General features: G+C 72.5%; 54 protein-coding genes, 2 tRNA genes and 2 pseudogenes (1 of these 58 cut by a window edge). 22 read left to right on the forward strand and 36 right to left on the reverse strand.

Annotation, left to right across the window (positions count from 1 at the left end; translation table 11 throughout):
• Positions 1-93: 93 nt before the first annotated feature.
• The 8 genes from Air01nite_RS27005 to ftsY all read right to left on the reverse strand — a co-directional run bounded on the left by Air01nite_RS27005 (position 94) and on the right by ftsY (position 9,225).
• A complete protein-coding gene (locus tag Air01nite_RS27005; RefSeq protein ID WP_203706125.1) occupies positions 94-1,266 on the reverse strand; it encodes a sensor histidine kinase in 1,173 nt (390 codons plus the stop codon).
• 16 nt (positions 1,267-1,282) lie between these two features.
• The gene (locus Air01nite_RS27010) at positions 1,283-2,104 is read right to left on the reverse strand and encodes a DUF2705 family protein (RefSeq protein ID WP_203706126.1); all 822 of its coding nucleotides are present in this window, start codon (positions 2,102-2,104) and stop codon (positions 1,283-1,285) included.
• Entirely contained in the window at positions 2,094-2,984 is an 891-nt protein-coding gene (locus Air01nite_RS27015; RefSeq protein WP_203706127.1) for an ABC transporter ATP-binding protein, read from the reverse strand. The genes Air01nite_RS27010 and Air01nite_RS27015 overlap by 11 nt, the downstream gene beginning before the upstream one ends.
• Before the next feature lie 85 nt (positions 2,985-3,069).
• Positions 3,070-5,319: a [protein-PII] uridylyltransferase gene (locus Air01nite_RS27020; RefSeq protein ID WP_203706128.1), complete on the reverse strand. Its 2,250-nt coding sequence runs from the start codon at positions 5,317-5,319 to the stop codon at positions 3,070-3,072.
• 5 nt (positions 5,320-5,324) lie between these two features.
• The gene (locus tag Air01nite_RS27025) at positions 5,325-5,663 is read right to left on the reverse strand and encodes a P-II family nitrogen regulator (RefSeq protein ID WP_203706129.1); all 339 of its coding nucleotides are present in this window, start codon (positions 5,661-5,663) and stop codon (positions 5,325-5,327) included.
• Positions 5,664-5,689: 26 nt separating this feature from the next.
• Entirely contained in the window at positions 5,690-7,063 is a 1,374-nt protein-coding gene (locus Air01nite_RS27030; RefSeq protein WP_203706130.1) for an ammonium transporter, read from the reverse strand.
• A 194-nt stretch (positions 7,064-7,257) separates the two neighbouring features.
• On the reverse strand, positions 7,258-8,088 hold the full coding sequence (locus tag Air01nite_RS27035; RefSeq protein ID WP_203706131.1) for a phosphotransferase: 831 nt from the start codon (positions 8,086-8,088) through the stop codon (positions 7,258-7,260).
• Positions 8,089-8,094: 6 nt separating this feature from the next.
• Positions 8,095-9,225, reverse strand: coding sequence for a signal recognition particle-docking protein FtsY (gene ftsY / locus Air01nite_RS27040; protein ID WP_203706132.1), 1,131 nt, complete (start codon positions 9,223-9,225; stop codon positions 8,095-8,097).
• 139 nt (positions 9,226-9,364) lie between these two features.
• Between ftsY and Air01nite_RS27045 the strand changes: the two genes are divergently transcribed.
• Together Air01nite_RS27045 and Air01nite_RS27050 are read left to right on the forward strand one after the other, a co-directional pair.
• The gene (locus Air01nite_RS27045) at positions 9,365-11,143 is read left to right on the forward strand and encodes an alkaline phosphatase D family protein (protein ID WP_203706133.1); all 1,779 of its coding nucleotides are present in this window, start codon (positions 9,365-9,367) and stop codon (positions 11,141-11,143) included.
• A 7-nt stretch (positions 11,144-11,150) separates the two neighbouring features.
• Complete coding sequence (locus tag Air01nite_RS27050) at positions 11,151-11,666, forward strand: DinB family protein (RefSeq protein ID WP_203706134.1); 516 nt, start codon at positions 11,151-11,153, stop codon at positions 11,664-11,666.
• Between the two features lie 5 nt (positions 11,667-11,671).
• On the opposite strand, the gene Air01nite_RS27055 is transcribed toward Air01nite_RS27050, so the two are convergent.
• From Air01nite_RS27055 to Air01nite_RS27075, 5 genes are all read right to left on the reverse strand, one after another.
• On the reverse strand, positions 11,672-12,016 hold the full coding sequence (locus Air01nite_RS27055) for a type II toxin-antitoxin system PemK/MazF family toxin (protein ID WP_203706135.1): 345 nt from the start codon (positions 12,014-12,016) through the stop codon (positions 11,672-11,674).
• Complete coding sequence (locus Air01nite_RS27060) at positions 12,013-12,291, reverse strand: hypothetical protein (RefSeq protein ID WP_203706136.1); 279 nt, start codon at positions 12,289-12,291, stop codon at positions 12,013-12,015. Before Air01nite_RS27060 ends, Air01nite_RS27055 begins: the two co-directional genes overlap by 4 nt.
• A 75-nt stretch (positions 12,292-12,366) precedes the next feature.
• A complete protein-coding gene (locus Air01nite_RS27065) occupies positions 12,367-12,984 on the reverse strand; it encodes an HAD family hydrolase (protein WP_203706137.1) in 618 nt (205 codons plus the stop codon).
• Entirely contained in the window at positions 12,985-16,563 is a 3,579-nt protein-coding gene (smc, locus tag Air01nite_RS27070) for a chromosome segregation protein SMC (protein ID WP_203706138.1), read from the reverse strand.
• 252 nt (positions 16,564-16,815) lie between these two features.
• On the reverse strand, positions 16,816-17,010 hold the full coding sequence (locus tag Air01nite_RS27075) for a hypothetical protein (RefSeq protein ID WP_089254960.1): 195 nt from the start codon (positions 17,008-17,010) through the stop codon (positions 16,816-16,818).
• A 266-nt stretch (positions 17,011-17,276) separates the two neighbouring features.
• Here Air01nite_RS27075 and Air01nite_RS27080 point away from each other — a divergent pair, with 266 nt between their 5' ends.
• The 4 genes from Air01nite_RS27080 (at position 17,277) to Air01nite_RS27095 (ending at position 21,697) form a co-directional block, all read left to right on the forward strand.
• Positions 17,277-18,068: a CAP domain-containing protein gene (locus tag Air01nite_RS27080; protein ID WP_203706139.1), complete on the forward strand. Its 792-nt coding sequence runs from the start codon at positions 17,277-17,279 to the stop codon at positions 18,066-18,068.
• 97 nt (positions 18,069-18,165) lie between these two features.
• The gene (gene pelF / locus Air01nite_RS27085) at positions 18,166-19,596 is read left to right on the forward strand and encodes a GT4 family glycosyltransferase PelF (RefSeq protein ID WP_203706140.1); all 1,431 of its coding nucleotides are present in this window, start codon (positions 18,166-18,168) and stop codon (positions 19,594-19,596) included.
• The gene (locus Air01nite_RS27090; protein WP_203706141.1) at positions 19,593-21,005 is read left to right on the forward strand and encodes a hypothetical protein; all 1,413 of its coding nucleotides are present in this window, start codon (positions 19,593-19,595) and stop codon (positions 21,003-21,005) included. Before pelF ends, Air01nite_RS27090 begins: the two co-directional genes overlap by 4 nt.
• Positions 21,002-21,697: a spherulation-specific family 4 protein gene (locus Air01nite_RS27095; RefSeq protein WP_203706142.1), complete on the forward strand. Its 696-nt coding sequence runs from the start codon at positions 21,002-21,004 to the stop codon at positions 21,695-21,697. The genes Air01nite_RS27090 and Air01nite_RS27095 overlap by 4 nt, the downstream gene beginning before the upstream one ends.
• Here Air01nite_RS27095 and mutM read toward each other — a convergent pair.
• From mutM to rsmD, 8 genes are all read right to left on the reverse strand, one after another.
• Positions 21,665-22,540, reverse strand: a complete 876-nt coding sequence (gene mutM, locus Air01nite_RS27100) for a bifunctional DNA-formamidopyrimidine glycosylase/DNA-(apurinic or apyrimidinic site) lyase (RefSeq protein ID WP_203706143.1) — start codon at positions 22,538-22,540, stop codon at positions 21,665-21,667. The two genes, Air01nite_RS27095 and mutM, sit on opposite strands and share 33 nt — an antisense overlap.
• 9 nt (positions 22,541-22,549) lie before the next feature.
• The gene (rnc, locus tag Air01nite_RS27105) at positions 22,550-23,293 is read right to left on the reverse strand and encodes a ribonuclease III (protein ID WP_203706144.1); all 744 of its coding nucleotides are present in this window, start codon (positions 23,291-23,293) and stop codon (positions 22,550-22,552) included.
• Entirely contained in the window at positions 23,290-24,264 is a 975-nt protein-coding gene (locus tag Air01nite_RS27110; RefSeq protein WP_239090999.1) for a phosphate acyltransferase PlsX, read from the reverse strand. The genes rnc and Air01nite_RS27110 overlap by 4 nt, the downstream gene beginning before the upstream one ends.
• A 49-nt stretch (positions 24,265-24,313) precedes the next feature.
• A complete protein-coding gene (gene rpmF / locus Air01nite_RS27115; RefSeq protein ID WP_203706145.1) occupies positions 24,314-24,487 on the reverse strand; it encodes a 50S ribosomal protein L32 in 174 nt (57 codons plus the stop codon).
• Positions 24,488-24,489: 2 nt separating this feature from the next.
• On the reverse strand, positions 24,490-25,053 hold the full coding sequence (locus Air01nite_RS27120) for a YceD family protein (RefSeq protein WP_203706146.1): 564 nt from the start codon (positions 25,051-25,053) through the stop codon (positions 24,490-24,492).
• A 73-nt stretch (positions 25,054-25,126) separates the two neighbouring features.
• Positions 25,127-25,624, reverse strand: a complete 498-nt coding sequence (locus Air01nite_RS27125) for an SPFH domain-containing protein (protein WP_203706147.1) — start codon at positions 25,622-25,624, stop codon at positions 25,127-25,129.
• Between the two features lie 160 nt (positions 25,625-25,784).
• The gene (gene coaD, locus Air01nite_RS27130) at positions 25,785-26,273 is read right to left on the reverse strand and encodes a pantetheine-phosphate adenylyltransferase (RefSeq protein WP_203706148.1); all 489 of its coding nucleotides are present in this window, start codon (positions 26,271-26,273) and stop codon (positions 25,785-25,787) included.
• Positions 26,270-26,833 (reverse strand): 16S rRNA (guanine(966)-N(2))-methyltransferase RsmD, encoded by a 564-nt coding sequence (rsmD, locus tag Air01nite_RS27135; protein ID WP_203706149.1) that lies wholly within the window; start codon positions 26,831-26,833, stop codon positions 26,270-26,272. The genes coaD and rsmD overlap by 4 nt, the downstream gene beginning before the upstream one ends.
• A gap of 160 nt (positions 26,834-26,993) precedes the next feature.
• On the opposite strand from rsmD, the gene Air01nite_RS27140 reads away from it, so the two are divergent.
• Complete coding sequence (locus Air01nite_RS27140; RefSeq protein WP_203706181.1) at positions 26,994-27,617, forward strand: YceI family protein; 624 nt, start codon at positions 26,994-26,996, stop codon at positions 27,615-27,617.
• On the opposite strand, the gene Air01nite_RS27145 is transcribed toward Air01nite_RS27140, so the two are convergent.
• From Air01nite_RS27145 to Air01nite_RS27155, 3 genes are all read right to left on the reverse strand, one after another.
• Positions 27,614-29,215, reverse strand: coding sequence for a flavin monoamine oxidase family protein (locus Air01nite_RS27145; protein ID WP_239090996.1), 1,602 nt, complete (start codon positions 29,213-29,215; stop codon positions 27,614-27,616). The two genes, Air01nite_RS27140 and Air01nite_RS27145, sit on opposite strands and share 4 nt — an antisense overlap.
• 99 nt (positions 29,216-29,314) lie before the next feature.
• Positions 29,315-29,878 carry a DUF3515 family protein gene (locus Air01nite_RS27150; protein WP_203706150.1) on the reverse strand — a complete coding sequence of 188 codons (564 nt, stop codon included), beginning with the start codon at positions 29,876-29,878 and terminating at the stop codon, positions 29,315-29,317.
• Positions 29,879-30,112 (reverse strand): Lrp/AsnC ligand binding domain-containing protein, encoded by a 234-nt coding sequence (locus tag Air01nite_RS27155; RefSeq protein ID WP_089254975.1) that lies wholly within the window; start codon positions 30,110-30,112, stop codon positions 29,879-29,881.
• A 79-nt stretch (positions 30,113-30,191) separates the two neighbouring features.
• Here Air01nite_RS27155 and Air01nite_RS27160 point away from each other — a divergent pair, with 79 nt between their 5' ends.
• From Air01nite_RS27160 to Air01nite_RS27175, 4 genes are all read left to right on the forward strand, one after another.
• Positions 30,192-31,130, forward strand: coding sequence for a thiamine-phosphate kinase (locus Air01nite_RS27160; protein ID WP_239090997.1), 939 nt, complete (start codon positions 30,192-30,194; stop codon positions 31,128-31,130).
• Between the two features lie 38 nt (positions 31,131-31,168).
• Positions 31,169-31,693 (forward strand): RNA polymerase sigma factor, encoded by a 525-nt coding sequence (locus Air01nite_RS27165; RefSeq protein WP_203706151.1) that lies wholly within the window; start codon positions 31,169-31,171, stop codon positions 31,691-31,693.
• The gene (locus tag Air01nite_RS27170) at positions 31,690-32,721 is read left to right on the forward strand and encodes a hypothetical protein (protein ID WP_203706152.1); all 1,032 of its coding nucleotides are present in this window, start codon (positions 31,690-31,692) and stop codon (positions 32,719-32,721) included. Before Air01nite_RS27165 ends, Air01nite_RS27170 begins: the two co-directional genes overlap by 4 nt.
• Positions 32,722-32,841: 120 nt before the next feature.
• Positions 32,842-33,255, forward strand: a complete 414-nt coding sequence (locus Air01nite_RS27175; RefSeq protein WP_373310478.1) for a GNAT family N-acetyltransferase — start codon at positions 32,842-32,844, stop codon at positions 33,253-33,255.
• Between the two features lie 63 nt (positions 33,256-33,318).
• On the opposite strand, the gene rpmB is transcribed toward Air01nite_RS27175, so the two are convergent.
• Positions 33,319-33,510 carry a 50S ribosomal protein L28 gene (gene rpmB / locus Air01nite_RS27180; protein ID WP_203706154.1) on the reverse strand — a complete coding sequence of 64 codons (192 nt, stop codon included), beginning with the start codon at positions 33,508-33,510 and terminating at the stop codon, positions 33,319-33,321.
• A gap of 163 nt (positions 33,511-33,673) precedes the next feature.
• Between rpmB and Air01nite_RS27185 the strand changes: the two genes are divergently transcribed.
• The 4 genes from Air01nite_RS27185 (at position 33,674) to Air01nite_RS27200 (ending at position 39,049) form a co-directional block, all read left to right on the forward strand.
• Positions 33,674-34,603 carry an NAD-dependent epimerase/dehydratase family protein gene (locus tag Air01nite_RS27185; protein WP_203706155.1) on the forward strand — a complete coding sequence of 310 codons (930 nt, stop codon included), beginning with the start codon at positions 33,674-33,676 and terminating at the stop codon, positions 34,601-34,603.
• Positions 34,604-34,643: 40 nt separating this feature from the next.
• Positions 34,644-36,314, forward strand: a complete 1,671-nt coding sequence (locus tag Air01nite_RS27190; protein WP_203706156.1) for a DAK2 domain-containing protein — start codon at positions 34,644-34,646, stop codon at positions 36,312-36,314.
• A complete protein-coding gene (gene recG, locus Air01nite_RS27195) occupies positions 36,311-38,491 on the forward strand; it encodes an ATP-dependent DNA helicase RecG (RefSeq protein WP_203706157.1) in 2,181 nt (726 codons plus the stop codon). The genes Air01nite_RS27190 and recG overlap by 4 nt, the downstream gene beginning before the upstream one ends.
• 117 nt (positions 38,492-38,608) lie before the next feature.
• Positions 38,609-39,049: an HIT family protein gene (locus tag Air01nite_RS27200; RefSeq protein ID WP_203706158.1), complete on the forward strand. Its 441-nt coding sequence runs from the start codon at positions 38,609-38,611 to the stop codon at positions 39,047-39,049.
• An 88-nt stretch (positions 39,050-39,137) separates the two neighbouring features.
• On the opposite strand, the gene Air01nite_RS27205 is transcribed toward Air01nite_RS27200, so the two are convergent.
• Entirely contained in the window at positions 39,138-40,241 is a 1,104-nt protein-coding gene (locus Air01nite_RS27205) for a D-alanine--D-alanine ligase family protein (protein WP_203706159.1), read from the reverse strand.
• Positions 40,242-40,345: 104 nt separating this feature from the next.
• Between Air01nite_RS27205 and Air01nite_RS27210 the strand changes: the two are divergent.
• Positions 40,346-40,588 (forward strand): annotated as a pseudogene (locus Air01nite_RS27210) (hypothetical protein); the annotation flags it as partial.
• Positions 40,589-40,663: 75 nt separating this feature from the next.
• Here Air01nite_RS27210 and Air01nite_RS27215 read toward each other — a convergent pair.
• Genes Air01nite_RS27215 through Air01nite_RS27225 form a run of 3 tightly spaced genes read right to left on the reverse strand, consistent with a single transcriptional unit; the run spans position 40,664 to position 43,525 of the window.
• A complete protein-coding gene (locus Air01nite_RS27215) occupies positions 40,664-41,773 on the reverse strand; it encodes a cystathionine gamma-lyase (RefSeq protein ID WP_373310475.1) in 1,110 nt (369 codons plus the stop codon).
• A 1-nt stretch (position 41,774) separates the two neighbouring features.
• Entirely contained in the window at positions 41,775-42,770 is a 996-nt protein-coding gene (locus Air01nite_RS27220; protein WP_203706161.1) for an NAD(P)H-dependent glycerol-3-phosphate dehydrogenase, read from the reverse strand.
• Complete coding sequence (locus Air01nite_RS27225; RefSeq protein WP_203706162.1) at positions 42,767-43,525, reverse strand: lysophospholipid acyltransferase family protein; 759 nt, start codon at positions 43,523-43,525, stop codon at positions 42,767-42,769. The genes Air01nite_RS27220 and Air01nite_RS27225 overlap by 4 nt, the downstream gene beginning before the upstream one ends.
• Positions 43,526-43,629: 104 nt before the next feature.
• Between Air01nite_RS27225 and cofC the strand changes: the two genes are divergently transcribed.
• From cofC to Air01nite_RS27245, 4 genes and pseudogenes are all read left to right on the forward strand, one after another.
• Positions 43,630-44,448 carry a 2-phospho-L-lactate guanylyltransferase gene (gene cofC / locus Air01nite_RS27230; protein WP_425546836.1) on the forward strand — a complete coding sequence of 273 codons (819 nt, stop codon included), beginning with the start codon at positions 43,630-43,632 and terminating at the stop codon, positions 44,446-44,448.
• A 309-nt stretch (positions 44,449-44,757) separates the two neighbouring features.
• A pseudogene (locus Air01nite_RS27235) lies at positions 44,758-46,827 on the forward strand (RNA degradosome polyphosphate kinase); the annotation flags it as partial.
• 15 nt (positions 46,828-46,842) lie between these two features.
• On the forward strand, positions 46,843-48,372 hold the full coding sequence (locus Air01nite_RS27240) for a CYTH and CHAD domain-containing protein (protein ID WP_203706163.1): 1,530 nt from the start codon (positions 46,843-46,845) through the stop codon (positions 48,370-48,372).
• Positions 48,360-49,244, forward strand: coding sequence for an NUDIX domain-containing protein (locus Air01nite_RS27245; RefSeq protein ID WP_203706164.1), 885 nt, complete (start codon positions 48,360-48,362; stop codon positions 49,242-49,244). Before Air01nite_RS27240 ends, Air01nite_RS27245 begins: the two co-directional genes overlap by 13 nt.
• Positions 49,245-49,299: 55 nt before the next feature.
• On the opposite strand, the gene Air01nite_RS27250 is transcribed toward Air01nite_RS27245, so the two are convergent.
• The 4 genes from Air01nite_RS27250 to leuC all read right to left on the reverse strand — a co-directional run bounded on the left by Air01nite_RS27250 (position 49,300) and on the right by leuC (position 54,135).
• Positions 49,300-51,174 carry an endonuclease/exonuclease/phosphatase family protein gene (locus tag Air01nite_RS27250; RefSeq protein WP_203706165.1) on the reverse strand — a complete coding sequence of 625 codons (1,875 nt, stop codon included), beginning with the start codon at positions 51,172-51,174 and terminating at the stop codon, positions 49,300-49,302.
• Positions 51,175-51,315: 141 nt separating this feature from the next.
• Positions 51,316-51,879 (reverse strand): HU family DNA-binding protein, encoded by a 564-nt coding sequence (locus Air01nite_RS27255; RefSeq protein WP_203706166.1) that lies wholly within the window; start codon positions 51,877-51,879, stop codon positions 51,316-51,318.
• A 184-nt stretch (positions 51,880-52,063) separates the two neighbouring features.
• Positions 52,064-52,651, reverse strand: coding sequence for a 3-isopropylmalate dehydratase small subunit (leuD, locus tag Air01nite_RS27260; protein ID WP_203706167.1), 588 nt, complete (start codon positions 52,649-52,651; stop codon positions 52,064-52,066).
• Between the two features lie 29 nt (positions 52,652-52,680).
• Complete coding sequence (gene leuC, locus Air01nite_RS27265; RefSeq protein ID WP_203706168.1) at positions 52,681-54,135, reverse strand: 3-isopropylmalate dehydratase large subunit; 1,455 nt, start codon at positions 54,133-54,135, stop codon at positions 52,681-52,683.
• Between the two features lie 49 nt (positions 54,136-54,184).
• Between leuC and Air01nite_RS27270 the strand changes: the two genes are divergently transcribed.
• Positions 54,185-54,871, forward strand: a complete 687-nt coding sequence (locus Air01nite_RS27270; RefSeq protein WP_089254997.1) for an IclR family transcriptional regulator — start codon at positions 54,185-54,187, stop codon at positions 54,869-54,871.
• 62 nt (positions 54,872-54,933) lie between these two features.
• Here Air01nite_RS27270 and Air01nite_RS27275 read toward each other — a convergent pair.
• The 3 genes from Air01nite_RS27275 to Air01nite_RS27285 all read right to left on the reverse strand — a co-directional run bounded on the left by Air01nite_RS27275 (position 54,934) and on the right by Air01nite_RS27285 (position 56,035).
• Positions 54,934-55,006: transfer RNA gene (locus Air01nite_RS27275), tRNA-Glu, on the reverse strand.
• 76 nt (positions 55,007-55,082) lie between these two features.
• Positions 55,083-55,154: transfer RNA gene (locus Air01nite_RS27280), tRNA-Gln, on the reverse strand.
• Between the two features lie 77 nt (positions 55,155-55,231).
• Positions 55,232-56,035, reverse strand: a complete 804-nt coding sequence (locus tag Air01nite_RS27285) for a fumarylacetoacetate hydrolase family protein (protein ID WP_203706169.1) — start codon at positions 56,033-56,035, stop codon at positions 55,232-55,234.
• 83 nt (positions 56,036-56,118) lie between these two features.
• Between Air01nite_RS27285 and Air01nite_RS27290 the strand changes: the two genes are divergently transcribed.
• A protein-coding gene (locus Air01nite_RS27290) for an SAM-dependent methyltransferase (RefSeq protein ID WP_203706170.1) crosses the window boundary here: on the forward strand, positions 56,119-56,170 show its start. The gene runs 707 nt beyond the window's last position; 52 of the gene's 759 nt are visible here — the first part of the coding sequence; the start codon lies at positions 56,119-56,121; its stop codon lies beyond the right edge, outside the window.

Here is a 56,170-nt window from a genome sequence, read left to right on the forward strand (position 1 = left end):
CGCACGGACCGGCGACCTAACAACGCCACCCCTGGCGCGCCGGCGCGTCCGGCACAGCCGGGCGCCCGCGGCTGCCACGACGCAGCCGATTGGTCACCATGAGGCGTCCGCGTCCGGAGGGGTGTCCGGCAGCACCGGGAGTTCCGCGCGGACTCGCCAGCCGCGGCTCGCGGTCAGGGGGCCCGCGGCGAGGGTGCCGCCCAGGGCCGTCACTCGCTCCCGCATTCCTTCCAGCCCATGGCCCGGCGCGCCGGCGGGGACCGCGCCGCCGCGGCCCGTGTCGGTTACCTCGACCACCACCGACTCCGGTAGGTGTGTGATCACCACCGCGGCCGAGGCCGCGCCCGCGTGGCGCAGGACGTTGGTCAGCGACTCCTGGACCACCCGGTAGGCCGCCAGGTCGACCGCCAACGGCAACTCCGCCGCCGAGCCCACCACCGACAGCGTCACCGGCAGGCCCGACTCGGCCAGGCGGTCCCGCAGCGCGGGCACCTGGTCCAGGCCCGGCGCCGGCGCGCGGTCGCCGCGTTGGCGCAGCACCGAGAGGGTGACGCGGAGTTCGTCCAGGGCCGCCTTGCTGCTGCGGCTGATCCGGGTCAGGGCCGCCTCCGCCTCCTCCGGTTTGCGGGGCAGCAGGTGCAGCGCGATCTCCGCCTGCATGTTGATCGCGGCCAGGCCGTGGCCGACCACGTCGTGGACCTCCTGCGCCACCCGTAGGCGCTCGTCGTCGGCGATTCGGCGTGCCTCGTCCGCCCGGGAACGCTGCACCGCCTCCCGACTGACCTTGACCGTCACCCCTATGGCGAACGGGACCGCCACGAACGCGGCCGCCGGGAGCAGGCCGTTGAACTTGGTGTTGGTGAAGTCGTGGAAAGGGAAGAACGCGTGCAGGGCCAGGAGTACGAACGCCACCACGCCGAACCAGGCCGCCCGGCGCAGCGGGATTTCCCCGGCCACCGTATAGATGGCCACCGCGAAGCTGATCAGGATGGGGCCGTAGGGAAAGCCGAGAATCAGATAGGCCGCGGTCAGGCCGGCCACCACACCGAGCGTGGTGACCGGCCAGCGCCGCCGAACGATGGTCACCGCCGCGGCGGTGAAGATCATCGCGTAGCCGAGGGCGTCCAGCGGTGTCCGCAGCGCGCCCGTGGCCTCCTGGTTCGACTGCGCGAAATGCGAGCCGAAGCCCCCGATGAGGAGCAGGAAAGCCGTGATGAGCCCGTCCGCCAGCCACCGGCGCACACTGCCGGCGCGCTTCGCGCTCATCACGGCACCCACAGTTCTAGAGAATGTCACGACGGCGGAGGACCACCGTCCCAAGCGCGACGAAACCGACCAGGTAGCAGGCCACGACCAGCGACGCCACCCCACCCGACATCACCGACTCCACCCCCGGCGTGCCGGCCGGCGCACCGAGCGACGACACCAGCGACCCCGCTCCCGGCCCGGGCAGCCCTCGCTGCGCCGAGTCCACCCACGGCAGCAGCGGCGCCGCCAGCTCCGAGATCAGGTTCTGCACGACCAGCATCCAGACGAGCCCGAGCCCGACCGCCAGGGCGACACCCCGCAGCAGGATGCCGAGCACCGCGCCGAACATCGTCCACATCGTGGCGATCAGCCAGCCCGCGCCGATGCCGCGCAGGATGTCCGTGGCCGACGGGAACGCCATCGACGCGTTCTCCGCCGACGCGATGAGCAGGCTGGCGACCGTACCCATCAGGAAGATCGAGAGTACGAAGCCCAGCGCCGCCAGCGTCAGCACCGCGAACTTGCCCGCGAGCACCGAACCCCGCGACGGACCCTGCGTCAGCACGGTCTTCCACGCGCCCCAGCCGTACTCGCCCCCGACGAACAGCACGCCGAGCACGACCAGCAACGCCCCGAGGAAGACCGGGTAACCGCCGAGCGTGTTGCCGACCACCGCGGCCGGCAGGGTCGCCGCCAGGCCGCGGTCCGCGGTGGGGCCGGTAGAGCCGCTGGTCGCACCGAGATAAGGGATCACATAGGCGAACAGCGCACCGAGGGTCAGCGCGATCCCCAGCAGGAGCCACACCGCCGGCCGCTTGGTCAGCTTGAGCGACTCCGCGCGGAAACTACCGACCATTGCTCTCACCCCCGGTCAGCTCCAGGAACACCTGCTCCAGATCCCGCTCGCGCGGCCGCAGCTCGCTGACCGAGACACCCGCCTTCACCAGCGACTCGTTGATCTCCGCGGAGCGCGCGGGGTCGACGGTGACGTCGAGAGCACCATCCACAACCGACACCGCCGGAGCCCCCAGCACCAGCCGCAGCCACGACGCGGCGTGCTCGACCGGCGTCGCCTGGATCCGCAACCCGGCCCCACCGCGCAGCTCGGCCACCGTGTTCTCCTCGATGAGCCGCCCATGCGCGATGATCCCGACCCGGTCGCAGATCTGCTCGACCTCGCCGAGCAGGTGGCTGGAGATCAGTACGGTCGAGCCCGCCGCGCCGAGCCGCCGGATCAACGCCCGCATGTCGGCCATGCCGGCCGGGTCGAGCCCGTTCGTCGGCTCGTCCAGGATCAACAGCTGCGGGTCCTTGAGCAGCGCCGCCGCCACCCCGAGCCGCTGCTTCATGCCCAGCGAGTACGTCGCGTACTTGTGGCGGGACCGACCCGACAGGTCGACCAGGTCCAGCACCACGTCGATCCGCCGCCGGTCGACCCCGGCGTAGCTGGCCAGCACCCGCAGGTTGTCCCGCCCGCTCAGGTACGGATAGAACGCCGGCCCCTCGATCATCGCCCCGACCCCCGTCAGGTCGCCCGGCGGCCGCCCGTGCAGCAGCACCCGCCCACCGGTCGGCCGGACCAACCCGAGCAGCATCCGCAGCGTGGTCGTCTTGCCAGCGCCGTTGGGCCCCAGGAAGCCGTACACCTCACCGGACCGGACCGTGAGATCGAGATCTTGGACGGCCACCACCGACCCGTATCGTTTTGTCAGCTTTTCGCACACCACCGGTTCCATGGCTCATACGCTGCCGCGCCAAAAGGACAAAAGCGTCCGAGCCAAAGCGGCATCCGGAGTACGCCCGGCGACGTAGAGAACGGCCTCAGGACTGCGCGGCAGCGAGCACGGCGTCCGTCACGGCCTGCTCACCCGACCCGAACCCCACGAGATAGAACGCGTCCACCACGTCCCCGCCGAGGGTGGAGATCCGCGCCGCCCGCACCGCCGCACCGGCCTCGTCGAGCGCACTGGCCACCCGGTAGAGCAGCGCCGGCGAGTCCGCCGCCCGCAACTCCAGCACCACGGCGTCGGTCGCCGCGTCCCGGTGCCAGACGACCCGCGGCGGCGCACCCGGTCCGGTGGACCGCCCGCTCCGGGCCCGCAACCGCTGCGTCACCGACACGTCCCCGGCCACCGCCCGCCGCAGGTCGCTGGCGAGCGCGATCGGATCCGGCGGCGTGCCGAACCGAGGCTGCACCAGGAACTCGACCAACGCCCGGCCCTCCACCGTGGACACGTCAGCACCGAGCACGTCGAGGCGGTGCAACGCCAGACACCCGGCCACCGCGGCGAGCAGGCCACGCCGGTCGGCAGCGGCCACCGCGACCCGATCACCATCGAGGTGTACGGCCGGCAGGGGCCCCGCCACCAACGCCGGGTCGGGTGTGGGCAGCGCCGGCAGCACGCCGGTGTCCAGAGCCGTATGGGTCCGACGGACGAGCTCCGCCACCAGCCGACCCTTCCAGTCGGACCAGGCCGCCGGCCCGGTGGCGAGCGCGTCCGCCCGCGCCAACCCGTGCAACAGGTCCAGCGTCGTCGCGTCACCCACGGCCGACACCACGGACGCGATCGTCTTCGGGTCGGAAAGATCCCGCCGGGTCGCCACCTCGGGCAGCAACAGGTGCAGGCGCACCAACTTGGAGATCAGCGCGACGTCGGCCAACGGCAGCCCGATCCGGCTGGCGACCGCCTCCGCGACCGGCGCGCCGACCACGCTGTGGTCACCGGGCAGCCCCTTGCCCACGTCGTGCAGGAACGCTGCCAGCAGCAACAGGTCGGGCCGGTCGACCTCGCGGGTGAACGCGGTCGCCTCGGCCGCCGCCTGCACGAGGTGCCGGTCGAGCGTGAACCGGTGCACCGGGTTGTGCTGCGGCAGGCTCCGCATCCGGGCCCATTCCGGCAGCCACCCGTCGACAAGCCCGTACCGGTCGCAGGTCTCCCAGGCGGGCACCAGCCCGGCACCCGCGCCGAGCAGTGTGATCAACGCCGACAGGGCAGCGGGCGGCCAGGGAGAAGGCAACGGCGGGCAGTAGGAGGCCAGCCACTCACACGTCGCCCGCGAGATCGGCAGCCGCGTCGTGGCCGCGGCCGCGGCGACCCGCAACGACAACGACGGATCCGGCCGCGCACCGATCGCGGTGCGTGCCAGCACCAGCTCGCCGTCCTGCTCGACCACGTCCCGTGCCACCGGCCGACGCGCGGGCTTCCCGTCGGCGCCGCGCCGGCGGATCATCCGCACCCGGTCGGCGGCCCGCCAGGCGTCGTCGAGCGCGTTGGCGACCGTACGCGCGTCGCTGGCCACCCGCCGCAGCAACGCGTCGCCGTCGTCGAGCCCGAGCAGGGCGGCCACCGCCGCACGCTCCTGCGCGACCAGCCGGTCGACCCGCCGCCCGACGACGACGTGCAGGGCGTCGCGGGTGTCCAGGAGCCGCAGGTGCGCGGCCCGCACGGCCGGCCGCAACGCGTCGGTGACACCCGAGCGCGCGATCCCCCGCAAGACGCCGACATCCCGCAGCCCGCCGGCCGCCTCCTTGAGATCACCCTCCAACAGGAAGGCCAGCTCCCCGTGCGCCTCCCAGCGCGCCATGGTCACCGAGCGCAACGCCGGCAACTGCCGGATCGCCGTGCGCCGCCACTGATCGGCGGCGGCGGAGGCCAGCGAGTCGGACAGCGCGGGATCGCCGGCGACGTGCCGCGCGTCGAGCAGCCCGAGCGCCACCTTCACGTCGTCGTGCGCCACCGACAACGCCTCCGGCAGGGTGCGCACGGAATGATCAAGGCCGAGCCGCGCATCCCAGATCGGATACCAGAGCGACGCGGCCAGCTCGTCCATCCCCGGCACGCCCGCGTGCAGCAGCACGAGATCCAGGTCGGCGTAGGGCGCGACCTGCCGCCGCCCGAGCCCACCCACGGCCACCAGCGCGACACCCGAAACCGCGGAGGGAAAGAGCTCCCGCAACCACGCGTCGAGCGCGTCGGACCGGGCGGCCCGGGCGGCCGCGCCGACCCCGCCAGGAACGACAAGAGGATCGACACCGGCCGAAGCCGGTGCCGATCCCCTTGAAACAACCATCGAAATCAGAGCGCGTCGAGGCCGCGCTCGCCGGTGCGGACCCGGACGACGTCCTCGACGGCCGTCACCCAGACCTTGCCGTCACCGATCTTGCCCGTGCGCGCCGCCGCCACCACCGCGTCGACCACCTTGTCGACGTCGATCTCGTCGGTCAGCACCTCGACCCGGATCTTCGGCAGGAACTCGACCGTGTACTCGGCACCCCGGTAGACCTCGGTGTGCCCCTTCTGGCGGCCATAACCCTGCACCTCGCTGACGGTCAAGCCGGCCACGCCGAGGGCGTGCAGGGCCTCCTTGACCGCGTCCAGCTGGTAGGGCTTGATGACCGCGGTCACCAGCTTCATATCCAACCCCTCCATCGCTAGAAAACTTAGCCGGAGACCTTCTCGCTGACCGGTTTCTCGTCGGGTACTTCACTGTTCGAGCGTGCCGGGGACAGACCGGCGAGCTGGAACGCGCTCGCGGCGCCACCGCCACCCGCGGGCGACAGGTCGTACGCCGACTCGGCGTGCTCCGCGACGTCGATGCCCTCGACCTCGGACTCGGGCGCCGTGCGCAGGCCGACGACCTTCTTGACCACCCACGCGATGCCCATCGCGAGCACCAGCGAGTAGACCGTGACGATCGCGCTGCCCGCGAACTGCCGGCCGAGCTGGGTCGCACCGCCGCCGTAGAAGATGCCGTTGCTGGCACCCAGCACGTCGGTGATGGCCGAGTTGACCTGCGTGGTCGCGAAGAAACCGATCGCCAGCGAGCCGATCCAGCCACCGACGAAGTGGACGCCGACCACGTCGAGCGAGTCGTCGAAGCCGAACCGGTACTTCAGGCTCACCGCGAGGGCGCAGACCGCACCCGCGATGGCGCCGACGATCACGGCCGGGATCGGTGCGATGAAGCCACACGCCGGGGTGATCGCGACCAGACCGGCGATCGCACCGGACGAGGCGCCGACCAGGGTCGGCTTGCCGCCCTTGATCCACTCGACGATGATCCAGCCGAGCACGCCGGCCGCGGTGGCGACCTGGGTGTTGAGGAACGCGACCGCGGTGGTGCCGTCGACCGTCAGCTCGGAGCCGGCGTTGAAGCCGAACCAGCCGAACCACAGCAGGCCGGCGCCGAGCGCGACCAGCGGCACGTTGTGCGGCTTGGTGCTCTCCTTGGGCCAGCCGATCCGCTTGCCCAGCACCAGCACCAGGCCCAGCGCGGCGGCACCGGCGTTGATGTGCACCGCCGTGCCACCCGCGAAGTCGAGCGCGTGGATCTTGGCACCGATGAAGCCGCCACCCCAGACCCAGTGCGCGACCGGGATGTAGACCAGCGTGAACCAGCCGGCCGCGAACAGCAGCCAGCCGGCGAACTTCATCCGGTCGGATGCCGCGCCGCTGATCAGCGCCACGGTGATGATCGCGAACATCATCTGGAAGACCAGGAACACGTACACCGGAATGCCTGTCGTGCCCCAGATGTCACCCAGGAAGTTCGTCTGGGTGCCCAGGTACTGGGTGAAACTGCCGAGGACGTTGTTGACCCCGGAGTTTCCGTTGGTGCCGAATGCCAAGGTGAAGCCGTAGATGACCCAAAGCACTGAGACGAGCCCGATGGAGCTGAAGCTCATCATCATCATGTTGAGTACGCCCTTGGACCGGTTGAGGCCGCCGTAGAACAGCGCCAAACCCGGTGTCATGAGCAGCACGAGCGCGGATGACAGAAGTAGCCAGGCGGTATTGCCGGTGTCGATCTCCACGCTGCCTCCTCTCGGTAGGTTCCTCCCTCCGGCAGGCAGAGCAGCGTCGCCCGACAGCCGGTTTCGCGGGAAGCCTCCCGGGCCGCTGTTTCGCGCAAGGTCGCGGGGCGGTTACCGAAGCGTGACGGGTTGTTTCGTACGTGTGAAGAAACCCACCCTATCGTGTGTTCAGGGAACGACACGGGACGCACGGATCAGCGGAGTGCGTACTCCAGAGTGTGACGTTCGTAGTCGAGCAGGCGGAGATCGCGCATCGGGCGCCGAAGGTGACCTTTGTGCACGATCCGGACGAAAGCCGGGTCGCCGGCGGCGGCCATCCGGCGGATGCCCTCGACGTGGTCGACGATCCGCTTGCGGATCGTCCTGACCAGGCGCTGCCGGTCACGCGGGATCAGCCCGTACGCGTCGGCGAACATCCGCAGGCGCTGCGGCCGGTTGGGCCGCTTCCAGCCGAGCGTGTAGGAGTCCCGGTCGGAGAACAGCGGCACCCAGGTCCACGCGGCGTACGCGACGTCGTAGATCCGCGCCCCGGGCGAGGCGAGGTCGAAGTCGATCAGCGCGAGCGTGCCGTCGGGGCGCCAGATCACGTTGTGCGGCGCCGCGTCGTGGTGGCAGATCACCTCGGTGTCCGGCGGCGGCGGCCCGAACGAGCGCCAGACCGCACCGGACGTCGGCTGGAACCCGTACTGCGCGTCGTGGAACATCCGCAACATCGTCGCGACCGTGACCAGCGCCTCGTCGGTGACCCAGTGCGGCGCCAGCGGGTATTCACCGCACTCCCCCTCGAGGTAGGAGAGGACCTCGCGGTTGCGCTCGTCCATGCCGAGCACCCGCGGCGAGCCGGTGAATCCGACGTGCTCCAGATGGCGCAACAGGGCGTGCACCGAGGGGGTCCAGGGTCCGGCGTTGCGCCGGACCGTGTCGCCGACCCGCACAACGGTGCTGACGTTCCCCCCACGAAGGGGAACTTCCTGTTGCGTCACGTACGGTCTCCCGAGTCCGGAGGCCTGCGGCTGGTAGGTCACCCGAGGTTACGCGTCCGTGCCAACAAGCGCGTCGACGAAGGCCGCCGGTTCGAACGGCGCCAGGTCGTCCGGGCCCTCGCCCAGGCCCACGAGCTTGACCGGAATGCCCAGCTTGCGCTGGACGGCGATGACGATGCCGCCCTTGGCCGTGCCGTCGAGCTTGGTCAGCACCACGCCCGTCACGTCCACCACCTCGGTGAACACCCGCGCCTGCTCCAGGCCGTTCTGGCCGGTGGTGGCGTCGAGCACCAGCAGCGTCTCGTCGACCGGGCCCTGCTTCTCGACGACCCGCTTGACCTTGCCGAGCTCGTCCATCAGGCCGACCTTGTTCTGGAGGCGCCCGGCGGTGTCGACCAGCACGGTGTCGACGCCGGTGTCGACGCCCTTCTTGACCGCGTCGAACGCCACGCTGGCGGGGTCGGCGCCCTCCGGGCCGCGGACCACCTCGGCGCCCACCCGGCCGGCCCAGGTGGCCAGTTGCTCGGACGCGGCGGCCCGGAACGTGTCGGCGGCGCCCAGCAGCACGGTGTGGCCGTCGGCGATCAGCACCCGAGCGATCTTGCCGCAGGTGGTGGTCTTGCCCGAGCCGTTGACCCCGACCACCAGCAGCACGGACGGCTTGCCGGCGACGTTGAGCGAGCGGTCGAGGGTGGGGTCGAGCGCCTCGACCAGCTCGGCGGCCAGCAGCGCGCGCAACTCGGTCGGGTTGCGGGTGCCGAGGACCTTGGTGCGCTCGCGGAGCCGGCCGACGATCTCGTGCGTCGCCTCGACGCCGACGTCGGCGGCGATCAGGCTGTCCTCGATCTCCTCCCAGGCGTCCTCGTCGAGTCGGTCCCGGGCGAGCACGGCGAGCAGGCTCTTGCCGAACACGCTCTGCGAGCGGGAGAGCCGCCCACGCAGCCGCACCAGGCGGCCGGCGGTGGGTGCCGGGGTCTCGATGGTGGGTGCCGGCGCTTCGGGCGCCTCCGTCGGGCGTTCCGGCGCCAAAATGCCGACGCCGCCGCCCTCCTCGGGCTGGTCGGCGGCTTGCGGCGGGGCCGGCGGCACGGCCCGGCGGCGGATCCGGGGCACGAGCAGGCCGAGCCCGGCGAGCAGCAGCACGCCGGCCAGGACGATTCCGAGGATCACAAACTCCATACCGAAATCCTGACATGCCCCGCACAGACCCACGCGGCTGCGGGTGTGAGGTGTCGCGCCATTCGGCTATGGCGCACTACGTAGGTGGGTAGAAAAGATAGTCGCGGCTCCCCCCACCCTCACTGGAGGTTGAAAACGTATGTCCGCCGGCACACGTCTGCTGATCGGTCCGGTGCTCCGCCGGGTCGTCGACACCCGGGCCACGATCTGGGTCGAGACGGCCGCGCCGGCCGAGGTGACCGTGCGCGCAGAGGGGGGCGCGGAGGGTAGCGCGCGTACGTTCACCGCCTTCGACCACCACTACGCGCTGGTCGTGGTCGAAGGACTGCCGCCGGACGCGGTCACGCCCTACGAGGTGTTCGTCGACGACGCGAAGGTCTGGCCGGATCCCGACTCGACGTACCCCCCGAGCGTGATCCGCACCCGGATGAGTGACGACGGCGGCCAGCCGGTGAAGTTGATCTTCGGTTCGTGCCGGGAGGCGACACCGCGCTCGACCGGGCACAAACTGCCACCGGACGCGCTGGACGCGTTCGCCCGGCGGCTGATGGCTGACGAGGGGATCCGGCCCGACCTGATGGTGCTGCTCGGCGACCAGGTCTACGCCGACGTGACCTCCCGGGAGGTGCGCCGGTTCCTGCGCACCCAGCGCAAGCGCCGCAAGTCCAAGCTCACCGACGCGCCGCCGCACCAGGTGGTCACGTTCCACGAGTACACCGGGCTCTACCTGGAGTCGTGGCGCGACCCGGAGATCCGCTGGCTGCTCTCGACGGTGCCGAGCGTGATGATCTTCGACGACCACGAGATCATCGACGACTGGAACTCCTCGGCCTCCTGGCGGGTCACCGCCCGGGAGCAGCCCTGGTGGCGCGAACGGATCACCAGCGGCCTGGCCTCCTACTGGGTCTACCAGCACCTCGGCAACCTGCACCCGGACGAACTGGCCGGCGACGCCGTCTACCCGAAGGTGATCGAGGCCGGCGACGCGACCGAGATCCTGCGCGAGTTCGGCGAACGGGTCGACAAGGAGGCCGACGCCGCGCACGACACCGAGCGCTGGCGGGCCACCCAGTATCAGTGGTCCTACCGCGTCGACATCGGCCGCACCCGGCTCGTCGTGCTCGACAACCGGTGCAGCCGGGTGCTCGACCCCGACACCCGCGCGATGCTGCCGCCGGGCGAGTGGTCGTGGTTCCTCGACCAGGCGCACGGCGACTACGACCACCTGGTGGTCGGCTCCTCGCTGCCCTGGCTGCTGCCGCACGGCATCCACCACCTGGAGGCGTGGAACGAACGGCTGGCGGCGTCGCCGCGCGGTTTCGTCGCGCACGCCGCGGAGACGATGCGCCGCGCTGTCGACCTCGAGCACTGGGCGGCGTTCCAGCGTTCCTTCGAGGATCTGGCGGAGCTGTTCGCCCGGCTGGGCTCCGGCCCCCGCACGGTCGGCGGCGAGCGGGTCGGCGCCGGTCCCGCCTATCCGGCGCCCGCGTCGATCAGCGTGCTGTCGGGCGACGTACACCATTCCTATGTGGCCCGGGTCGGCTTCGCGGACCCTGCGGTCAGCACACCGGTGCACCAGCTCACCTGCTCACCGATCCACAACGCGGTGCCGGCGGTGATGAAGCCGGTGATGACGCTGGGCTGGTGGCGCGGCCCGTCGACGCTGGTGCGGGCATTGGCCAAGACCGCACGGGTACGCAAGCCGAGCGTCCGCTGGCGCAAGCTGGCCGGCCCCTACTTCGGCAACGCGGTCAGCACGCTGACGCTGTCGGGCCCGTCGGCCGCGGTCACGATCGAGGGCACGCGCGACGACGGCGTGCTGACCCGGGTGGCGTCGCTCCCGCTCACGGACCCGACGCCGGCACCCCGCCCGGCACCGGATAAATCGAGCGGCGTGCCGGCGAACGAAACGGCATGATGCCCCGATGACCTGGACTGCCCCCGAGATCGAACGCCGCAACGAGCCCTACGTCGCCGACGAACGCACGATGCTGCAGGGCTGGCTCGACCTGCACCGCGACACGCTGCTCTGGAAATGCCAGGGCCTGACCGGCGAGCAACTGACGCGGCGCACGGCCGAGCCCTCGACGCTGAGCCTGCTGGGCCTGGTCCGCCACATGGCGGCGGTGGAACGAAGCTGGTTCCACCGCGCCGCCGGCGCGCCGCACGAGGACCTCTACTACACCGAGGAGAACCCGGACGGCGACCTCAACGACGGCACGGCCGAATCCGCGGAAGCGGACTTCGCGACGTTCCGCGCGGAATGCGCTAAGGCCGACGCCGTGGTGGCGGACCTACCTCTGGACCACACGTTCGACACGACCCGCAACCGCACGATCAGCCTGCGCTGGGTCTACACCCACATGATCGAGGAGTACGCCCGCCACAACGGCCACGCGGACCTACTCCGCGAACGCCTTGACGGCACAACCGGCGACTGACCGCCTCAGCGGCGAGCGATTAGTCGCCCGGTGAGGATGGTCAGGACCTCTCCCAAGAGGCGAGGGCCGATATTGCCGACGTGCTGGCGGACGAACCGCGTGTCAATCACACGGATCTGCTCAGTCATGACGAATGACTTCGCGGCCAGTCCGTTGCGATCGTCCGGCGCCACGGCGACGTGGTTGGGGACACCGCGATCCTTTGTCGTCAACGGACAGACCAAAGCGAGATTAGGAACACGCTCATACTCATGACTGTGGACCACCAGGACAGGTCGGTAGCCACCCTGCTCTGCACCGCGGGCCCTGGGCTCACCAAGGTCGGCGATGTAGAGGGCACCCGCCCTCACCGGTCGTGAATGGTCAGAGGTACGTCGTCGACCATGTCCGGCGGCGACGGGATCGGACCGATGCGCGGTAGGTGGGCGTACTCTGGGTAGTCATCGTCGTCGCCGCCGGCATAGCCGTCGGCATAGCCAGCCGACACCTTCTCCCAGAACTCGTGGGCCTCGGCGATGTCCAGCAACACTTCTATCTCCTCCCCCATCGGACGACCATGTCGGGCGGCCCACGCCGCTAGTCGGTCGCGGGTGCTTGACTCGACGCTGATCGTGGTCTTGCCCATACCGACAGCGTAGCGAAATTCAATGCCGCAAGGCGTGCCAACTATCGGCGCCGAGCATGCCGCCAGGCATAGCGGCTAGAGGTCGAGGGCCGCGCGGATATAGGAAAGGTCGCTCGGGCCGGTCCAGCGGTGGGCGGACAGGCCCGCGGCGCGGGCGCCGTAGACGAAGCGGGCGCTGTCATCGACGAAGAGCACGCGGTTCGGCGGTGTGCCCAGGGCCAGGCAGGCTGCGCCGAAATACTCGGGCGCCGGTTTCGGGATGTGCAGGTCCGACGAGTTGATCACCGCGTCGAACTCGTCGGTCAGGCCCAGTGTGCGGAGGTCCGTGTCCAGGAGGTCGGTGGCGTTGGTGGCCAGACCGACCTTGATGCCGGCGGCGCGGGCCTCGCGGATCAGCTCCAGCAGGCCCGGTTCGACCGTCCCCCGGTAGCTCTCCCACTCCTTGACCGCCGCGGCGGCGCGGTCCGGGTCGCCCGTCTGGTCGGCCAGGTCCGCGGCGATCACCTCGGCCCACTCGTCGTGGGTGATGTCCCCGATGATCGCCGGCATGAGGCGCGACCAGTCCATGGCGGCCACGTAGAGCGAGCCGCGCTTGAGGTCGTGCGCCGCCTCGATGCCGTGGATCACCTCCGGGTCCCAGCGGCGCAGCGTGCCGTCCAGGTCGACCAGCAGCGCGGTGGCCTTGGGCCGCATCTACTCCTCCTCGCTGCCGAGCCGCTGGCTGATCACTTCGGTGACGCCGTTGCGCATGGTCACGCCGTAGAGGGCGTCGGCGACCTCCATCGTGCGCTTCTGGTGGGTGATGATGATCAGCTGGCTCTTCTCCCGGAGCTGGGCGAACAGCGTGATCAGCCGGCCGAGGTTGACGTCGTCCAGCGCCGCCTCGACCTCGTCCATGATGTAGAACGGGCTGGGGCGGGCCCGGAAGATCGCGACCAGCATGGCGACCGCCGTCAGCGAGCGCTCGCCACCCGACAGCAGCGAGAGCCGCTTGATCTTCTTGCCCGGCGGGCGGGCCTCGACCTCGACGCCCGTGGTCAGCATGTCCTCGGGGTCGGTGAGCACCAGTCGACCCTCGCCGCCCGGGAAGAGCACGTTGAAGACGTTCCCGAACTCGCGCGCCGTGTCGTGGTAGGCGCTGGTGAACACCTCGAGGATCCGGTCGTCCACGTCCTTGACGACGGTGAGCAGGTCACGCCGGGTGTTCTTGAGGTCCTCGAGCTGGTCCGAGAGGAACTTGAAGCGCTCCTCCAGGGCCGCGAACTCCTCGAGCGCCAGCGGGTTGACCTTGCCGAGCAGGGACAGCTCGCGCTCGGCCTTCGCGGCCCGCTTCTCCTGGGTCGGCCGGTCGTAGGGCACGGGCTCGGGCTCCGGCTCACCGGCCGCGACGGCCGCGGCAAGAGCCACCTGCGTCGGGGGTACGGGCTGCTCCGGCCCGTATTCGGCGACCAGCGTCTCGACGTCGAGCGAGAAGTCCTCGGCGGCCTTGATCTCGAGCTGCTCGATCCGCATGCGCTGCTCGGCCCGGGCGACCTCGTCGCGGTGGACCTCGCTGGTCAGCCGCTCCAGGTCGGAAGCGAGCCGCTTGGCCGCCGCGCGTACCTCCTGGAACTCGGCCTCGCGGGCGGACCGTGCGCTGGCGACGGCGTCCCGGGTCTCCTCGGCCGCGGCCAGCGAGACCGCGACGCGGGCCAGCGCCTCGCGGGCGCCGATCTCCACGGCCCGGGCGATCCCGGCACCGCGGACCCGGGCGGCCCGGCGGGCGGCGGCGCGCTCGCGGGCGGCCCGCTCGGCGGCGGCCTGGCGGGCCAGGGACTCGGCCCGGCCGGCGATCGAGGCGACCCGCTCCTCGGCGGTACGCACCGCGAGCCGGACCTCCATCTCGTTCTGCCGTGCCTGCGGCACCATCGCGGCGAGCTGGTCGCGCTCCTCGGTCGACGGCTCCTCGTCGATCGGGGTGGTCTCGGCCAGCTCGAGCCGGGTCTCCAGCTCGGCCAGCGCGGTCAGGTCACGCTCGCGGGCCTCCTCGGCGCGGGCGCGGGAGGCACCCAGGCGCTCGGTCTCCGCGGCGGCGGACCGGGCGGCGGCACCGAGCTCGGCGAGCCGGCGGGCGGCGGCGTTGCGCTGCCCCTCGGCGGCCCGCTTCTCCCGCTCGGTGACCTGCACGGCCTCCTTGCGGCTGGCCACGGCCGCCCGTCCGGCGGCGAGCTGGGTGCGTAGCTGCTCGATCTGCTCCTCGGCGCGCGCCCGGTTCGAGGCGGCCTCGTCGACGGCCGCCTGCAGTTCGATGAAGCTCTGCGCCTTGGCCGAGCCACCCGCGGCGGCGTAGGCGCCGACCACGTCGCCGTCCGGCGTCACCGCGCGCAGCTGCGGGTTGGCGGCCACCGCACGGGTCGCCAGTTCCAGGCTCTCGGTGAGGATCACGTCGCGCAACGCCCAGTGCACCGCGGGCCGGATCCGCTCGTCGCAGCGCACCACGTCGGGTGCCCAGCGCGCGCCGTCCGGCAGCGCGGGCCGCAGCGCGTCCGGCGTGCCGATCATGCCGGGGCCCGCGGGGGTGCCGACCAGCAGCGCTGCCCGCCCGGCGTCCTGGATCTTGAGGTAGCGCATCGCCTCGGCCGCCTCGTCGACGCCGGCGACCGCGACCGCGTCGGCCAGCGCGCCCAGCGCCGCGGCCAGGGCCGCCTCGTGCCCGGGCTCGACGGTCAGCATCCCGGCGAGGCTGCCCAGCAGGCCCGGCACCTGGTCGGCGCGGGCGAGCAGCGCGCCGGCGCCGTCCTTGCGGCGCAGGCCGAGCGAGAGCGCCTCCTCGCGGGCCTTCCAGGTCGCCGCGTCCTTCTCGGCGACCCGCTCGCGGTTGGTCAACTCGCGGACCTCTGCGGCCGACTCCTCGTGCGCGGCGACCGCCTCGTCGTGGCGGGCGTCGAGGTCGGCGTCGGCCAGGTCGGCCTCGGACGACTCGGCGGCGACGGCGTCGACCTCGGCCTGGGCGCGCTGCGCCCGGGTCTGTGCGTCGACGTGGGCGGCGGCGAGCCGCGAGATCTCCTCAGCGCCGCTGGTGCTGCGGGCGCGGGCGGCGTTGACCTGACCGGTCAGCTTGGCCAGGCCCTCGCGGCGGTCGGCGATCGCCTTGGCGGCCGCGCGCAGCGCCTGCTCGGCGGCGGCGAGCTGGCGTTCCAGGCCCTGCCTGGACTCGACGGCCTCGGCGAGGCGGGCCTGGTCGTCCTTGAGCGCGCCGCGGAGCTTGTCCTCCTGCGCGCGCACCCGCTCCGACTCGGCGGCCAGCTCGTCCGGGTCACGCCCGGGGCGTTCGTCGTCGGGCGTGGCGGACAGGTGCCGCAGCCGCTCGCTGGCGAGCTGCTCGGTGGATCGAAACCGCTCCTGAAGGGCGGAGAGCTTGTACCAGGCGTCCTGTGCGGCGGCCAGCAGCGGCGCGTCCTCGGCCAGCGCGGCCTCGAGCTGGGCCAGCCGGCGCTGCACCTGGTCGTGCTCGTCCTCGACGTACTCGCGGCGCTCGCGCAGGGCCGCCTCGTCGGCGATCTCCTTGTCGAGCGTGGTGCGCAGCGTGTGCAGGTCGTCGGCGAGCAGCCGGAGCCGGGCGTCGCGCAGGTCGGCCTGGATGCCGGCGGCCCGCCGGGCCACCTCGGCCTGCTTGCCCAGCGGCTTGAGCTGGCGGCGCAGCTCCGCGGTCAGGTCGGTGAGCCGGTTGAGGTTGGTCTGCATCGCGTCGAGCTTCCGCAGCGCCTTTTCCTTGCGCTTGCGGTGCTTGAGGACGCCGGCCGCCTCCTCGATGAACGCGCGGCGGTCCTCCGGCTTGGCGTGCAGCACGGCGTCGAGCTGGCCCTGGCCGACGATCACGTGCATCTCGCGGCCGATGCCGGAGTCGCTGAGCAGCTCCTGGATGTCGAGCAGCCGGCAGGAGTTGCCGTTGATCTCGTATTCGCTCTCACCGGAGCGGAACATCCGGCGGGTGATCGACACCTCGGTGTAGTCGATCGGCAGCGCGCCGTCGCCGTTGTCGATGGTGAGGGTGACCTCGGCGCGGCCCAGCGGCGCCCGGCCGGCGGTGCCGGCGAAGATCACGTCTTCCATCTTGCCGCCGCGCAGCGCCTTGGCGCCCTGCTCGCCCAGCACCCAGGAGATGGCGTCGACCACGTTGGACTTGCCAGAGCCGTTGGGCCCCACGACGCAGGTGATGCCCGGCTCCAGCCGCAACGTGGTCGCGGAGGCGAAGGACTTGAAGCCCTTCACGGTCAAGCTCTTGAGATGCACCTAATCGAATCCTCGTCCGACGGCCCGCCGTCGGGGCACACGTGGGGTATCCAGCCTGAAGCGTATCCCGGCGCGCCCGCACCGGCTGGGTGGCTTCCGGGCAGTATGGGCGCCGACCTGGGGTGACGCGTGCGACACGCCGAAGAGGGGCGGCGCGCCCGGGGCAAAAAGCTGCGCGCCGACACCTGGGTGGCGGCGCGCTTCTGGTGGTGCGTGCGGGTCGTGCGAGCCGGATGTGGCCGGCCGTCGAGCTCAGGTCAGTGCGGGCTCGGGGAGCCGGAGCAGGCCATCTGCTTCGGCGGCCGCCGCGGCGAGCCGGTCATTTTCGGCGCGCAACCGCGTGATCTCGAACTCGAGTGCCTGAACCCGGGCACGCAATCGGGTGACCTCGTCGAGCAGGCGCCGGTCGGGCGCCGAACCCACGTGGCCGTAGAGGGCCTTCGCCATATCGTCTCCTTGTAATGCGCAGCCGGAAATGGCCGGCCAACGCGCGCCCAATGCCTCGCGACGTCTGCCCACGGGCACAAGTGGGCACGATCGGGCGCGACTGGCGACAACTCCATGTTCCGCCTGCGGCCCGCGTTCGTCAAGCGCAACAAGAAAGCCTTAGGAATTCCTTAGGCAGATTGCCCGATTCCGCAGGTCACGTATAGCGTCCAGCCCGGTTTGACGCAACAGGTTCGACCCAAAAGGGTCGCGTTAGGAGGGACCGGGTGCAGGACACCGAGCACTTGGGTGCGGCCAAGCATCGCAACCCGAGGCGTACGTTCGGCCCACTCGGCCTCGCGTTCGTGGTCTTGATCATTCTAGGTGGCCTCGGCGCCGGCGCGGCATTGTTGCCGTCAAGCCTGGTCGGCAGCTCCTCCAACGGTTCCGCCAAGGGCGCCATCGCCGGCCCGGGTGGCGGCGCTCTCGATGCCGGCCTCGAAGGCGGTGCGGACAGCGACGGCTACTCGGGAGAGACGCTGTCCACGCCGTCACCGACGCCGACCGAGATCGTGCCGACCAAGCCGCCGTCACCGAAGCCGACGGTCCGCAAGACCACGCCCGCGCCGCGGAAGACGACCTCGTCGCCCGCCACGAAGCGGTCGACCGCGACCGTCTCGACGAGCGGCGCCGGCGGCACCCAGCAGGCCAAGGTGGTCGCCGAGGTCAACCGGCAGCGCGCGATGAACGGCTGCGGCGCGGTGACCGTCAACGCGAAGCTCACCAAGGCCGCCCAGCTGCACAGCGTGGACCAGGCAGAGCACAACAAGATGTCGCACGACGGCAGCGACGGCAGCACGCCGTGGGACCGGGCTGGTGACCAGGGCTACAACAACGCGATCGGCGAGAACGTCGCGATGGGCTACCGCGACGCCGCTTCCGTGATGGAGGGCTGGATGAACAGCCCCGGGCACCGGGCCAACATCCTCAACTGCCAGGCGAAGGCGATCGGAGTCGGGCTCGCGAAAGCCTCCGACGGGAGTCCGTACTGGACGCAGCTGTTCGGATCGGTGAAGTAACAGTCACTTAGTCGACAGGGCGTGCGTCGGCGCGCCGGTGGGTCGTTGCGCTCTGCATGACCCAGCCCGCCGCCGCCGCGGCGCACGGAGTCCCGTCGTGCGCGTCGCACTGATCAACGAAGGCACCTACCCGTACGCGCCCGGAGGCGTCGGCACGTGGTGCCACCAAATCCTCAACGGACTCGACGGGCACGAGTTCCACGTCGTCGCCCTCACCGGCCACGCTGGACCGCGCGAGTCCGCCTACCCGGTGCCGAGCGCGGTCACCGCGGTCGACACCTACCCGGTCTGGGACCGGCCGGTCACCGTGCCGGGCCGGCTCACCAGGCACCGGCGCCGCCGAGGCGCGTCGGCCGCGGCCGTGCTGCTCTGCCGTGGCCTGCTCGGCGACGACCCGCACAGCGCCGGCATGTTCGCCGACGGGCTGCGCCGGCTCACCGAGCTGTCCGGTGACGGCAGTCACCCGCTGCACGGCGTCGAGTTGGCCGAGGTGCTGCTCGACGCGTGGCAGGCGTCGGCCGGACCCGCGGCCGGGCGGCCACCGCTCCCCCGGCTCTCACTGCGCGACGCCCGCGCCGCTGCGGTGCTGCTGGAGCACGCCGTGCGCCCGCTGGCGTACGCGACACCGCCGGTCGACCTTTGTCACCCGGCCGCCGCGGGCCTGCCCGTGCTGGTCGCGCTGGCCGCCAAATGGCGTGCCGGCGTGCCGTTCCTGCTCACCGAACACGGCGTCTACCTGCGAGAACGCTATCTGGAGCACGGGGCTGACCGGCCGATCGGCGTCAAGACCGTGCTGCTGCGCTTTTACCGCGCCCTGGCCCGCCTGGGCTACGCCGAGGCCGCGCTGGTCGCCGCGGTCAGCCGGTTCAACCAGCGCTGGGAGCTGCGGCACGGCGCGCACCCGGCCAAGGTCGTGGTGGTGCCCAACGGCGTCGAGCCGCTGCGCTACCCGCCGCTGGCCACCGAGCCGACCGTGCCGACGGTCACCTGGGTCGGCCGGATCGACCCGCTCAAGGACCTGCACACGCTGATCCGGGCGATGCGCACGATCCGCGACGCGGAACCGCTGGCCCGGCTGCGGCTGGCCGGTCCGGTGCCGGAGACGGGCCGGGACTACGCGGCGAGCTGCCTCGCGCTGATCGAGCGGCTCGGCCTGCGCGCGGCCGTCGACCTGTCCGGGCCCGTGTCCAGCAGCCGGCAGGCGTACGCGCAGGGGCACGTGGTCGCGTTGTCGAGCATCTCCGAAGGCATGCCGTACACGATCATCGAGGCGATGATGTGCGGCCGGCCGACGGTCAGCACCGACGTCGGCGGCGTCCCCGAGGTGGTCGGCGGTGCGGGCGTGATCGTGCCGCCGGGCGACCCGGTCGCGCTCGGCCACGCCTGCCTCGAACTGCTCGGCGACCGCACCCGGCGGCGGACGCTGGGCGCGCACGGCCGCTCACGGGCGCTGGCGCATTTCACGGTCGACCGCATGCTCGCGGCTTATCGGGCGCTTTATGCGGACGTACGGGCGGTGGCGGCATGAGAGCACCCGCCGCTGGACCGCAGTCGATCGCGGATCTGGCCGAGCGGTTCGCCGGCAGCGTCGTGGTCGTCGACGTGGACGAGCTGGTCGCGGCCATCGAGGCGGCGGGCATCAGCGACCGCCAGGCACAGGTGAGGTACGGCGTGCCGACCGTGTTCGCGCTCGGCGAGGCGGTGCTGGCCCAGCTCTGGGCCCAGCGTGGCCGCCCCGGCGCCAGAACGCCCCGCGACCGGCGCGTGCCGTTCGCCCGCGCCGCGCTGGCCCGGGCGGCGCTGTTCCTGACCCCGGCCCTGGCCACCCTGGCCGCCGGCGGCCCGCTCGCCCGGGTCGGCTGGCCCCTGCTCGCGGCGACGGTCGTGGTCGGCTGGTCCGGCGGGCAGGCGCTGGCCTGCGCCGGCTACGCCCGGGCCGCGCACGGCAACACCGGCGCGGCCCTGCGCCGGGTGGCGGCCGGACTGCTGGTCGCGTCGGCGGCCGGTGCGGCGGCGGTGACGTTCGGCCCACCGGCGCTGGTCGGCGAGCGGATTCCCGCGTACGCCGTCTGCGGTGTCGAGCTCCTGGCCTTCGCCGGCGTGGCCGCCGCACTGGTCGCGGGCCGGGTCGGCGCGGTGCTGCGCTGGTCCGTGCCGGTCTGGCTGGTCAGCCTCGCGCTGCTGACCGGTCTCCTCCCGGACCGGGCGGGCTGGCTGCTCGGCGCCGCGGTCGGGCTCGCCGCCGCCCGCGCCTTCGCACCCGCCCTGCGCCGCGACCCGCCTGAAGCCCGGGTGGGTGCCCGCGCACCGTTCGGCGCGGTCGTCGCGTACGTGCTGATCGGTGCCGGCCAGGCGGGCGCGTTCCTGCTCGTCTGGCGGCTCGTGCCGGGCGACGGCGCCGCGCCCCCGCCGGCCACGGTCCCGCTGCTACTGGCGGTGCCGCTGATCGAGCTGTTCGTGGCCTGGCACGCCGCCGGCGCCGCGGCCGGGCTGGACCTCTACGACGACGTCGCCGCGTACCGCCGCCACCTGCGCGCGCTGGGCGCCGCCACGCTCGCGGGGCTCGTGCCGCCGCTGGCGGTCGGCGCCGCGCTGCTGGTCGCCGCGTTCCGGCTGCCGTACGAGCTGTCCCGCCACCCCGACGCCCGGGCGCTGGTGCTGTCCCTCGCGGCCGGCGCGCTGCTGGCCGGTGCCTGGGCCGCGACCCTGCTGCTGGCCACCCGGGGCCGGCTGCTGCTGGCCGCGCTGCTGGCCCTCGCGCCGGTCGCCTTCGCGGTGGTACCGGTCGCCGGTTGGCTGGTGGCCGTGCCGGGCGGCAGCGTCCACTCGTTGATCCAGGTGATGTTGCCCGCGACGGTGGCCGGCCTGGCCGCGACGTCGGTGCTCGGCCTCGCGGCCGCCGCCCACACCGTCTTTCAATCCGGGAGCTACCGATGAACGAGCTGCCGCGCCGGGTGCCCGGCGCCGCCACCGCCGGACCGGCGCCCACCACGCTGCTGCCGCTGTACGTGCATCCGCTCGAGGACCCGGACGCCTGGGACCCGGACGCGTTGGCCGGCGCCACGGTGGTCGTCAACGTCCAGGACGGACCCGGGCGCGCGCTCGACCCGACCTACGCCGAGGTGACGGCGCGGCTCGCGGCGGAGGGGGTGCCCATGCTCGGCTACGTCGACGTCGACTACTCCGCCCGGCCGATCGCGGACATCCTCGACGACGTCGACGGCTGGACCGCGTACCCGATGTCCGGGATCTTCCTGGACCGCTGCCCGACGGGCGCCTACGGCATGGGCCCGGTGGCGTTGGCGATCCGCGTCGCCCGGCGGGCCGGCCTGTTCGCGGCGGTGCTCAACCCCGGGACGCCGCCGGAGCCGGTCTACCGGGACCTCGGCGTGCCGATCTGCGTGTACGAGGGCTCGTGGGACGACTACCAGGACTGGGCGGGCGAGGGCGCGCTGCCCGGCGACGGCCACCTGATCCACAGCGTGCCGCCCTGGCAGCTCGAACACTCCCGCCGCGTGATGGCCTGGCGCGGCGCGGGCTTCGGGCTGGTCTCGGACCGCTGGATGACGAGCCCCTGGCAGGGACTGCCCTCGGACTCACCCCGCCCACTGGCCGTCGTGCCGGGTTAGCAGCCGTGGCCGGGGCTGGCACTTCGGGCACGAGAACGACGAGCGGTTCATGAACGACTCACGCCGGATCGGGCTGCCGCACCGGTTGCAGGGCTGGCCTTCGCGGCCGTACGCGTTCAGGCCGCGCTCGAAGTAGCCGCTCTGGCCGTTGACGTCGACGTAGAGCGCGTCGAAGCTCGTGCCGCCCTCGCGGATCGCCTCGCCGAGCACGTCGCGCACGTGGCCCAGCAGGCGCAGCGCGGCCGGCCTGGTCAGCCGGTCCGTCGGGCGGGCGCCGTGCAGCTGTGCCCGCCAGAGCGCCTCGTCGGCGTAGATGTTGCCGATCCCGGAGATCAGCGTCTGGTCGAGCAGCGCCCGCTTGACCTCGGTGCGCCGGCGGCGCAGGCCCGCGACGAAGCCCTCGTCGGAGAACTCCGGGTCGATCGGGTCGCGGGCGATGTGCGCGATCTCGGCGGGCAGCTCCGCGCCGCCCGTGGAGACCGACAGGCCGCCGAACGTGCGCTGGTCGACGAAGCGCAGCTCCGGGTCGCCGTCCGCGAAGCGGAAACGGATCCGCAGGTGGATCTCGTCGGGCATGGTCGCCGGCTGGAGCAGCATCTGGCCGGACATGCCGAGGTGGCCGACGATCGCGTCGCCGCTGTCGAGCGGCAGCCAGAGGTATTTGCCGCGGCGGCGGACGTCGAGCACCCGCCGGCCGGCGAGCTGGCCCGCGAAGTCGAGCGGGCCGGGCAGGTGGCGGCGGACCGCCCGGGGGTGGTGCACCTCGACCTCGGCGATCCGCCGGTCGGCGACGTGCTTGACCAGGCCGGTGCGGACGGTCTCGACCTCGGGTAGCTCGGGCACCGGGTAAACCTATTCGGCCGCGCTCGGTGCGGCCACCTTCTCGGCCGCCTGCTCGGACAGCTCCTGCCAGGCGGTCTCGGCGGCCCGCTGCTCGGCCTCCTTCTTGCTGCGGCCGTCGGCGCCGCCGTAGCGCTTGCCGGCCACCACGACCCAGGCGGTGAACGTCTTGGCGTGGTCGGGGCCGGCCTCGTCGATCCGGTATTCCGGGACGCCGAGGCTCAGCGTGGCGGTCAGCTCCTGGAGGCTGGTCTTCCAGTCCAGCGCGGCGCCGCGGCCGGCGGACTCCGCCATCAGCGGGTCGAACAGCCGGTGGATCACCACGGCGGCGGTGTCCAGGCCGTACTGGAGGTAGATCGCGCCGAGCAGGGCCTCGAGCGTGTCGGCCAGGATGCTGTTCTTGTCGCGGCCGCCGGTGGTCTCCTCGCCCTTGCCGAGCAGGAGGTAGGGCCCGAGCCCGTCGGGACCGAGGCGGCGGGCCACGTCGGCCAGCGCCCGCATGTTGACCACGCTGGCGCGCAGCTTGGCCAACTGCCCCTCGGGCAGGTCCGGGTGGTTGTTGAACAGCGCGGTCGTGATCACCACACCGAGCACCGAGTCGCCGAGGAACTCGAGCCGCTCGTTGGTCGGCAGGCCGCCGTTCTCGTACGCGTACGACCGGTGGGTCAGCGCCCGTTCCAACAGCTCGACGTCGAACCCGATGCCGAACGCGGCCTCCAGATGCGCGACCGGAGGCCGTCTGCGCTTATCAGTCATGTGGTCACCTCGATAAGGTCGGCAAGCGCCGTAGCGATCCGCGGGATCGTGTGGTTTCTGTGCAGGTTGGCGGCGAGCGCGAGGCCCGACGCCAAGTCGTCGGGGGTCGCGCCGCCGTGGCAGATCACGACGGTGCCGTGCACGCCCAGCAGGGCGGCGGCGCGGGGCGCGGCGCGGCCGGGCGGCGGGCCGCCGGCCATCGCGTAGGCGCCCTCGATGCCCTTGAGCAGGATGTTGCCGGTGAAGCCGTCGGTCACCACGACGTCGGCCCGCTCGCCGGACGACACGTCGTAGCCCTCGACCAGCCCGACGTAGTGTGCGTCGCCGCCGAGCTTGAGGTCGGCGAGCATCGGGTCGGTGGTGCGCCGGGCGCGGTCGCCCTTGCCGGGCTCGTGGCCGATGGAGAGCAGACCCACCCGGGGGCGCGGGACGGCGTGCACGATGCTGGCGTACGCGGCGCCGAGCAGGGCGTGCCCGGCCAGCGTGATCGGCCGCGCCTCGACCGATCCACCGACGTCGAGCAGCGCGACGGGTCCCGCGATGGCGGGGATGGTGGCGAGCAGGGCCGGCCGGCGGATGCCCGGCCAGCGGCTCAGGCTGAGCACGGCGGCGGTGACGATGGCGCCGGTGGCGCCGGCGGAGACCAGCGCGTCGGCCGCGCCCTCGGCGACGGCCAGGGCGGCACCGCGGACGGTGGTGTCGGACCGGACCCCGCGGTACGGCGGGTCCGCCATCGAGACGGCACCGCGCAGCGGGCGCACCGACGCGCGATCGCGGTCGGCACGCGGCAGGGCACGGATGACCTCGTCGGCCACCTCACCGGGGCCGACGAGCAAGAGGCGCAGATCGGGATCAGCGGCTAACGCCCGCAGAGCGCCGTCAACCACGACGGCGGGAGCTCCGTCCCCGCCGAGGAGGTCGACGGCGATCCGCACGGCGACCGGTTCCGCGGGTCGACCGGGAACCGGCACGCCGGGCGTCGACGCTGCCCGACCGAGGGTCGGGTGCGTCACGCCGAGGTCAGACCTCGATGACCTGACGGCCGTTGTAGGTGCCGCACACGCTGCACGCCGCGTGGGGCAGCTTCGGCGACTTGCACTGCGGGCAGGCCACGGTCGCGACCGCCGAGGTCTTCCACTGCGCCCGGCGGGACCGGGTGTTGCTCCGCGACATCCGACGCTTGGGAACGGCCACGGTCAGTCTCCTTCATTGTTGAGTTGCGACAGCGCCGCCCAGCGCGGGTCGACCTGCTCATGATGATGATCGGCGGGCAGGTCGTCGAGCAGCCCCCCGCATTCGGGGCACAGCCCAGGGCAGTCGGCACGGCACACCGGGTTGGTCGGCAGTTCGAGCACCACCGCGTCCCGCACCGCCGGCTCCAGGTCGATCAGGTCGCCCTGTAGCCGGCCGATCTCGTCCTCGTCGGTCGTCTCGTCCGTGGTGCTGTGCGCGTAGGCGTACAGCTCCTGGATGTTGACGACCACCGAGTCGCTGATCGGGCGCAGGCAGCGGCCGCACTCGCCGGTGACCGGGACATCGACCGTCCCGGAGACGAGCACGCCCTCGGACACCGACTCGAGTCGCAGATCGAGACGCAGGTCGGCGCCTTCCGGCACGCCGATCAACTCCAGCCCGAGGTCGGACGGTGCCTTGACGACGCGGTCGACCGTGCGCATGGCACCAGGGCGGCGCGGCAGTTCTCGAGTGTCGAGAACCAGCGGCGACCGCGGGTCTAGGAAGGATTGCGTGTTTTTTGGCATAGTCAGACTCCGGCCCGTCGAGGCCGACATGCCAGGTTACCCGAGGCCCCCCGGGCGCGGCGAATCGGGCCGGTCAGAACGGCAGGGGACGCTCGGTCTCCTCCCCGACGAACGAGCCGATCTCGCGCAGGGCGTGCATCTTGTCGCGCCCACGCTCGATCGAGGCCAGCGCCCGGGTGAGGAACTGCTCGAAGTTGGCCAGCGCGGTGTCGACGTAGTCGTCGACCTCTTCACGCAGCCGCTGCGCCTCGGCGCGGGCCTCGGCGACGATCCGGGCGCCCTCGTGCTCGGCGCTGACGGTGATCTCGTTGACCGAGACCAGCCGGGCATGCTCGGCCTCGCCCTCGCTGATGATCCGGTCGGCCTCGCGCTTGCCCGCGTCCATGATCTTGTCGCGCTCGTCGAGCAGCGCCGCCGCGCGGCGAATCTCGGCGGGCAGGTCGGCCCGGAGCTCGTCGAGCTTCGCGATCATGGGGCCGCGATCGATCATGGCGCTGTGCCGCGACATCGGGACCGCGCGGGCAGTTTCCACCATCGCGATGATCTCGTCGATCTGCTCGAACGGATCCACCGCACTCTCCTTCATTTTCGGCCGGCGGCCGGTCGGCTGCTCCGTCCATGATGCGGCCACGAGGCGACACCCGGCCCATTACGGGTCGGCGCGTCGCCCAGCCATCGGCGGGGCCGCACACCCGATATAGAACCACGACGATATAGGTCGCCGCGGAACGTCACCTTCCGGCGCCGGCGCCCAACCGCTCACGCAGCGCCGCGAACACATAGTCGGGAACATGGGCCGACACGTCGCCGCCCCATTTCGCGACCTCTTTGACCAGGCTCGACGAGAGGTACGAATAGAGCGGGTTCGTCGGCATGAACAATGTCTCCACGCCGGCGAGCCCGATGTTCATCTGCGCCATCTTGAGCTCGTAGTCGAAGTCGCTGACCGCCCGCAGGCCCTTGACGACGACCGCGGCCTCGACGCTGCGGCAGAAGTCGACCAGCAGGCCCTGGAACGACAGGATCCGGACGTTGCCGTAGCCGGCGGTCGCCTCGCCGAGCATGGCTATCCGCTCGTCGACGCTGAACAGCCCGGACTTCGACTGGTTGATCAGCACGCCGACGATCACCTCGTCGAACAGCCGGCTGGTCCGGCCGATGACGTCAAGGTGACCGTTGGTTACCGGGTCGAACGAGCCGGGACACACCGCACGCCTCATGATCGGCGACCGTACCAAAGCGTGGTCTCGCCGTAACGGCGACTGCGCACGGGGGTGACGCCTTCCACCTGCGGGGGTGGGCCGCCGCGGGACGAGCGCTCCACGACGAGCACGGCGTCGGGCGCCAGCCAGCCGCCGTCGACCAGTGCGGCCACCATCGCGGCGATCTCCTCGTCCGGCATCGCGTACGGGGGGTCGGCGAACACGACGTCGTAGGGGTCGCCCTCGGGACCCCGGTCGAGGACGGCGGCGACCCGGTCGCTGACCAGCCGGGCGGCCGGCGCGGCGTCGAGCGCGGCGAGGTTGGCGCGGATCGTGCGGGCGGCCCGGGCGTCGGACTCGACCAGCAGCACGTGCGCGGCGCCGCGGGACAGCGCCTCGAAGCCGACCGCGCCCGAGCCGGCGAAGAGGTCGGCGAACCGGGACCCGTCGAGCTCCACCATCGACTCGATGCTGCTGAACAGCGCCTCGCGTACGCGATCGGAGGTGGGTCTGGTGCCCGCGCCCGGCGGTGCCGACAGCCGGCGACCGCCGAGTGTCCCCGCGACGATGCGGGTCATGACTGCCTGCCCATACCGCTGCACGGTACCCGTTGTGTCGAGTGACACCTTGCCGTCAGCGAACCCGGGGGCGAGGACCGGCGTCCTTATGCTGGTTAGGTCGATCTTGGGGGGAGTGAAGACAACCGTGTCCACATTCGCGACCAGGACCTGGGAGGGCATGACCATCCCGAGTGCTGGCGTCTACACGCTGGACCAGGCGCACAAACGGGTCGGTTTCCTCGCGCGGCACATGATGGTCAGCCCGGTGCGGGGCGAGTTCCGGGAGGCCAGCGCCCAGATCGTGGTCGCGGAGGACCCCTTGGCGTCGGCCGTCACCGCGATCATCCAGACCGGCAGCCTGACCACGCACAACCCGGACCGCGACACCCACCTGCGCAGCGCGGACTTCCTCGACGTCGAACGCTTCCCCGCCATGCGGTACCGCAGCACGGGCATGTCCTGGAAGGGCGCCGACGACCCGATCTTCCTCTGGGCCCGGCTGCGCAACAGCAAGCTCAACCGCCGCGCGACCGGGCCCGAGCCCGCGGCCGGACCGGTGCGGTTCACGCTGCACGGCCAGCTGACCGTCCGTGACGTGACCCGCCCGGTCGACCTCCAGGTGGAGTGGGGTGGCGTCCGCCGCGACCCGTACGGCAAGGACATCTTCGGTTTCTCGGCGACCGCCGACATCGAACGCGAGGACTACGGCCTGCTCTGGAACGTCGCCCTGGAAAGCGGCGGCGTTCTGGTCGGCAAGACCGTGCACATCGAGATCGCCGGCGAGGCCCTCCGGGCCGACTAGGGCGTGGCGAGGACCCGCTGGTGGATCGCCGTGACGGCGGAGCGGGCGGAGACGAACGCGCCGTGCTGCCAGGCGACCTCGTGGCTCAGCCAGTCGCCGGCGAAGTAGACCCGCCCGGACGGCTGGAGCAGCAGTTGGTAGCCCGCCGACGTGTAGCGGGGTGACGTCCAGGCGCCCTCCAGATACTTCGTCCGGTCCCACGCCTGCGACCACGACGAGAGCAACTCGGAGCGGTACTTCTCGCCGTGGATCTTCACGCCCTGCGCCAGCGCCCGCGCCTCGCGCTCCGCGTGCGGCAGCGCGCTGTAGGTGCGCGCGGAGGCGCCCGTGTTGTAGTAGCCGACCACCAGGCCGCGCCGCCCGTGGAAGCCGTACGACGGGTACCAGATGTGCTGCAGGTCCAGGTCGGTCTCCGTGATGCCGCCGTAGATCCGGTCGTCCTCCTCCCACCAGCGGCGCTTGTACTCCAGCCCGATCTTCCCGGCGGCCGTCACGCCGAACTCGGCCAGCGCGGCGGTCACCGCGGTGCCCAGGTTGTGCGGGACGCGGGCCATCAGGTGCGGCGGCAGCGTGGCGACGCAGAAGTCGGCGCGCAGCACCCGGGTCGCCTTGCCCTGCCGGTAGGTCACCGCCACCTGCGACCCGCTGTCGGTCACGTCGGTCACCTCGGCGCCGGTCTTGATCCGGTGGTGGCCGACGGCCTTGGCGAGCGCCTTCGGGATCTGGTCCATCCCGCCGACCGGCTGGAACATCAGCATCGCCTGGTCGTAGCCGAGCTCGAAGGAGAAGTACCGGCCGACGTTGCTGGCGAACACGTCGGACAGCGCCGCCGGGCCGGCCAGCGGCGTGCCCTCGTCGTTGCCGGCACCCGGGTAGCTGGCGAAACCGCGCCGGCTGCCACCGGTGTAGGCCAGCGTCGAGCCGAGGGAGCCGTACGACCGCAGGAACGTGATCAGCCGTTCCTTGTCGGCCGTGGTGAGCGCCGCGTCCAGCGCGCCCTGGTTGGTCGCCTTGGCCAGCAGTTCCGAGACGTAGCCGAAGACGTCGGCCTTCGCGGTGCGGAAGCGGACCGGCGCGGTCATCCCGGCCGCCTCGTTGTAGATCAGCGCGTCGGCGTTGGCGTTGGTGAACACCTCGATCGGCACGCCCAATTCGCGGCAGTAGTCGAGGGTGACCATCCACTGGGCGAGCCGGCCCGGTCCGGCGTTGAGGTAGACGCCCTCGCCGAACCGCGCCCGCTGGGTGCGCCCGTCGAGGTCGGTCTCGGTGGTGCCGCCACGCACAGTGAAGTTGCGGCCGCCGACGATGTCCCGGGCCTCCAGGACGGTGCAGTCGTAGCCCGCCTTGCCCAGCTCGTACGCGGTGGCCAGGCCGGCGACGCCGCCACCGAGGACCACCACGCTCGCCCGGCCGCGCCCGGTGAGGTGGAAGTCGCCCGGGCTGGGCGCCCGGTACGCGGGTGCCGCGGCGGCCGCGGTCGGTGCGAGGCCCAGGGCGCCCATGGTCGCGAACATCGCGCCGGCACCCCCGGACAGGCCCACGGCTCGAAGAAATCCACGACGGCTGACCGCGGGCGGGATGGCTTGCTGCTGCGTCACGCGTCCCCCTTCGGGAAGATCGACATGACGCGCAGTCTGTAAGGATCAGATTTCCGGTTGGGCCTTGCGGGGTTACTGACGTATTTCCATGCGTCAGCGTCAGACCGAGCCGGCGCAGCCCGTGGGCGGGGTGGGCATCTTCGGGACCGTTTCGATGATCGGCTTGGAGAATACGACCGTCCACTGGGCCGGCGCCTCGTACGCCTTCGGGACCGTGACCTGGATCGGCACCTCGCGGTCGACCGTGGTCAGGACGGTCGCCTCCGGGGTCTCCGACGCGTGCCAGCAGACCCGGTTGAAGAGGCTCACCAGGTCGGTCGGCGGGAAGGTCGGCGCCGGGATGCCGCAGGCCAGCGTGATCGCCGGGTCACCGTACGCGGCGTTCTGCTCCGTGCCCTCGGTCACCGGCCGCTGTTGCCGGTCGCGCACCGCCGTCGGCAACTGTGAGAGCAGCGCGCGGCACAGCGTCTCGGCGCGCGGCGACAGCTTGGCCGCCGGCATGGTCACCGGGGTAGTCGCCTGCGGGCCGGGGGTCGGGCTCGCCGGCGCCGCCGTGGGCTCGCCGGGCGAGAATCGCCAGAAGGACAGCAGCGCCACGACGAGGGCCAGCGGAAGGGCCACCGCGGTCGCGATGATCGCGGCCTGGCGGGTCGAACGGTCCACTCAGAGATGCACCACCGAACAGGTGATCGTGCGGGTGATTCCGGGTACGAGCTGGACACGGGAAACGATCATTTTCCCGAGCTCGTCGAGGGTGTGCGCCTCGGTCAGGGCGATCACCTCGTATGGTCCGGTGACGGCGTCGACCCGGACGACGCCCGGAATATCCGAGATTGACGCGGCCACGTCACGCGCCTTTCCGACCTCGGTCTGGATGAGGATGTACGCCTGGACCACGACCCATCTCCAATCGCCGCCACGTGCACGAGAAGTGAAACTACCGCAACGGAGCAGGTACCGACCCCGGAGGTTACTGGTGAGTGTGGCCCGCACGGGCGAGTTCGGGCTGATCGCCCGGGTGACCGCCCGGCTCCAGCCCGGCCCCGGCACGCTGCTGGGCCCTGGTGACGACGCCGCGATCGTCGCCGCGCCCGACAGCCGCGTCGTGGCGTCGACCGACGCACTGGTCGAAGGACGCCATTTCCGCCGGGACTGGGCCAGCGGCGTCGAGATCGGGCGCCGGGCGGCGGCGGCCAACCTGGCCGACATCGCCGCGATGGGTGCCACCCCGACGGCGTTGCTGGTGGCCCTCTGCGCGCCGCCCGGGCTGGACGTCCGCTGGGCCGAGGACCTCGCCGACGGCCTGGCCGCCGAGGCCGCCACGGTCGGCGCGGCGGTGGTCGGCGGCGACATGGCCGGCAGCCCGACGCTGACGATCGCGGTGACCGCGCTGGGCGACCTAGGCGGCCGGAACCCGGTGACCCGCGGCGGTGCCCGGGCGGGCGACGTGGTCGCGCTCTGCGGCCGGGTGGGCTACGCGGCGGCGGGCTACACGGTGCTGAGCCGCGGCTTCCGCACGCCGGTGCTGCTGGTCGACGCGTACCGGCGGCCCCGGGTGCCCTACGCGGCCGGGCCGGCGGCGGCCCGGGCCGGTGCCACCGCGATGCTCGACGTCTCCGACGGGCTGCTGCAGGACCTCGGGCACATCGCCAGGGCGAGCAAGGTGGCGATCGACATCGACCGGGGGGCGTTCGAGGTGCCGCCGCAGATGCGTGACGCGGCGCAGGCGCTCGGTGTCGACCCGTACCACTGGGTGCTCGGCGGCGGTGACGACCACGCCCTGGCGGCGACGTTCCCGCCGGACCGCACGCTCCCGGAGGGCTGGCGCGAAATCGGCAGGGTCGGCGAGGGTACGGGTGTGACGGTCAACGGCCGGCCGCCGAAGGGCCCGACGGGCTGGGACCACTTCGCCTGAGCGGGGAACCCACAGGGGGCGTCGTGGCAAGAAGGGGTATGACCACGACGACCACCGATGCAGTGGCCGATCCGGCGGATCTCGCCGGGATGTTCAGCGCCTATGGGCGGGAGCTGCTGCGCTATTGCACCCGCCGGGTGGGTGAGCAGGTCGCCGAGGACGTGGTGGCCGAGACCTTCCTCGTCGCGTACGAGCAGCGGTTCCGCTACGACCCGGGCCGGGGCGGCGTGCTGCCGTGGCTCTACGGCATCGCCACCAACCTGCTCCGCCGCCACCGGCGCACGGAGGTGCGCGCGCTGCGGGCTCTGGCCGACCCGGCCACCGGGCCGGACGCGGCGGACGAGCGGGTCGACGCGCAGCGCACCGTCCGCCGGCTCGCCGGCGTGCTGGCGGCGCTCCCCCGCCGCCAGCGCGACGTGCTGCTGCTCTTCGCGGTCGCGGAACTCGACTACGCCGAGATCGCCGCGGCGCTCGACATTCCCGTGGGGACGGTCCGGTCAGCCCTGCACCGGGCGCGCGCCAAGGTCCGCGCCGCCCTCGCCCCCGAAGGAGAGACCCCGTGAGCGACCCCGACATCGTCGCCGTGCGCGACCTGCCGCCCGGCACGACCGAACCGACGGACGAGTCGGTCTCCCGCACCTGGCACGCCCTGACCCGCCGGCAGGCCGTCGCGCCCGGCCGCCGCAGGCCGCGCCGCTGGGTGCCGGCCGCCGCGGCGCTGCTGGTGGCGGGCGTCGCCGCCGGCGGCGTGCTGCTGTTGCCCGAGCGGGGCACCGGCCCGGCCGTCGAGGTCGGTGGCGCGCCGAGCGCCACACCGAGCGGCAAGGCCGCTGAGCCGTCGGCGGGCGGACCCTCGGCCGGCGGCGCACTGGCGCCGTCCGCGGGCGAGCCGGTCCGGCTGGGGCCGAGCGAGTCCATCGACGCCGCCACGTCGATCGACCGGCTGATCGCGGCCGCCGCCGGCTCGCCGACGCTGACGCTGACGCCGGGCCAGCTCGTCTACAGCCGGTCGTACGGTGTGACCTCCTTCGACAACGTCGGCAACCCGGAGCCAGGCCGGATGATGCGGGACGAGTCCGAGATCTGGTATGCCCCGGAGGGCATGGTCGCGCAGGCGATCAAGCAGAACGGTGTCGACCGGGCGACCGACGGGACCCCGGTCACCCGGGTCGACAAGCCGTCGATCTGGCAGCCGACGCCGGCGTGGCTGGCCGGTCTGCCGACCGAACCGGCCGCCCTGCGGACCGAACTGCTGGCCGGCATCGGCGCCAACGCCAAGTGGAGCGGCGACCACCTGCTCGCGAAGGAGCTCGGTGAGCTGCTTGTCTCCTCCGAACCACTGCTGACCGCCGACGTCCGGGTGGCGATGCTGAAAGTGATCAAGGACTTCAAGGGCTTGTCCGCCCGCGAGACCGTCTTCGACGGCAAGCGGGTCTGGGCCATCCGCCAGACCGAGCAGGGCCGGTTCGACGAGCTGCTGTTCGACCCGGCCACGGGGCGGGCCGTCGGGCGCGCGTCGGGCGACGGCGACACCGTCGGCTATCAGGTCCTCTGGACCCACAAGCTGGTCGCCAAGGCGGGCCAGCGCTGACTGAGTGATCGTCACGACAGCGGCGGCAACCGGTTACCCACCGGTTGCCGCCGTACCGTCGTGTCCGTGGAGCATCTGGAGATCCGGCAGTTGCCGTTCGCCGCGCCCGAGTCGGTCGCCATGGTCGCCGACCTGCTGGCCGACCTCGGCGCCCGCTACAACAGCTCGGGTGACGAGACCCCGGTCGACGCGACCGAGTTCGACCCGCCCGACGGCGCGTTCCTGGTCGCCTTCCTGGACGGCGAGCCGGTCGGCTGCGCGGGCTGGCGCAGCCACGGCACCGACGGCGAGACGGCCGAGCTCAAGCGGATGTGGACGGCGCCCGCCGGCCGGCGCAAGGGCGTGGCGCGGGCCGTGCTGCGGGCGATCGAGGACTCGGCGCGGGACGCGGGCCGCAAGCGGGTGATCCTGGAGACCGGCGACAAGCAGCCCGAGGCGATCGCGTTCTATCTCGCCAACGGCTACGAGCGGATCCCGGACTTCGGCTACTACAGGAACGAGCCGGGGGTGCGGTCGTACGGCCGTACGCTGTGAACACGATCAGCCGCCGGGCCCTGCGGGGACCCGGCGGCTGGACGAACTCGTGTCGGTCGCGCCTCAGGCGCGCGTGACCTTGCCCGCCTTGATGCACGAGGTGCAGACCTGCATCTTGTGGGTGTTGCCACCACCGGCCGGGGTGCGCACCGTCTGGATGTTGGGGTTCCAGCGGCGGTTGGTCCGCCGGTGCGAGTGGGACACGTTGTGGCCGAAGCCCGGCCCCTTGCCACAGACGTCGCACACGCTAGCCACGGGATACTCCTGGGATTGGTTGCTTTGGGGGTTGCCGGAGGGACGACGCCGACCACGCAACCTGTCGAGAATACCCGACGGCCGAGCCAGCCGCCGAATCACCTCCCGGCACAGCCGCCGGCACGGTTCACTGTAGGTGCGGGCGACAGGCGAGGAGGCGTACATGAGGGTACTGCTGGCCGGCGCCACGGGCGCCATCGGGACTCCGCTGATCCAGCGGCTGGTCGCCTACCGCCACGAGGTCATCGGCATCACCCGGTTGCTGGCCAACGCCCGGCGGCTCGAGGCCTTCGGCGCGAAGTACCTGGTCGCGGACGTCCTGGACCGCGAGGGCCTGCTGCGGGCGGTGTCCGGGATCCGGGCCGACGCGGTGATCCACGAGTGCACGTCGCTGACCCGGCCGCCGCTGCGCTACCAGGACCTGGACAAGACCAACGCCCTGCGCACCACGGGCACCGCCAACCTCGTCGAGGCGGCCCGCGCCGTCGGCGCGAAGCGGTTCCTGAGCCAGTCGATCGTGTACGGGTACGGCTACGGCGACCACGGCGCGAAGGAGTTGACCGAGGCGGACCCGTTCGGCGTGCCGGCCGACGGTCCGCTCGGCCCGATCATGGACGCCTTCCACGAGGCGGAGGCACAGGCCACCAACAGCGACGGGCTGGAAGGCGTGTCCCTGCGGTACGGACTGTTCTATGGCTCCGATCCGGGGACAAAACGGATGATCCACGCAGTGAGCAAGCGCCGGCTGCCCGTGATCAGGGGTGGCGGCGGCGAGCAGAACATGATCCACCTCGACGACGCGGCCTCCGCCACGGTGGCGGCGCTGGAGAAGGGCAAGCCGGGCAATGCGTACAACGTCGTCGACGGTGTGCCGGTGACCTGGGGTGACCTGCTCGACGAGATGGCCGGCCTGGTCGACGCCAAGCCGCCGGTGCGGGTTCCGTCGCCGGTGCTGAAGCTGGCGGCACCATACGGCTACACGGCGATGACCACGTCGATGCGGGTGTCCAACGAGAAGGCCCGCACCGAGCTCGACTGGACGCCGGCGGTGGTCGACTACAAGCAGGGCCTGCGGATGATCGCCACGGAGTGACGCACCTGATCCTGTCAGAGTCACCCGATAGGCTCTGTGCGTGTTGGAGAGCCTCGACGCCACGGCGCTGCGCCGTTGGTGCGCGGGTGCGTTGGCGGGGCTGCGCCGCCACCAGAGCGAGATCGACGAGCTCAACGTCTACCCCGTGCCCGACGGCGACACCGGCACCAACCTCGTGCTCACGCTGACCTCCGCCAACGAGGCGCTGGTCTTCGACGCGGTCGCCGACAACGAGCCCACCCCGCACGGCCAGGTGCTGCGCCTGATGGCCCGCGGCGCGCTGCTCGGCGCCCGCGGCAACTCCGGTGTGATCATCTCGCAGGTGCTGCGCGGGCTGGCCGACGCCACCTCGACGTCGCCCGCGATCGACGGCCGGGTGCTCGCCCGCGGCCTGCGCGCCGGCGCTGACGCCGCCTACGGCGCGGTCGCCGACCCGGTCGAGGGCACCGTCCTCTCCGTCGCCGCCGCGGCGGCCAGCGCCGCCGAGCAGACCGCCGGGGCCAGCGCAGCCGAGCAGAACGCCGCGGCCGGCGCCGCCGAGCAGACCGCCGCGGCCGGGGCCGCCGAGCAGGCCGCCGGCGGCACGCTGGCCGAGGTCGTCCGGGCGGCCGCCACGGCCGGTGCCGAGGCGCTCGCCCGCACGCCCGAGCAGCTGCCCGCCCTGGCCCGCGCCGGCGTGGTCGATGCCGGCGGGCGCGGCCTGTGCGTCCTGCTCGACAGCCTGGTCGAGGTGGTGACCGGCGAGCTGCCGGCCGAGCCCCGGCTGGTGGCGGCCCCGCGCACCAGGCGGCCGCTGGTCGCCGCCCGCGAGACGGGTTCGACGGAGTTCGACTATGAGGTGCAGTTCCTGCTCGACGCCCCCGAGCCGGCGGTCGAGAAGCTGCGTGCCCGGCTCGCCGAGCTGGGCGACTCACTGGTCGTCGTCGGCACCGGCGAGGGTGACGACTCCACCTGGAACGTGCACGTCCACGTCAACGACGTCGGCGCCGCGATCGAGGCCGGTGTCGAGGCCGGCCGGCCGCACCGGATCGCGGTGACCCGGTTCGCCGACCAGATGGCCGCCGGCGGTCCCGACCGGGCCGTGATCGTGGTGGCCGCGGGCAGCGGCATCGCCGCGGTCTTCGAGGCCGAGGGCGCCGCCGTGGTCGCCGCCAACCCGTCCACCGGCGAGCTGCTGGCCGCGATCACCGCCACCGGCGCCGCGCACGTGGTGGTGCTGCCCAACGACCCCAACACGCAACCGGTGGCCGCCGCCGCGGCCCGCGAGGCGACGGCCGCGGTCCGGGTGGTGCCGACCCGCTCCCCCGTCCAGGCCCTGGCGGCGCTCGCCGTGCGCGACCCCGGCCGCGCGTTCGACGACGAGGTCATCGCGATGGCCGAGGCGGCCGGCGCCTGCCGCTACGCCGAGGTCTGCTACGCCAGCCGCGACGCGCTCACCATGGCCGGCCCGTGCCGGCGCGGCGACGTGCTCGCCCTGGTGGAGGGCGAGGTGCACCTGGTCGGCACCGACCTCGCCGACACCTGCCGCGAGCTGCTCGACCGGCTGCTCGGCGGCGGCGGCGAGCTGGTCACGCTGGTCACCGGCGCCGACGCGCCGCCGGGCCTGGCCGCGGCGCTGACCGCGCACGCGGCCGCCCACTGGCCGTTCGTCGAGGTGCACGCCTATCCCGGCGGCCACCCGCACTACCCACTCCTGGTCGGTGTCGAATGACCACACTGGACGAGCCGCTTAAGAAGGTGCTCGGCGACAAGACCGCCAAGGCCCTCGACAAGCACCTCGACCTGCGCACCGTCGGCGACCTGGTCTACCACTTCCCCCGCCGCTACGACGAGCGTGGCGAGCACACCGACATCCGCTCGCTGTCGGTCGGCGAGGACGTCACCGTGCTGGGCCAGGTGCGCCGGGCCACCACCCGGCCGATGCGGCAGCGCAGCGGCAAGCTGCTCGAGGTGCTCGTCGAGGACGGCACGGGCGGCGTGCTCACGCTGACCTTCTTCAACCAGGCCTGGCGCGAGCGCGACCTGCGCCCGGGCCGGTGGGGGCTGTTCGCCGGCAAGGTCACCGAGTTCCGCGGCAAGCGGCAGCTCAACGGCCCCGACTACGTGCTGCTCGGCGACGAGGGCGAGGCGTCCGAGGAGATCGAGGAGTTCGCGGGCGCGCTGATCCCGGTCTATCCCGCGGCCGGCGCGGTGCCCACCTGGACGATCGCCCGCTGCGTGCGGGTCGTGCTCGACACGCTGTCCCCCGTCGACGACCCGCTGCCGGCCACCGTGCGGGCAGCCCGCAACCTGGGGCCGCTCGACACCGCGCTGCGCGAGATCCACCGGCCCGCCTCCCGCGAAGACCTGGCCCGCGCCAAGCGCAGGCTCAAGTGGGACGAGGCGTTCGCCGTGCAGCTCACCCTCGTCCAGCGCAAGCTGCGGGCCACCGCGCTGCCGGCCCGGCCCCGCCCGGCGACGCCCGACGGGCTGCTGTCCGCGTTCGACGGCCGGCTGCCCTACGAGCTGACCGAGGGCCAGCGCGTGGTCGGTGCCGAGATCGCCGCCGACCTGGCCACCACGCACCCGATGCACCGGCTGCTCCAGGGCGAGGTCGGCTCCGGCAAGACGGTCTGCGCCCTGCGCGCGATGCTGCAGGTCGTCGACGCCGGCGGGCAGGCCACCCTGCTCGCGCCGACCGAGGTGCTCGCCGCACAGCACCACCGGGGCATCTCCGCGCTGCTCGGGCCGCTCGGCCGGCCCGGTGAGCTCGACGGCGACCCGGCCGGCACCCGGGTCGCGCTGGTCACCGGCTCGCTCGGCGCGGCCGCCCGCCGGGCGGCGGCCGCCGAGGTGTCCTCCGGCGCCGCGGGCATCGTGATCGGCACCCACGCCCTGCTCTACGAGGGCGTCGAGTTCAACGACCTCGGCCTGGTCGTGGTCGACGAGCAGCACCGGTTCGGCGTCGAGCAGCGCGACGCCCTGCGGGCCAAGGCCGACCAGCCGCCGCACACGCTGGTGATGACCGCGACGCCGATCCCCCGCACGGTCGCGATGACCGTCTACGGCGACCTCGAGGTCTCCACGCTCTCGCAGCTGCCCGTCGGCCGCTCGCCGATCGCCTCCCACGTGGTGCCCGCGGCCGACAAGCCGGCCTTCCTCGACCGCGCCTGGCGCCGGCTGCGCGAAGAGGTCGAGGCGGGCCACCAGGCCTACGTGGTCTGCCCGCGGATCGGCGACGGCACCGCGTCCGACACCGAGGAGCCGCCGCCCGACGACGACGGCACCGCCCGCCGGCCGCCGCTGGCGGTGACCGAGGTCGCGCCGCTGCTCGCCGACGGCCCGCTGCACGGGCTGCGGATCGGCGTCCTGCACGGGCGCCTGCCGGCCGACGAGAAAGACGGCGTGATGCGCTCCTTCGCCGCCGGCGACCTCGACGTGCTGGTGGCCACCACGGTGGTCGAGGTCGGCGTCGACGTGCCCAACGCCACCGTGATGATCGTGCTCGACGCCGACCGGTTCGGGGTCTCCCAGCTCCACCAGCTCCGCGGCCGGGTCGGCCGGGGCTCCGCCGCCGGCCTCTGCCTGCTGGTCACCGAGGCGGCCGAGGCCTCCGCGGCCCGCGAGCGGCTCGACGCGGTCGCGTCCACCACCGACGGTTTCAAGCTGGCCGAACTCGACCTCGAGCAGCGCCGCGAGGGCGACGTGCTCGGCGCCACCCAGTCCGGCCGGCGCTCCCACCTGCGCCTGCTCTCGCTGCTCAAGGACGAGAAGCTGATCGGCGAGGCCCGCCAGGAGGCCATCGACCTGGTCTCCGGCGACCCGGAGCTGACCGCGCACCCCGCCCTGGCCCGCTCGATCGCCCTGCTCGTCGACGAAGAGCGCGCCGAATATCTGGAGAAAGGCTGAGTCAGGTCGTGTCTCGTGGATCAGGGTGGTGCGCCGGCGAGGTCCAGGCGGCGTCCGGGCCCGGCGGCGCGGCGCCCTGATCCACGAGACACGACCTATGCCCTATTCTCCCGTGCCATGGACGATTGCCCCATCTGTGCGAAGCACCGCGGCGAGGGTCCACTGAGCGGCGGTCCGGAGATCTGGCGCGACGACCTCGTCGTGGTGACCCATTGGCCGGGCCCGGCCCTGCTCGGCTACCTGTTCGTCGAGCCGCTGCGGCACGCGGCGCACCTCGAGGACCTGACCGATGTGGAGGCCGCGGCGGTCGGCAGCGCGGCCCGCCGCGCCGCGATCGCGTTGCGCTCCGAACTGGACGCGGAATACGTCTTCTCGGCCGTGATCGGCACCGGCGTCGCCCGCATGCACTTCCACCAGCACGTCTTCCCGCGCTACCGCGGCACACCGGACGACACGCCGTGGCACGCGAGCGCCACCTGGCCGGACGCGCCGCGCGGCGGCGAGCCGGAGATCGCCGCCGTCGCCGACCGCCTGCGGCGCTATTTCACGGGGGTTTAGGTCCTATCCGACGGCTCAGCGCGAGCCGAGCCGGAGTCCAGGCGTCGGCTGGGCCCGCCGCAGGCCGTGCTGAGCCGTCGCACGGGACCTAGTGCAGGCCGCTGCCGCGGCGGAGGGCCGTGCGGATCAGGCGGTCGACCAGCTTCGGGTATTCGAGGCCACTGGCCGCCCACATCCGCGGGAACATCGACGTCGCGGTGAAGCCCGGCATCGTGTTGATCTCGTTGAGCAGCACCTGGTTGTCGTCGGTGACGAAGAAGTCGACGCGGGCCAGGCCGGCGCAGTCGATGGCGTTGAACGTGCGCACCGCGAAGTCCTGGACCGTCCGCGCGACACCGTCCGGCAGCCGCGCCGGGATGTCGTACTCGCAGTCCTCGCCCAGGTATTTCGCCTCGAAGTCGTAGAACTCGTGACCCTCGCCGGTCACCCGGATCTCCGCGAGCAGGGACGCCTCCGCCCCGCCGCCGGCCTCGGCCTCCAGCACGCCGCACTCGATCTCGCGGCCCACGATCGCGGACTCGACCAGCACCTTCGGGTCGATCTGCCGGGCGGTGGCGACGGCCGCGTCGAGGTGGGCCCAGTCGGAGACCTTGGTGATGCCGTACGACGACCCGGCGCGCGACGGCTTGACGAACACCGGCAGCCCGAGCCGCTGCTTGTCGGCCTCGCTCAGCGACACCCCGTTGCGCAGCACCGCGTAGGGGCCGACCGGGATGCCCTCGGCCGCCGCGAGCTTCTTGGTGAACTCCTTGTCCATCGCTGCGGCGCTGGCGAACACGTTGGCACCCACATAAGGAATGCCGGCCATCTCCAGCAGCCCCTGGATGGTGCCGTCCTCGCCGTAGGCGCCGTGCAGCGCCGGAAAGACCACGTCGACGGAGCCCAGCGCGCTCAACCCGTCGGACGGCTCGACCACCATGAGCCCGCGCGCGGTCGGGTCGCCGGGCAGCACGACCGCGGTGCCCGCGCTCGCCGTGACCTCCGGAAGCCGCGCACCCTCGATCGCGAGCGCGCCAGGATCACCGTCGGTGAGCACCCACTGACCTGCACGGGTGATCCCGACGGGAATCACCTCGTATTGATCAGGGTCCAGCACCCGCAGGATGCTTCCGGCGCTGACCGCCGAAATCGCGTGCTCGGTGCTGCGGCCGCCGAAAACGACCGCGACGCGGATCTTCCTAGGCTTGGTCACAGGTCAGGACCCTACTCTGCCGGGGCGCGTGAGGCTGGCTGGTCCAGCGATCACGCTGCGTGCGCGCCGTTTTCCGAGCGCCCCGGCGGGGAATCCCCGGGCCCATGGCGAAATGGGAGTACGCGCTGCTCGTCCGCCGGCGCATGGCGCGGGTCGACGCGGCCGGCTGGGAGGTCACGTTCCACTGGTACGGGCCGGACGGCTCGATGCTCGACGTCACGCCGTTCGGCGAGACCGCGCTCGCCCACCTCAACCGGGCCGGCGGCCAGGGCTGGGAGCTCGTCTCGGTGAGCGAGAACCCGAGCCTGGAGGGGACCAGCGAGCTGCACCGCTACCACCTCAAGCGGACCGCCCCGGCGCCCACGCCCCGGCCCCGGCTCGGCGGCGCCTCCCGGGGAGGCCGCCGGACACGGGAATGACCGTCAGGACTTGTCGAGCGCCGCGACGATGTCGGCGACCAGGTCGGCCGCGTCCTCGATGCCGCACGACAGCCGCACGAACCCGGGCGCCGTGTCGTCGCCCCACTGCTCGCGCCGGTCCGCGCTGGTGTGCACCCCGCCGAACGACGTCGCGGCCGCGACCAGGTCAGACGCCGCCAGGAAGCGGGCCACCCGGTCGGCCGAGCCGAGGTCGAAGCCGACGATGCCGGGGATCCGGCGCATCTGCCGGGACGCGACCTCGAAAGCCGGGTCGCCGGGTCGCCCCGGCCACCGCAGGCCGGTCACGTCCGCGCGCCCGGCCAGCGCCTCGACCACCGCGGCCGCGTTCGCCGTCTGCCGGGCCAGCCGCAGGTCGAGGGTGAACAGCGAGCGGTGGGCGAGCCAGGCGTCGAACGCGCTGGGTATCGAGCCGGTCGTGGTGCGCCACACCGTCAGCGACTCCAGCAGCGAAGGAGTGCGCGTCGCGACGTACCCGAGCAGCAGGTCCGAATGTCCGGTCAGCGCCTTGGTGCCCGAGGCCAGCGACAGGTCGGCGCCGAGGTCGAGTGGCCGCTGCCCGAGCGGGGTCGCGGCGGTGTTGTCGACGGCGAGCAGGGCGCCGGCGGCGTGCGCGCGGTCGGCGAGCGCGGCCAGGTCGCAGACGTCGAGACCCGGGTTGGCCGGCGTCTCCAGCAGCACGAGCCGCACGCCCGCGTAGTCCGGGTGCGGGCCGGCGGTCGGCGCGAACACGACCGAGACGCCCAGCTCCGCCAGCGTCGACGTGGCGAAACCGCGCACCGGGTAGTAGCCGTCGGCGGGCAGCACGACCGTGTCGCCGGGCCGCAGGATCGACAGCAGCGCCGCGGTGACCGCCGCCTGCCCGCTGGCGAACGCGAGCGCCGGACCGCCCTCCAGCTCGCCGATCGCCGACTCGAGCAGCCGCCGGGTGCGGTTGTCGGGCCGGCCGTAGCCGTTGGGCGTCGCGGCCGGCCCGGCCTCCGGGTCGAGGTGGTAGGGGGCCGCGAAGACCGGCCCGGGCAGGAAGGGCTCACCGGGCACCGCCGGCGGCAGTCCAGCGTGCACGGACCGCGTGCCGTCGCCGTACTCGGTCAACTCATTCAGCTTTCGTCGTGCGGGTCATCAGGATGATCAGCGCCTCGCGCGGGTCGGCGCCCTCGTGGCAGACCCGTTCCACCTGCTCGGTGATCGGCATCTCCACGTCGTTCTTGCGGGCCAGGTCGCGGATCGCGAGGCAGCTCTTGACGCCCTCGGCCGTCTGCCCGACCGCGGCCTGCGCCTGCTCCAGCGTCTCGCCGCGGCCGAGCCGCTCGCCGAAGGTGCGGTTGCGCGAGAAGCGCGAGTGGCACGTGCCGACCAGGTCGCCCAGCCCGGAGAGGCCGGAGAAGGTCAGCGGGTCCGCACCGAGGGCGACACCCAACCGCGCGGTCTCCGCCAGGCCGCGGGTGATCAACGTGGCCTTCAGGTTGTCGCCGAGGCCCATCGCCTCGGCGATGCCGTAGGCCAGCGCGATCACGTTCTTCACCGCACCGCCCAGCTCGGCGCCGATCACGTCGTCGTTCGTGTACGGCCGCATGTAAGGCGTCGTGATCGCGTCCTGCACCAGCGTCGCGCGGCGCATGTCGGTGCCGGCCACCACGGTCGCCGCCGGTTGGCCCATCGCCAGCTCCGGTGCGAGGTTGGGCCCGGACACCACGACCACCCGGTCCAACGGCACCCCGGCGGCTTCGACCACGACCTCGCTCATCCGTTTGGTGGTGCCGAGCTCGATGCCCTTCATGAGGGAGACCAGCGTCGCGTCGGAGTCGAGGAACGGCCGCCAGTCGGCGAGGTTGCCGCGCAGCGTCTGCGACGGCACGGCGAGCACGACGATCTCCGCGCCCGCGATCGCCTTGCCGGCGTCGGCGGTGGCGGTGACCCGCTCCGGCAGGCGTACCTGCGGGAAGTAGTCGGGGTTGTGCCCGTGCTCGCGGATGCCGGCGGCCACCGCCTCGCGGCGCGACCAGATGGTCACGTCGCGCCCGGCGTCACCGAGCACCTTGGCGAACGCCGTGCCCCACGACCCCGCACCGAGCACCGCCACATGGCTCATGCCTGGTCCCCGGTCGGTGTCACGGGCTCGGACGCCGGCGCGGCCTCCTTGCGCTGCCGCGGCGGCGACCACAGCGGCGGCGGGTCGGTCACGCCGCGCACCTCGGCCAGCATGTCGCGCAGGTGCAGCATGATCGCGTCGGTCATCGCATCGAGGGTATGCCGAGTGGGTGCGGCGCCCGACCAGGCGCTCAGGTCGATCGGCTCACCGGCGTGCACGCGCACCGGGATCCGGGGCCGCAGGCCGACCTTCGAGGTGCGCGGGTCGAACAGCGCCTGCGGGCCGTCCATCACGACCGGTATGACTGGGGCGCCGGTGATCAGGGCCAGCCGGGCGGCGCCGGTCTTGCCCCTCATCGGCCACAGGTCCGGTTCCTTGCTGGTGGTGCCCTCGGGATAGATGATGACGCTGCTGCCGTCCTTGACGGCCGCGACCAGGGTGTCCAGCGACCGCGCGGCGTCGACCGAGCCGCGCTCGACCGGGATCTGCTGGCAGCGGCTGATGATGTAGCCGACCACCGGCGCCCGGAACACGCTGGCCTTGGCCAGGAAGCTCGGCCAGCGCCCGGCGTCGTAGACGTAGTGCCCGATGACCACCGGGTCGGCGTGCGACAGGTGGTTGGCGACGATGATCGCGCCGCCGGAGGCCGGGATGTGCTCCATGCCGGTCCACGTGCGCTTGGTCCACCCGGTGAGCACCGGCTTGACCAGCACGACCACCAGACGTCGCCAGAACCCGAGCCTCCGCCGTGCCACCCTGCCTCCTCGACCCCGCCGACGCGCCCGCCCGCGCGGCCCGCAGCGAAATCATGCCTGCTCCGGGCCACGGAGGGCCAGCCAGGGACTGGCACCATAGGCCCGTGCATGGGGACTGGGCGGTCGTGCTCGCTGTCAAGCCGCCCGCCGCCGCCAAGACCCGGCTGCGCGGCGCCCTGCCTGCCGTGCCGCACGAACTCCTGGCCCTGGCGCTCGCCCTGGACACCGCGACCGCCGCGCTGGCCTCGCCCGAGGTGGCCGAGGTGATCGCGGTCACCGACGACCCCGGCGCCGCCGCCGCCCTGGCCGCCCTCGGTGCCCGCCCGGTGCCCGAACCGAGCGGCGGCGGGCTCAACCCGGCGTTCACCAGCGGCGCAGCGGCCGCGCATGATCGGCCGGTCGCCGCCCTGCAGGCCGATCTCCCGGCGCTGGCGACCGCCGAACTGAGCGCCGCCCTGCGGGAGTCCGGGGAAGGCTTTGCACGCCGGTACGCCGCCGACGCGCCCGGCACGGGCACGGTGCTGCTGACCGCGCCGCCGGGCGTACGCCTGGATCCGCGGTTCGGGCCGGGTTCCGCCGCCGCCCACGCCGCCTCGGGCGCCGTGCCCCTGGCCGGGCGCTGGCCCACCCTGCGCCGCGACGTGGACACGGCGGCCGATCTCGCCGCGGCGGCCGCCCTCGGTCTCGGCCCGCACACCGCGCGCCTGGTGGGTTACGGTGCTGGCATGCAGGGCACGGTCGCGACATACGACCCCGACAGCCGGTCCGGCACGCTGCTGCTCGACGACGGCACCCAGGTCACCTACCCGGCTGCCGCCTTCGACGCCTCCGGCCTGCGGCTGCTCCGCCTGGGCCAGCGGGTGCGCATCGAGCAGGACCAATCAGGTGTGGTGACTCGACTCACCATCCCCACACTTCCCTGACACGCCACGAACCGACTGAAGTGCATTTCACGTTCAGCTCGATCGGGTAATGATGATGGGGTGACCCAGACACCACCCGGCCGACGCATGCCACGACCGCGCGGGACCAACGGACGGTTCCTCCCGATCACGGTGCCCAGCGACGACGAGGCCGAGCTGGTGGCTGCCGCGGGTCCGACCGAGACGCGCAGCGCGCCAGGCCCACAGAGCCGGGGCAGCGGGCACGGCCCCGCGCCCGAGAACCCGGCGCCGCCGACGGCCAACGACCACACCGACTCGCCGCCGCCGGACGACGTGCCGCCGCTGGGCTCCGACCCGCTGCCCGAGGACCGGTTCCTCAACCGCGAGCTGTCGTGGCTCGACTTCAACGCCCGGGTGCTCGCCCTCGCCGAGGACCCGTCGACCCCGCTGCTGGAGCGGGCCAAGTTCCTCGCGATCTTCGCCAGCAACCTCGACGAGTTCTACATGGTGCGGGTCGCGGGCCTCAAGCGCCGCCTCCAGGCCGGCCTGCCGGTCCGCGGCGGCGACCAGATGCCGCTGCGCACCCAGCTCGAGCTGGTCGGCGAGAAGACCGCCGACCTGGTGGCCAGGCACGCCGCCTGCTTCGTCGACGAGGTGCTGCCCAAGCTCAACGCCGAGGGCATCGAGCTGCTCCAGTGGGCCGACCTGGCCGACGACGAGCGCGAGCAGCTGCGCACCTACTTCCGCGACCACGTGTTCCCGGTGCTCACGCCGCTCGCGGTCGACCCGGCGCACCCGTTCCCGTACATCTCCAACCGGTCCCTGTCCCTCGCCGTCTCGGTCCGCGACCCCGACGGCGGCCAGGTGCTGTTCGCCCGCGTCAAGGTGCCCAACAACGTGCCGCGGTTCGTCCGGATCGGCCGCACCAACCGCTTCCTGCCCGTCGAGGAGCTCATCTCCAACCACCTCGGCCAGCTCTTCTCCGGCATGCAGGTGGTCGAGTGCCACCTGTTCCGGGTCACCCGCAACGCCGACGTCGAGGTCGACGAGGACCGCGACGAAGACCTGCTGCAGGCGCTGGAGCGCGAGCTGGCCCGGCGCCGGTTCGGCCCGCCGGTGCGCCTCGAGGTCGCCGCCTCGATCTCCGACCACGTGCTGGACCTGCTGGTCCGCGAGCTCGACATGGAAGCCAACGACGTGCTGCGGGTGCGCGGCCTGCTCGACCTGTCGTCGCTGTGGCAGATCTACGGCGACGTCGACCGCCCCGACCTCAAGGACCGGCCGTTCGTGCCGGCCACCCACCCGCGCCTGGTCGAGGGCGAGGTGCCGCGCAGCGTGTTCTCCGTGCTGCGGGACGGCGACGTGCTTGTGCACCACCCCTACCACTCGTTCTCGACCAGCGTGCAGCGCTTCATCGAGCAGGCCGCGGCCGACCCCAACGTGCTGGCGATCAAGCAGACGCTCTACCGCACCAGCGGCGACTCGCCGATCGTCGACGCGCTGATCGACGCCGCGACCGCCGGCAAGCAGGTCGTGGTGCTGGTCGAGGTCAAGGCCCGGTTCGACGAGGTGGCCAACATCGGCTGGGCACGGATGCTGGAGCGCGCCGGCTGCCACGTCGTCTACGGCCTGGTCGGCCTCAAGACCCACTGCAAGACGGCGTTGGTGGTGCGGCAGGAGGGCAACCAGATCCGCCGCTACTGCCACATCGGCACCGGCAACTACCACCCCAAGACCGCTCGGCTGTACGAGGACTTCGGCATGCTGACGGCCGATCCGGAGGTGGGCGCCGACCTGACCGACCTGTTCAACGTGTTGACGGGCTACAGCCGGCAGACCGCGTACCGCCGGCTGCTGGTGGCGCCGCACGGCATCCGCAGCGGCCTGATCGAGCGGATCGACCGCGAGATCGACAAGGTCCGGCTGGGCGGCGCGGGCCTCGTCCAGATGAAGGCCAACGGCCTGGTCGACGAGGATCTCGTGGACGCGCTCTACCGCGCGTCCCAGGCCGGCGTGCACGTCGACCTGGTCATCCGGGGCATGTGCACGCTGCGACCGGGCGTGCGGGGGCTCTCCGACAACATCCGCGTGCACTCGATCCTGGGCCGGTTCCTCGAGCATTCGCGCGTCTTCCGGTTCGGCGTGGACGCCGACGACCCGACCACGGAGTTCTGGATCGGCTCGGCCGACATGATGCACCGCAACCTGGACCGCCGGGTCGAGGCGCTGGTGCTGGTCACCGATCCCGTGGCGCGGGCCGAGCTCGACGGCGTGCTGACCGCCTCGATGAGCGACGACACCGACACGTTCGTGCTGCACGGCGACGGCAGCTGGACCCGGCGCACTTCCACTTTGGACAAGCCGCTGGCCCACCTGCAGGACCGCCTGCTGCGCCGTATCGTCGGCACGGCCGGCTGATTTAGGCTGAGCCGCATGCTCGAAGAGGAACGCAAGCTCGCTGCCGACGACGCGTTCCGGCTGCCGGACCTGGCCGACCGCCTCCCGGCCGGGAGCGCGGTGGTCGGTGCGCCGCCGGTCACGCTGACCGCCACCTACTACGACACACCCGACCTGCGCCTGGCCCGGGCCGGCGTATCGCTGCGGCACCGCAAGGGCGACGCCCTGCCGTGGACCGTGAAGCTGCCGGCGGCGGTGCCGGGGCTGCGCCACGAGATCTCCCGCCGGGGCCGCCAGGGCACCGCGCCGGCCGACCTGGTCGCGTTGGTGACCGCGTGGTCGCGCGGTGCGGCGTTGGCGCCCGCGGCGAAGATCCGGACCGTGCGGCACGCGTACGAGGTGCACGACGCCGACGGCACCGTGCTGGCCGAGGTGGCCGACGACGCGGTCACCGTGTTCGACGGCAAGGCCGTGCGGATGGCGTTCCGCGAGATCGAGGTGGAGCGCAAGGCCGGCGACCGCGCGCTGCTCGACGCCGTGACCGCCGCGTTGACCGAGGCCGGCGCCGTGGAGGGCGAGTTCACGCCGAAGCACGTCCGGGCGCTGGGTGCCGCGGCCGCGCTGGCGCCCGACCTGACACCGCCGGGCGACCTGCCCGAGCAGCCGTCCGCCGCCGACGTGGTGGTCGCCGCGGTGCGCTCCGGCGTCGGCCGGATCCTGGCGCACGACCCGTTGGTTCGGCTCAACCAGCCGCTCGACGACGGCGACACGGCGGTGCACCAGATGCGGGTGGGCTGCCGCCGGTTGCGCAGCGACCTGCGCACGTTCGCCGCGCTGCTCGACCGCGACTGGGTCGACCGGCTCCGCGACGAACTGCGCTGGATCGCCGGCGTGCTGGGCGCGGCCCGCGACGCCGAGGTGCTGCGGGAACGGTTGCGGCACACCGCGAACGCCGACCCGCTCTGCCCGGTCGACCCGGAGGCGATCGAGCGGCTCGACGCGGCGCTCGACGTCCGGCAGCGACAGGCCCTGGCCGAGGTCGACGAGGCCCTGCGCAGCCCGCGCTACCACGCCCTGCTCGACCTGTTGGTCGACGCCGCGCGCGAGCCGCGGGTCGCGGCCTCGGCCGCACAGCCCGCCCTGCGAATGCTGCCGCGCATGGTGGCCCGGCCGTGGCGGCGGTTGGCCTACGGCGCCAAGGGCGTCGACGGCGCCACCGACCTCGACCCGCTCGCGGCCGACGAGCGCTGGCACGCGGTGCGCATCAACGGCAAGCGGGCCCGGTACGCGGTCGACGCGGTCGCCGCGGTGATCGGCGGCCCCGCCGCCAAGCTGGCCAAGGCCCTGGCCAAGGTGCAGAACCTGCTCGGTGAGCACCAGGACGCCGCCGTCGCGGCCGACACCTGGGTGGCCCTGGCCACCGAGTCGCCCGGCGACACCGATCTCGCGGTCGTCGCGGGCCGGCTCTACGAGCGGGAGCGCGCGTCGATCCGGGCCGTCCGGGCCGCCTTCCCGGAGGCGTGGGCGGTCGCCGCCGAACCGACAAGGACGCGATGGTTGCCGTGATCCGGGCCGCGGGAGGCGTGGTCTGGCGGCCGGCGGGCGACGGGGTGGACATCTGCCTCGTCCACCGACCGCGGTACGACGACTGGTCGCTTCCCAAGGGCAAGCTGGAGGCCGACGAGCACCCGTTGGCCGCCGCGGTGCGCGAGGTGGCCGAGGAGACCGGCGTCCGCGCCGTGCCGCAGGTGCGCCTCTCCAGCGTCAGCTACACGGTGCGGGAGGGCTTCCCGAAGACCGTCGACTACTGGTCGATGCGGTACGCCGCGGACGATCCCTCGGTCGAGGTCGACGCCGACGAGGTCAACGGGATCCGCTGGCTGCCCGTCGACGAGGCGCTGCGCCTGCTGAGCTACTCGCACGACGTCCGGGTGGTCCGCGACTTCGCCACGCTGCCGCTGGTGACCGCGGTCTGCGGGCTGGTCCGGCACGCCCACGCCGGCAAGCGCAGCGCCTGGACCGGCCCCGACACCGCGCGCCCGCTGGACGGCGACGGCCGGGACCGGGCCGCCGCACTGGCGCCGCTGCTGGCGCCCCTGCGCCCGGCCCACCTGGTGTCGGCGACCCCGCTGCGCTGTGTGCAGACCCTCGAACCGCTGGCCGGGTTGCTGGACCTGCCGATCGTGGCGGACTCCGCGCTCGACGAACCCTCGCCGGGCCAGAACCCCGACGAGAAGGCGCTGTCCACGGCCGGCCGGCTGGCCGAGCTCGCCGCGGCGGGCACCGACTTCGTCGCCTGCAGCCAGGGCAAGGTGATGCCGGGCGCGCTGACCCGGTTGCTCGACGGCAACGGAAAGGGCGACTACCACACCCCAAAGGGCGGCGGTTGGCTCGTCGCGTTCTCCGCCGACGGTGCCGTCGCGGCAGATCCACTCTAGGTTCGGCACCCGTTCGGCCGTCCTGATCGATCTGAGCGGGCGCCAGCGCGTGTTCTCAGAAGACCGTGAGGGTGGCCGACACCGGCAGGTGGTCGGACGCCTCGGTGCGCGGCGCCTCGACCTCGGTCACGCCGACGTCCGGTGACACCAGCAGATGGTCGATCTGCTCCCGGGGCGCGTCCGCCGGCGAGGTCGGCAGTGGCCGGTCGTTGGCGAAGCCGTCGACCAGGCCGGCGTCGGTGAACACGGCGAACGCCGGGTCACCCGGTTGCGTGTTGAGGTCGCCGCCGACCACCAGCGGGCGACCCGCGGCGAAACCGCGCGCGAACGCGGCCACCTCGCGGGCCTGGCTCACCGGTCCGTCGTCCGGCGGCGGCTGCAGGTGCGTGGAGACCACGGCCAACTCCTTGCCGCCGAGGTCGAGCACGACGCCGAGGGCCTGCGCGCCGGTCGGTGCGCCGGCCGCGCGCAGCCGGCTGGTCGCCGTGTAGACCACCGGCAACCGCGTCAGCACGGCGTCACCCCACACCGCGTCGGCCGCGGGCGCGAACCGGTAGGGCATGTCGAGCCGGTCCGCGAGCAGCGCGAGGGTGTCGTGGCCGCCGTTGAGCAGCCAGGCCCGGTCGACCTCGCTGAGCAGCACGACGTCGGGCCGGCGCGCGGCGATCGCGGCCGTCAGGCCCGCGAGGTCGAAGCGACCGTCGAGGCCAAAACCCATCCGGATGTTGTAGGCGACGACCCGCACGGTGCCCGGTGTCGCCGTCGTCCCGGTGCCGCGCGCGCCGGTCGGCATGAGCAGACCGGCGGCCAACGTGGCCACGACGGCGACCGGGAGAGGTGCCCAGGAACGGGCCGGTTCGACGCGCGGGTACGGCGGCCGCCCGGCGATCACCGCGACCACGACCGCGACCGCCGGTGGCACCCAGTCGTTGGGGTACCCGATGTCGTATGAGGCGTAATAGAGCACCGCGGCGACGGCGAACAGCGTCATGCCGCCGACCGCCGCGAAGCCGCGCTGCCGCGTGCCCGTGGTGGGATCGCCGGCGCGCAGCCCCGACGCGCGCAGGGCCAGACCGAGACCGAGGGCCGTGGCCGGGATCGCCGCGACGAGGCCGGAGCCCCACGACAGCGCGAACACCGCCGTGCCCGCGCACAGGGTGAGGGCGGCGGCGACCGACACCGCCACGCCCGGCCGGGGCAGCAGCGCGCCCGCAGCGAGGAGACCGACCGACACGGCCGACAGGACGGCGGTCGCCAGCGCGGAACCCGGTGCGGGGCCGGCGATCCCGGACTCCTCGCCCAAGGCGTAGGAGACGGCCGTGCCGGCGAGCGCGGGAGAGCCCGCGACCATCGTCCACAACAACAGCACAGGACCGACGACGAACCAGGCCGCCGGGCCGGGCGCTGAATCCGTTGTGTGGTTGGTCACCCCGGGCAGCAGGACGGCGAATGCCAGGCACAGCAGGGCAATCACCGACCAAGCGAGCGGGTTTCCCTGCCACGTCAGGTCGAACGTGCCGACGGCCGCGTGCACCGCGGTGCCTGCCGCGAGGCCGAGCACCAACCCGTGGGCCGGTGCCGCGCCGGTGACAGCGGTCGCGGCGAGCCACACCAGTCCGGCGAGCAGACCGGCGCTGGCGACGTAGAGCTGTGCCTGCCCGCCGCCGGTGGCCAGCAGACCCAGCCGGCAACCCGCGAGCGCGACGCCCGCGACGACGGCGACACCGCGCGGCCCCAACGGGCGCAGCAACGGCACGACCGCGAAAGCGCCGACGAACCACAGCAGCGCGAAGCCACCCATCAGCTCCGCCGGCGTCGACGCGGCCTGGCCGAAGATGGTGATGATCGACGGCAACCAGACCCGGAGCACGTCGGTCAGCAGGACGACACCCAGCGCGATCCCGGCTGCGGTGAGGAATGGGCGGCGCATCCGAGAGATTCTCGTCACCCCGCCGGGCCGCGTCTAGCGGCCGGACGGGTCCACAGCGGACGCCGAACAGCGCCGAGGGCGCCCACCGACTCTGGTGGGCGCCCTCGGCGCTGTTGTGTCAGTTGCCCCTGCTGCGCTAGGTCAGCGGGCCTTCTTGGCCGGTGCCTTGCGGGCGGGGGCCTTCTTCGCCGCGGCGGTGGTGCGTGCCGTGGTGGTCTTCTTGGCGGCCGCGGTGCTCGTCTTCTTGGCGGTGGCCGCCTTGCGTGCGGTGGTGGTCTTCGCCGCGGTCGACTTGGCAGCCGTCTTGGCGGGAGCTGCCTTCTTGGTCGCGGTCGCGGTCTTCTTGGCGGCCGCCGCCTTGGTGGCGGTGGTGGCCTTGGCGGTGGTCGCCTTGGCGGTCGTCTTCTTGGCGGCGGCGACCTTCGGCACGCGGCCGCTGGCGACCATCTCCCGGAAGCCCGCGCCGGCGCGGAACGCCGGGACGGACGTCTTCTTGACCTTCACCGCTTCGCCGGTGCGCGGGTTGCGGGCTGTTCGGGCGCCGCGCACGCGCTTTTCGAAGACACCGAAACCGGTGATGGCCACGCGGTCTCCCTTGGTGACCGCCTGCTGGACCTCGGCGAGGACCGCGTCGAGCGCCGCCGTCGCCGTCTTCCGGTCCCCCAGGCGAGCGGCGAGCGCCTCGATGAGCTCGGCTTTGTTCACAACTTCCCTCCGATGTTATTCATGGCCTCAACGCGAGCCATTCTGCGCGCACCGTATGCCCATTGTCATCGGTACACAAACATCTCGCCGAAAAAAGACGTTGTGTCGTAACGGATTCGCCCCCTCCGGTGGGACCGGAGGGGGCGAATTCCGCGTTCAGATCGGCCGTTGGGCCGACGAAGGGCTAGCCGATAGCCGGCAGAAATGCCGGTCGACGCCGTTCATACTCCGTGATTTCCGCCTCATGGCGCAAGGTCAGGCCGATGTCGTCCAGCCCTTCGAGCAACCGCCAACGGCTGAAGTCGTCGAGCGGGAACGCCCAGACGTGTTCACCCGCACGGAGTTCCCGCCGTTCCAGGTCGACGGTCACGTCGGTGGTCGGGTCGGCCTCGACCAACGCCCACAGCTTTTCCACAGCGGGCAGTTCGAGCTCGACCGGCAGCAGTCCCTCCTTGAGAGCGTTGCCACGGAAGATGTCGCCGAACCGCGGCGAGACGACGGCGCGGAAACCGTGGTCCCGCAACGCCCACACGGCGTGCTCGCGCGATGACCCGGTGCCGAACTCCGGGCCCGCGACGAGCACCGTGCCGCCGGCGTACGCCGGGTCGTTGAGGACGAACGACGGGTCCTCGCGCCAGGCGGAGAACAGGCCGTCGGCGAAGCCGGTGCGGGTCACCCGCTTGAGGTACACCGCCGGGATGATCTGGTCGGTATCCACGTTGGACCGCCGAAGAGGTACGGCGGTGCCGGTGTGCACGGTGAACTTGTCCATGGTTCCTTCTCTCCGGGGAGTCGCCGACGTCACAGGTCCGCCGGCGACGCCAGCCGGCCGCGGACTGCGGTGGCGGCGGCGACGGGTGGCGAGACGAGGTGGGTGCGGCCGCCACGACCCTGGCGGCCCTCGAAGTTGCGGTTGGAGGTGGACGCGCAGCGCTGGCCCGGCGAGAGCGTGTCGGGGTTCATGCCCAGACACATGGAGCAGCCGGCGAACCGCCACTCGGCGCCCGCGTCGCCGAACACCTTGTCGAGCCCTTCCATCTCGGCCGCCTCGCGGACCGCGGCGGAACCCGGCACGACGAGCATGCGTACGCCGTCCGCGACGCGGTGGCCCCGGATCACCTCGGCCGCGGCGCGCAGGTCCTCCAGCCGCCCGTTGGTGCACGAGCCGACGAACACCACGTCGACGGCGAGGTCGCGCATCGGGGTGCCCGGCGTCAGCGCCATGTATTCCAGTGCGCGGGTGGCCGCCACGCGCTCGCCCTCGGTGCCGAAGTCCTCCGGTGCCGGCACGCTGCCGTCGAGCGCCACACCCTGGCCCGGGTTGGTGCCCCACGTGACGAACGGGCTGATCCGGCTGGCGTCGAGGGTCACCTCGGTGTCGAACACCGCGCCCTCGTCGGTGGGCAGGCTGCGCCAGTAGTCCAGCGCGGCGTCCCAGGCGTCGCCGTGCGGCGCGTACGGCCGGCCCTTGAGGTAGGCGTAGGTGGTCTCGTCCGGCGCGATCATGCCGGCCTTGGCGCCCCACTCGATGGACATGTTGGCGATCGTCATGCGCCCCTCCATGGAGAGGTCGCGGATCGCGTCGCCGCGGTATTCCACGATGTGCCCGCGGCCGCCGCCGGTGCCCACCTGTGCGATCAGCGCCAGCACAAGGTCTTTGGCGGTGACGCCGGGCGCGAGGTCGCCGACCACGTTGACCGCCATGGTCTTCGGGCGGGACTGCGGCAGCGTCTGGGTCGCCAGCACGTGCTCGACCTCGCTGGTGCCGATGCCGAACGCCAGCGCGCCGAAAGCGCCGTGGGTGGCCGTGTGTGAGTCGCCGCACACGATCGTCATGCCGGGCTGGGTGACGCCCAACTGCGGACCGATCACGTGCACGATGCCCTGGTTGTCGTCGCCCAGCGGATGCAGCCGGATGCCGAACTCGGCGCAGTTGCGGCGCAGCGTCTCGATCTGGGTGCGCGACGTCGGGTCGGCGATCGTCAGCGGGTCGCCGCGCCGGAGGTTGAACGCCGGGTTGCTGTAACCCGTGGGCGTGTTGTGGTCCTCGGTCGCGAGCGTGAGATCGGTGCGCCGCACGGTGCGGCCGGCGGTGCGCAGGCCGTCGAACGCCTGCGGGCTCGTCACCTCGTGCAGCAGGTGCAGGTCGATGAAGAGCAGATCCGGCTCACCCTCGGCGGATCGCACCACGTGAGCGTCCCAGACCTTCTCGGCCAGGGTCCTCGGCGACGTTGGCTTAGGCGTGACTCCCACCATCTGGACATCCTAAATTCTGGGAGGTATGTTTCGGCTTGTGGGACACAGTATGAGCGGTGTCGGCGTCCTCGACAAGGCGGTGGTGATCCTCGCGGCCTGTGTCGACGGCGCCAGCCTGGCCGAACTCGTGGAGCGGACCCGGTTGCCCCGGGCCACCGCGCACCGCCTGGCACAGGCGTTGGAGATCCATCGCATGCTCGTGCGGGACACGCAGGGGCGCTGGCGCCCCGGTCCACGCCTGGGCGAGCTGGCCAACGCGGCGCCGGACGTGCTGCTCACGGCCGCCGAGCCGCTGCTGTCCGCATTGCGGGACGCGACCGGCGAGAGCGCACAGCTCTATCTGCGCCGGGCGGACGAACGGATCTGCGTCGCCGCCGCGGAACGCGCCAGCGGCCTGCGCGACACGGTGCCGGTCGGCTCGGTGCTGCCGATGACGGCCGGCTCGGCCGCCCAGATCCTGCTCGCCTGGGAGCCACCGGAGGCGGTCATGCCTCTGCTGCCTCGCTGCAAGTTTACCGGCCGCACACTGGCCGAGGTCCGTCGCCGAGGCTGGGCCCAGAGCGTCGCGGAGCGCGAGCCCGGTGTGGCCAGCGTCTCGGCACCGATCCGCGACCGGACGGGCCGGGTGATCGCCTCGATCAGCGTCTCGGGCCCGATCGAGCGGCTGGGCCGCCGCCCCGGTGACCGGCACGCCATGGCCGTCGTCCGCGCGGGCCAACGGCTTTCGGGCCTCTAGTCCCACTTTGGACGGATAAGCAAAACCCCCCGAGATCTGATCTCGGGGGGTTTAACCCTGTGTAGCCCCGATGGGATTCGAACCCACGCTACCGCCTTGAGAGGGCGGCGTCCTAGGCCGCTAGACGACGGGGCCAGGACTTCCGATGTCGCGGTGGCGACGGAGCGGAACTCTATCAGAGTCCAGCGTCGCTGCCATCTCGGCATCGTTGCTGGGGTACCAGGACTCGAACCTAGACTAACTGAACCAGAATCAGTTGGGCTGCCAATTACCCCATACCCCAATGGCGCTTGAAGCGCCGAGTGAGAACTTTACCGGAGGGGGTGGCGGTCACCAAATCGGCCACCCCCTGCTTCGACGTCACTCGATGGCGGTGACCGGGTTGGTCAGTTCGCCGATGCCCTCGATCTGCACCGACACCGTCTCACCGGCCAGGATCGGGCTGACCCCGGCGGGTGTGCCGGTGAGGATCACGTCGCCCGGGCCGAGCGTCATGACGTGTGAGACGTAGGACACGATCGTCGGGATGTCGAAGACCATGTCCCGGGTGTTGCCGAGCTGCCGCACCTCGAGCTCCTCGGGCGGCCGGCCGACCTCGCAGCGCACCTCGAGGTTGCTGACGTCGAGGTCGGTCACGATCCACGGGCCGATCGGGCAGAACGTGTCGAAGCCCTTGGCCCGGGTCCACTGCCCGTCGATGCGCTGCAGGTCCCGCGCGGTCACGTCGTTGGCGCACGTGTAGCCGAAGATGGCCCGCTGCGCGCCGGCCCGGTCGACCCGGCGGGCGCCCTGCACGCCGATCACGACGGCCAACTCGGCCTCGTGCTCGACCTGCTTCGACTGGATCGGCAGCTCGATCGGGTCGCCGGGCCCGATCACGGACGACGGCGGCTTGAGGAACAGCAACGGCTCCTTGGGCACCTCGTTGCCGAGCTCCGACGCGTGCTCGACGTAGTTGCGGCCGACCGCGATGATTTTGCGGGGCAGCATCGGCGGCAGCAGCCGCACGTCGGCCAGCGCCCAGCGCCGGTTGGTGAACTTGATCTCGCCGAACGGGAGACCCTCGATCTCGGCGACGGTCAGGGCGTCGGGACCCGCGCCGGCCTCACCCTCGACGACGCCGAACGACTGCCCGTTGGAATGGGCGAACAGAGCGATACGCACGCCCCAAATCTAGCCGTCGCACACCCTGTCCCCGCGCCGGCACAGGACGTTGCCAGGCTAGGCATGCGACGGGGAGGTTCGCGGTGCGCGACGAGCAACCCAATGTGGCCCGCATGTGGGACTACCACCTGGGCG

It is taken from the genome of Asanoa iriomotensis, from assembly GCF_016862515.1.
In the GTDB taxonomy this organism is placed as follows: domain Bacteria; phylum Actinomycetota; class Actinomycetes; order Mycobacteriales; family Micromonosporaceae; genus Asanoa; species Asanoa iriomotensis.

Excerpts from the sequence above, each read along its gene's own strand:
- Air01nite_RS27005 (WP_203706125.1), bottom strand. The coding sequence starts at position 1,266 with ATGAGCGCGAAGCGCGCCGGCAGTGTGCGCCGGTGGCTGGCGGACGGG.
- Air01nite_RS27010 (WP_203706126.1), bottom strand. The coding sequence starts at position 2,104 with ATGGTCGGTAGTTTCCGCGCGGAGTCGCTCAAGCTGACCAAGCGGCCG.
- Air01nite_RS27015 (WP_203706127.1), bottom strand. The coding sequence starts at position 2,984 with ATGGAACCGGTGGTGTGCGAAAAGCTGACAAAACGATACGGGTCGGTG.
- Air01nite_RS27020 (WP_203706128.1), bottom strand. The coding sequence starts at position 5,319 with ATGGTTGTTTCAAGGGGATCGGCACCGGCTTCGGCCGGTGTCGATCCT.
- Air01nite_RS27025 (WP_203706129.1), bottom strand. The coding sequence starts at position 5,663 with ATGAAGCTGGTGACCGCGGTCATCAAGCCCTACCAGCTGGACGCGGTC.
- ftsY (WP_203706132.1), bottom strand. The coding sequence starts at position 9,225 with ATGGAGTTTGTGATCCTCGGAATCGTCCTGGCCGGCGTGCTGCTGCTC.
- Air01nite_RS27045 (WP_203706133.1), top strand. The coding sequence starts at position 9,365 with ATGTCCGCCGGCACACGTCTGCTGATCGGTCCGGTGCTCCGCCGGGTC.
- Air01nite_RS27050 (WP_203706134.1), top strand. The coding sequence starts at position 11,151 with ATGACCTGGACTGCCCCCGAGATCGAACGCCGCAACGAGCCCTACGTC.
- Air01nite_RS27060 (WP_203706136.1), bottom strand. The coding sequence starts at position 12,291 with ATGGGCAAGACCACGATCAGCGTCGAGTCAAGCACCCGCGACCGACTA.
- Air01nite_RS27065 (WP_203706137.1), bottom strand. The coding sequence starts at position 12,984 with ATGCGGCCCAAGGCCACCGCGCTGCTGGTCGACCTGGACGGCACGCTG.
- Air01nite_RS27075 (WP_089254960.1), bottom strand. The coding sequence starts at position 17,010 with ATGGCGAAGGCCCTCTACGGCCACGTGGGTTCGGCGCCCGACCGGCGC.
- Air01nite_RS27090 (WP_203706141.1), top strand. The coding sequence starts at position 19,593 with ATGAGAGCACCCGCCGCTGGACCGCAGTCGATCGCGGATCTGGCCGAG.
- Air01nite_RS27095 (WP_203706142.1), top strand. The coding sequence starts at position 21,002 with ATGAACGAGCTGCCGCGCCGGGTGCCCGGCGCCGCCACCGCCGGACCG.
- rnc (WP_203706144.1), bottom strand. The coding sequence starts at position 23,293 with ATGACTGATAAGCGCAGACGGCCTCCGGTCGCGCATCTGGAGGCCGCG.
- Air01nite_RS27120 (WP_203706146.1), bottom strand. The coding sequence starts at position 25,053 with ATGCCAAAAAACACGCAATCCTTCCTAGACCCGCGGTCGCCGCTGGTT.
- coaD (WP_203706148.1), bottom strand. The coding sequence starts at position 26,273 with ATGAGGCGTGCGGTGTGTCCCGGCTCGTTCGACCCGGTAACCAACGGT.
- rsmD (WP_203706149.1), bottom strand. The coding sequence starts at position 26,833 with ATGACCCGCATCGTCGCGGGGACACTCGGCGGTCGCCGGCTGTCGGCA.
- Air01nite_RS27140 (WP_203706181.1), top strand. The coding sequence starts at position 26,994 with ATGACCATCCCGAGTGCTGGCGTCTACACGCTGGACCAGGCGCACAAA.
- Air01nite_RS27165 (WP_203706151.1), top strand. The coding sequence starts at position 31,169 with ATGACCACGACGACCACCGATGCAGTGGCCGATCCGGCGGATCTCGCC.
- Air01nite_RS27175 (WP_373310478.1), top strand. The coding sequence starts at position 32,842 with ATGGTCGCCGACCTGCTGGCCGACCTCGGCGCCCGCTACAACAGCTCG.
- Air01nite_RS27185 (WP_203706155.1), top strand. The coding sequence starts at position 33,674 with ATGAGGGTACTGCTGGCCGGCGCCACGGGCGCCATCGGGACTCCGCTG.
- recG (WP_203706157.1), top strand. The coding sequence starts at position 36,311 with ATGACCACACTGGACGAGCCGCTTAAGAAGGTGCTCGGCGACAAGACC.
- Air01nite_RS27200 (WP_203706158.1), top strand. The coding sequence starts at position 38,609 with ATGGACGATTGCCCCATCTGTGCGAAGCACCGCGGCGAGGGTCCACTG.
- Air01nite_RS27220 (WP_203706161.1), bottom strand. The coding sequence starts at position 42,770 with ATGAGCCATGTGGCGGTGCTCGGTGCGGGGTCGTGGGGCACGGCGTTC.
- Air01nite_RS27240 (WP_203706163.1), top strand. The coding sequence starts at position 46,843 with ATGCTCGAAGAGGAACGCAAGCTCGCTGCCGACGACGCGTTCCGGCTG.
- Air01nite_RS27245 (WP_203706164.1), top strand. The coding sequence starts at position 48,360 with ATGGTTGCCGTGATCCGGGCCGCGGGAGGCGTGGTCTGGCGGCCGGCG.
- Air01nite_RS27250 (WP_203706165.1), bottom strand. The coding sequence starts at position 51,174 with ATGCGCCGCCCATTCCTCACCGCAGCCGGGATCGCGCTGGGTGTCGTC.
- leuD (WP_203706167.1), bottom strand. The coding sequence starts at position 52,651 with ATGGACAAGTTCACCGTGCACACCGGCACCGCCGTACCTCTTCGGCGG.
- leuC (WP_203706168.1), bottom strand. The coding sequence starts at position 54,135 with ATGGTGGGAGTCACGCCTAAGCCAACGTCGCCGAGGACCCTGGCCGAG.
- Air01nite_RS27270 (WP_089254997.1), top strand. The coding sequence starts at position 54,185 with ATGAGCGGTGTCGGCGTCCTCGACAAGGCGGTGGTGATCCTCGCGGCC.